Origin of the sequence: Coprococcus intestinalis (genome assembly GCF_023656595.1) — a bacterium.
In the GTDB taxonomy this organism is placed as follows: Bacteria; Bacillota; Clostridia; order Lachnospirales; family Lachnospiraceae; genus Coprococcus_A; species Coprococcus_A intestinihominis.
The window spans coordinates 1-57,671 of record NZ_JAMOKJ010000002.1 but is presented as its reverse complement, the minus strand read 5'-3'; the positions used below and the strand labels follow the sequence as shown (position 1 = coordinate 57,671).

Genomic DNA, 57,671 nt, shown 5'->3' with positions numbered 1-57,671 from the left:
CTAAGTTCTTCAATAACTTTCTGTGCGTCCTCCACCGTATTCACTGTGTAAACTTTTGCATTACGGTTAATTTTCCGCATAAAACCTGCCAGTGTCTTTCCCGGTCCGATTTCAACAAATGTATCCACGCCATCGGCGATCATTCGCTCCATAGAGGCCTGCCATCTGACAGAGGAAGCTACCTGTTTTGCCAGAAGAGCTCTTGTTTCATGAATATCGGTGACATATTCCGCTGTGACATTGGTCACATAAGGGATTTTCAGTTCTGACCACTGCATATCTGCCATCTCCTGATCCAGCGCTTCGCCGGCCGGAATCATCATCGGTGAATGGAACGGTCCGCTGACATTCAGCATGACGCATCTTCTGACACCGGCTGCTTTTAATGCTTCCACCGCCTGCTCCACCGCCGATTTTTTGCCGGTAATAACAATCTGTCCCGGGCAGTTGTAATTGGCAATGCTGACACCTTCAATCGGTGCCAGACATTTTTCAATCAGCTCTGTTTCTGCACCAATGACAGCCGCCATGGCTCCCTTACCTTTTGGTACGGTATTCTGCATGAGAATTCCCCTTTTGCGTACAAGACGAATGGCATCTTCCGTTGTCATACCGCCAGCCGACGCAATGGCACAATATTCGCCGAGGCTTAATCCGGCTGTAACATCCGGATTAAGTCCTGCTTCTTCCAGAACGGCCGTCATGGCCAGACAGGTTGTCACCATGGCCGCCTGTGTATATTCCGTCTGATCTAATAAATCATTCTCTTCAAAGCACAGTGCTTTCATATCTATATTTAAAATCTCTGAGGCTTTATCATAAATCTCCGCCGCCAGAGGGCTGTATGCATAAAAATCTTTGCCCATTCCCGCTTTCTGGGCACCCTGTCCCGGGTAAATAAACGCTATTTTATTCATAATATTTTCTCCCAAAACATTCTTCTGTCTCTCTCACCAGTTTCCGGATCAGATCATGACAGTTCATCACTTCTTTGACCATGGCGGCACTCTGACCAGCCATGACACTGCCATTCACCACATCTCCGTCCACGACAGCTTTTCTTAAACCGCCGAGGGTCAAAAGCTCCAGTTCTTCAAATCCTGCTCCGGATTTTTCCAGTTCCAGATACTTCTTCGTCATCTGATTTCTCAATGCTCTGACAGGATGTCCCGTTGTTCTTCCTGTTACACGGGAATCGATATCTTTTGCCTTAATAATGGCTTTTTTATAATTCTCATGGACCTGTGATTCCTCTGTTGTAACAAATACTGTTCCCAGCTGAACCGCTTTAGCCCCCAGCATAAAGGCTGCGGCCATACCGCGGCCATCCGCGATACCACCGGCTGCGATTACCGGAATCTTCACTGCGTCAACAATCTGAGGCACAAGAACCATTGTTGTATTCTCTCCAATATGGCCGCCGGCTTCACAGCCTTCAGCCACCACTGCGTCTGCACCGCAGCGTTCCATTCTTCTTGCAAGTGCTGTGGAGGCTACCACCGGGATGACTTTCACACCGGCCTCTTTCCACATCTGCATATATTTTTCAGGGCTTCCGGCACCGGTTGTTACAACCTTCACGCCTTCTTCCACAATGACCTTAGCTACTTCATCCGCATAGGGACTCATCAGCATAATATTGACCCCGAAAGGTCTGTCTGTCAGCTTTCTTGCTGACCGGATCTGTTCACGCACCCATTCTGCCGGCGCACTGGCTGCGCCTATCAGTCCAAGTCCACCGGCATTTGATACGCCGGCTGCAAGATGATACTCAGCAACCCAGGCCATGCCGCCCTGGATAATCGGATATTCTATTCCAAGCAATTCGGTTACTTCCGTCTTCATATTACAACCTCTTTCTGTCTGTTTTGATGTCTGTCTTTTCCGTCAATACAGCATTCTGTTTTCCTGCTGTTATTCTTCTATTCAGCTGTTACCCTGTCTTTCTTAGTTCTGATGAGCTGTCAGATAATCCACCACATCACCGATGGTCTTTAAGGTGCCCATGGAATCTGCATCAATTTCAATACCGAATTCATCCTCAAAATTCATGACCATATCCATCAGGTCAAGGGAATCTGCACCAAGGGATTCAAATGTTGTCTCTGCATTCAGATTACCAGCTTCTACTCCAAGTCCTTCTGCTACAATTGCGATTACTTTCTCTAACATAATTTTGTTCTCCTTTTCGTTGATAATATATATTTTGTAACTGTTCAGAGCCAGCCTCCAAAATGCTACGCATTTCGTCGGTGTGGCGTATCCGCCAAATAAAATTTCAAAAACAGTTTTAAAAATGCAAGCATTTTATACCTGTTTTTTGAAATTTTGCTTGGCTCTGAACAGTTACATATTTTTAATTTTTTTATTAACTATTTCAATGCATAACTTCTGTCTGTACCCCATCCGAAGATGAAATGCATTCCGCATCTGATGATGCCTGCCGCCCTGAGACGAATTATGCCTCACCGCTTCAGATTCGAATTATGCATGCCACTCCATATAGACAGCGCCCCATGACAGACCGGCGCCAAAACCGGCCATAATGATTTTCTGTCCATCTTTAAGCTGACCACTTCTGTTCATCTCATCCAAAAGAATCGGTATGCTGGCAGATGAAGTATTGCCACATTCCGCGATATTCATCGGGAACTTCGCGATATCCGATTTTAACCGCTTTGCTATGGCTTCAATGATCCGCTCATTGGCCTGATGGGTGATAAACCAGTCAATGTCTGCCTCTGTGCAATGCATCTGTGTCATCAAAGACTTTGCCATCTCCGGCATCTTTCTCACCGCAAACTTAAAAACTGCCGTGCCGTCCATATCAATGTAGGTCTTACGGTCTGCTTCCTTCTGCTGCCAGTCATTCTGCACGCGGCTCTCACAAGCCAATACATGACCCATGGTGCCATCAGAGCCTGCAACCGAAGGATAAAGCTCTCCTTCTTCTGCCTGAACAACGGCTGCACCGGCGCCGTCACCAAACAGGATACAGCTGCTTCGGTCCTCCCAGTTATTGATGGCTGACAGCGTCTCGCTGCCGATGAGCAGAATTGTCTGATACAGCCCCGCCGCAATATACGCCTGAGCCGTCTGATAAGCAAAGACAAATCCGCTGCAGGCTGCACTGAGATCAAAACATACTGCCCGGTCTGCCCCCAGAGCCGCCTGAACCTGAAAAGCCACACCGGGAATCACAGCATTCGGCGTAATGGTGGATACCAGAATCATATCGATTTCCTCCGGCAGCACATGGCCATTCTCAAGGGCCCGTCTCCCGGCCTCCACCGCCATACTCACCGTGGTCTCGTATCCGGATGCAATGTGTCTTCGGACAATCCCGGTCCGCTCGCGAATCCATGCATCACTGGTCTCAACAATCTTCGCAATATCATTATTATCGTAATATTTCTCCGGCAAATAAGAACCTGTGCCGCATATCCTGCCTCTCATAGTTCATCTCCATCTGTCAAATAACTGTTTTGAATTTTAGTTTTAATATAAAATCTTTTTGATTTAAAATAATTTGATATTCAAATCTTTTGATACTATAACATAATTAGCAGAAGTTGGCAAGTAGTTTTTTGATAAAAAAGAAAAGTGCGGTTTCCAAATATATCAAAGAGTTTCAAAAAGAGCTTATTCATTACAGGCCGCTCCCGCTGCCAACGCTCGGTAGTGGTACATAAGGCAGTACAAAACACTGCCTAAGTACCAACCGGCGTTGAAGCACCTATAACGAATAAGCTCTTTCCGAAACTCTTATAAGATGTTATTCTAACCGCACTTTATTATTCCCTACTTATTCTTTCACCTCAAATCAAAAACTGATTAACCTCATCTTGAGATAAATCTGCCAGTTTCTTTCCTTTTTTTCTTGCATATCTTGAAAGTTCCAATAAATTAACATGACAGGATGGTGCATTAACATACGGATTCGATGTTTCATAATAACCTTCACTGAGTACAGCTTTTTTCATAGATTCAGGCCTCAATTCTCTTTTCTGATAACGTTCTATCAAGCACTGGTGCTCTTTACTTTCCTTATCATAATTAATTCCCACAAGTAAAATATCCCCAGTATAAGCTATAATCGAATCAGGATATTTTCGCTCTTTAATCTGCTGCAATGCCGTTACAGCCTTTTTATTCCATTTTAGTTCAATTACCAGTGCAGGATAATCATCAATATATTCCGGTTTCGGTATATAAACAAAATCAGCAAATCCTCTACCTGTCGGCAATTCTCGAACTGGCTTAAAATAATAGGACATCGAACTTAAATAAGCAATTGTCAGCACACTGCAGAGGGAATTTTCATCGTTATATTGGATGACTGAAGTATAATCAGAATGAATTTTTTCAATTTCAGCTGCCACACCCTTTTCATTCATATCCAGAGTTTCTTCCAACAATTTCATCGAAGACTGTTGAAATTGAATCATTTCATCCCATTTTCTGCGCTTGACAGCCTTTATCAGTTCCATCCGCACTTCTTCATTCGGAATAAACGCTCTCTCCTTGTCCTGGTCATAAGCCAAATAGCCAAGATGAATCAAATAAGTCAAAACATCGTCCCGGCAATAAAAATTGTTTATATCATTCTGGAATGTACCGACATCAACTTCTATCGCATTACCTGCCAGCATTTCTATAATAGCTGTTTTCAATCCGTCAAAGTCCATATTGATCAATGGGACAACTGCCTCATAAGACCCCGTCTCAGACCAATAGCTTCTGAACTTATCTTTCAGCATCACACTGACAACCGCTTTAGGATTATAGACCTGATAATCTTCCAACAAATATCCGTCATACCATCTCTTAACCTTCTCAAAGTCTCTATGATATTTCCGGCAAAGTTGCTGCACTTCACTCTCAGTAAAACCAACATGCGGTGCTAAAATACTTGCATCCAGCATCGTAAATTCATCAAAATTATTGAGTGCCGACTGTGTACGTGCCTTTTTAATCGGCAAAATTCCCGTCAAATAGGCAAGCTGAATATACTTTGTCGGTTCCGTCCCTTTAAACAGTCCCCGAAGGAAATTAATATAGTTCTCCTGAATCTTCTGGTCCACTGCCATATCTCTAATCAAAACATCCCACTCATCAATGATAATGACAAATTTTCTTCCTGATGCAGCATAAATACAGGACAATGCTTCCGGCAAGGATTTCATATGATCAGGCAATATATTCGGGTAATAGACTCTGAGTTCGCTTATTGTCTTTTCCACAATATAAGAGAGAACACATTCCGGACCGCCAGCCGGTTCCATACACCATTGAACATCAAGATGAATCACATCATACTGATTCAGATGCTTTTTAAAATCAGGACTCTTACCGATTTCCAAATCAGCAAAAATAGTCTCAGAATCACAGCCTTTGCTATAATAGGCCGTCAGCATATTGGCTGTAATTGACTTGCCAAATCTTCTCGGACGACTGTTGCAAATATATGCCTGTAGTGTTCCGATTACTTTATTGGTATACTCAAGCAAACCCGTTTTATCAACATAAATACTGGAAGCCAATGCAACTCTGAATGCATCATTTCCTGGATTTACAAAATTTCCCATCCATGCACACTCCTTTCTGCAATTTACTTTCAAAGTTCCTGCGAAATACACTGCCTTAATCATACCATACTGTAGCCATTTCCTCAACTTACATCTACACCAGTGTCTCTGGCAATTTGCAATACTCCTGATATTTTTAAACAAATTTTTCTACCTAATAACGAAGGCTTGAACAGCAAACCTTGCCATTCAAGCCTCATCAATTCAATATTTTGTTCTATCTATTTGGAAATACTATCCAGAAAATCAGCTATTTTCTGCCAATCTTCCCCGCCTACTGCAAGTTCATAAGAAAGGCCGTTGCACTCTACGATGACTGCATCACCTTTCTCAGATGTTGTTTCAGCAAAATCACTGCTGGAAAAATTCAATGTATACTCACTACTTGTTATACTATCGAAAAAAGCCTCGGAATATTTCTCATTTGATGAATTTTTCAATTCACTGCACATTTGATTAAATGCTGTGATCTTCTCTTCATCCTCAACGACTTTATTTTCCAGAAGATTACCTGTTTCATTATCTTTTAAAATAATCGTCATTCTATTCTTCACAGATGTCTCTCCAGCAGATATCGACTCAGATGTCGTGATTTGTGTACTGCTTGTTTCACTGTCCGCGGCAGTTGTATTGGTCTCTTTGCTGCATCCGGATATAGCAACTATACATAACATAGCAATTAAAATGATTCCCTTAGATTTCATCATATCACGCCTTTCCCTTTCCGATTATTTTGTTGCTATTTTCTTTTCACATTATGTCATCAATCTATAATGTTACACAATAATTTTAGCATGTCCCCCCGGAAAAACAACTTAAGAAATCCTTACATTCCCTTTATTTTATAAATTATCCTGAATTATTCAGGCTTAATTTTTTCATATTATTACCTTACTGTGGTCTTCATCCTATTTGAATATCGGTTTATTAACCCTGATAAACAATCTTTCCAGCACAGATTGTATAGTGAATCTTACCCGGCAGCTCCCATCCTTTAAAAGGACTGTTAGATGCCTTTGACGCAAAATGATCCACTGTCCAGCGCTCTTTTTCACCAAAGATTACAAGATCAGCCGGTGCATCCTGGCTCACACTGCCCGGAATCATACGATAAAACTCAGCCGGATTTTTGCTCATGCAGGCCATCAGCTGCATCAGCGTCAGATGTCCCGGTTCAACCAGTGAAAGCAGGCCAAGACCAAGAGAAGTTTCAAGGCCTGTGATACCGCTTGGTGCTTCCGCCAGCGGCTTTTCCTTTTCTTCTGTGCTGTGAGGGGCATGGTCTGTCACGATCAGATCGATGGTGCCATCCTGCAATCCCTCAATAATTTTTAATCTGTCGTTTTCTGTACGAACCGGCGGATTCATACGTGCCAATGTACCGTATTTCAGTACAGCGTCCTCTGTCAGTGTAAAATGATGCGGAGTTGCTTCTGCATGAATATCGGCCCCCATTTTCTTTGCCATGCGGACAAGCGCCACAGAATTCGCTGAACTGATATGCTGGATACAGACCGGTGCCCCTGTATGCAATGCCAACATACAGTCTCTGGCTACCATCACATCCTCCGCTGTTCTGGATGCGCCGCCATAATTCAGCTGTTCAGAAATCCTTCCCTGATTCACACCGGCCTGTTTCACAAACAGCGGGTCTTCTTCGTGCAGGCTGATCGGCATATCCAGATCTCTTGCTTTCTCCATGGCCGCCAACAAAAGCTTCTCATCCATGATCGGAATCCCATCGTCTGTGAAACCTGCAGCTCCGGCTTTGGCCAGCGCATCCATATCTACCATCTCCTGACCTTTTAAGCCTTTGCTGATGGCTGCTGCCTGAAGCACATGAATACCGGTCTTTTCGCCTTTTTCCTGAACATACTTTAATGTTTCCACATTATCTACCGTCGGCTTTGTATTGGCCATACAAACAACAGTCGTAAAACCACCTCTGGCCGCTGCCGCAGCACCTGTCAGAATATCCTCCTTGTAAGTCTGTCCCGGATCTCTGAAATGAACATGCGTATCAACAAGTCCGGGTGTCACAACAAGTCCTGTTGCGTCAATCACCTCTGCACCTGCCGCTGACAGATTGTGTCCTACCTCCTCAATATGTGCGCCGTCAATCAGCACATCCATCACTTCATCCACACCTGTTACAGGGTCTACTACCCTGCCATTTTTAATTAAAAGCATATGTAATCCTCTCTTTTATTCATTCCAATAATCTTCTATTTCATCTGATATTGTCTTAATTCCAAACAACTTCCACATAAAATTATCTCTTGTAATTTTTCAAGCGCATTTGGAGAATATAAGATTTTCTTCACTCAAATACCTCCAGTTCTTTTTCAACATCTTCTGATGGAATCCAGCCTTCCAGATTAGCTCGTTCCTCTGACTTCTTCAATTTGGAAATTAGCTGATATGCTGCACGGTACCTGTCAAGTTCATCAATTTCATCCATTGTAAGTATCCCATATTCACCATGACCATTTCTCGTAAGATATACTCTTTTTGAAACGTCAACCTGCTTCAAAATATCGGTATAATTTCTTAAATCCGATATTGGTTTAATATTAGGCATGCTCACCATCTCCTTTACATGTTTACATTATAACCGATTAGCACGTATTTATACAAGTTAATTCACAAGTCAATTCAACAGCATCTGATAATCTTCTTTTGTAAAACGATGATAAATCGTATGTCCCATTTCCATCTTAATACAGTAATAATAGGCATCATATTCCGCATCGTCAAAATAAACCGCATAATCAAAATCCGTACCCGATGCCATCTTTTCACAATGGTAGGCTTTATCAAACTGCGCAAAGCAGGCACAGATTTCTTCTATTGTTAAGCTGTGATGATGTGCAAATAGCTCGACTATTGCTTTGAGAAAAGGCGGGTCTGGGATTTCTCCTGCCACATACTCCGCACCTTCCGCAGGGACACGCACCTCAAATCGCCCTTCATGGATAAAAAACTTCAACCTGCCAAGCACCGTTGTATCAAAAACTGTATTTGTTCTGAGCGCCGCAAGCATCTCCTGCTCATCTGTATAATTGGTTCCCAGGATGGCATTCATAGACGCCATAGGAAAATAAAGTCTGATCACTTCTTTCTCCGCCCCCAGCTTCAGCTGTGCCTCCTTAATCTGCTCTATCACATTTTGAATTAATTTCTGCTCATTCATATTCTGCTCCATTTTTATTTTCGGCTATAAACCATATCAGTTTTATTTTATCACATTACTATCACAGACTCCACAAAAAAAGAAGCTGTGACTCATTTTAAATCACAACTTCTTCTATCATTTTCATCAACCGTCTTTAGTTACACAAATAAACGTACATCACAATAAAGTGACACAAACTTCCTGCCATGACAAAAACATGAAACAGTTCATGACAGCCAAAGTACTGAAAGCGATTATGGAATACAGGGAATTTCATTGCATAAATCACGCCGCCCACTGTATAAAACAATCCGCCGGCCAGAAGCCACATGAACGCTCCAAATGATAAGCCTGCAACAAGCTGTGGCATCGCAAGGACACATACCCAGCCCATCGCAATGTAGATGACCGATGAAACCCACTTCGGACAAGTCACCCACAGCAGCTTAAAAATCATCCCCACAATCGCCAGCCCCCAGACGATAGCCAGCAATCTCATACCAATGCTCCCCCTTAATACAGTCAGACAAACCGGTGTATAGGAACCTGCAATCAATACAAAAATCATCATATGATCCATTCTCTTCAAACGCAGATTCGCCTTTTCTGAAATGTCGAATGAATGATAGGATGTACTTGCACCATAAAGAAGAATCATGCTGATCATAAAAACACTCATACCGATCATCGTCATCAGATCAGCACCACAGTCTGAAGCATGCACCAGAAGAACCGGCGTCATTAGAACCGCTGCCAGAAATCCAATAAAATGGGTTGCTGCGCTTCCCGGGTCCTTCACTCTGAAATGAAAGTCTCTGTCTCTATCCAAACTCGCTGTATACATTTGTTTCGTCAATGTCTGTGTCCGCATAAAACATCCTCCTTATATTTTAAAAGTCTTTATTACAACATTATAAGTTTTTCAAAACCTTGTGTTATTATACTATATTACTTTCATTACTTTGTCAAGGGTTTTTCAAAAACCGATATCAGCATTTTTCCAATCTTTATAATTGACACCCGGAATAAAGAATGCTATGCTTCTACTAAACAAGTACAACCATGAACATGATTGTTTCATAATTAAATAATCACCCAAATAACAAACGATCACGATACAAAATAAAGAAAAGAGCGTGTTTTATGAACGAACATATCCTATCCAAAATGGCTGACCCTATTCACAATTTTCACCTCCCCCGCTATCAGGAAATCCCCGATGTCGGCCTTTACCTTGAACAAACCGCCAAATATATCGACAGTTACTTAAGCCCTCTGGAAGATATCAGCATCACCGGCTCTATGATCAGTAACTATGTCAAAAAGAAGATCATCAACAATCCCGTCAAAAAGCAATACAACCGGGATCAAATTGCTGCCCTGATCTTTATTGCTGTTGCCAAATCTGTGCTTTCTCTGGACAATATCCATATGATGTTTGAGATTCAGCGTCAGACCTATGATAATGAAACCGCCTATAATTATTTTTGTCAGGAATTTGAACAGGTCCTTTGGCATGTGTTTCAATTAGATATGGCCGATGTCAGAAAAGATACCGACCATAACACAGAAAAAGAGCATGGCACTTTCTCTAACGAGAAAACCATGCTCTGCAATATGATCATCACTGTTGCCCACAAGATCTATCTGGACCGCTATTTCTCTTTATTGAGAGATGAAGATACCATCTGAACAAAGTACTGATGCAGCCGGTTATCGCCATCCAGTTCCGGATGAAAAGAGATAGCCAGCTGCTGTTTGTACCTCACACCCACAATCCGTTCATCCACCTTTGCCATGACTTTGACTTCCGGTGATGCCGTTTCAATATACGGTGCCCGGATAAAGGTCATCGGTATCACACCAATTGCTTCAAATTCTGCATCTGTGTGAAAACTGCCCAGCTGACGGCCATAGGCATTTCTCTTCACCGTTACCGGAAGGGTCTGAAACCATCTTCTGTCATCATTGCCAAGCTCCGCAGCCAGAAGAATCAGTCCGGCACAGGTTGCAAACACCGGCAGGCCCTTTTCAATCTGCCCTTTCAGTCTGTCAAACATTCCCAGCTCTTTTAATAATTTACCCTGCACCGTACTCTCGCCGCCCGGCAGGATCAGTCCGTCGTAATGTCTGTCTAAATCTTCTTTTTTTCTCAGTTCAAACCATGAGATACCCAATTCATCTAGTTTCTTCTCATGCTCTGCAAATGCTCCCTGTACTGCCAGTACTGCGATTGTCATTGACACTCCTTCTTCCTCATGTACATTGTACATTTTGATTTTCTCGATTTATCCTAATTCTCTCAGGCTTATCAGCCTATTCTCACAGGTTTATTTACCCCTTTCAGCCATTAAAAGGGCAATTTCATCTTCGTTGATACCCACCATGGCTTCACCAAGGTCTTCGGATAATTCTGCGATCATAGCGGCATCTGTGTAATTTGTCACTGCCTTGACAATGGCATTGGCACGTTTCTCAGGGTTGCCGGATTTAAAAATACCTGATCCGACAAAGACACCCTCAGCACCCAACTGCATCATCAGTGCCGCATCCGCCGGTGTTGCCACACCGCCTGCCGCAAAATTGACAACCGGCAGCTTGCCATTTTCATGCACATACTGTACAAGCTGGTAAGGCACTCTTAATTCCTTGGCAGCCTCAAAAAGCTCATCTTCTCTCATGCCCTTGATCTTGGCAATTTCACTGTTCATCATGCGCATATGACGGACAGCCTGAACCACATCACCGGTTCCCGGTTCACCCTTTGTACGGATCATAGAAGCGCCTTCATTGATTCTTCTGAGAGCTTCACCAAGATCTCTGGCGCCACACACAAACGGCACTTTAAATTTCGTCTTGTCAATATGATAGACATCATCGGCAGGAGACAGAACTTCGCTCTCATCGATATAGTCAATTTCAATGGCTTCCAGAATCTGAGCCTCCACAAAATGTCCGATTCTGCATTTGGCCATTACAGGAATAGAAACCGCCTGCTGGATCTCTTTGATCATCTTCGGATCACTCATTCTGGCTACACCGCCTGCTGCACGGATATCTGCCGGAATTTTCTCCAAAGCCATAACAGCGCAGGCACCTGCTGCCTCTGCGATCTTTGCCTGTTCCGGTGTTGTTACATCCATGATCACACCGCCTTTTAACATCTGCGCCAGCTGTTTATTTAATTCATATCTGTTTTCTGCCATGATTTTCGTTCTCCTTTGTTTACATCTAAGTTTTTTTCCATTATAATGAAATCTGAACATAAATAAATAGCCATTTTGATATTATTTAAGATGGCCAGATTGGAGGTCACATGCCAGATGCTTACCTACTCTTTTGCCGGAACAGGGTCAGATTCTTTATATGAACATTTATATAAATGCATACGAAATGATATATTATGCGGGAATCTCTCTATGGGAGAGAAACTGCCGTCCAAACGAAATTTTGCCAAAAATCTGGGCATAAGCACCATCACTGTTGAGAATGCCTATGCCCAGTTAATCGCCGAAGGCTATATTTATTCTATCCCCAAAAAGGGCTATTTTGTTTCCGATATCCATACGATCCTTCCTGTGGAACAGATGCATCCCTTTGAGGAAGACAACGGTTCTTCCTCATCCATCGACAGCCCATCCATGATTCAGAAAGCTGATATGGAAGAAAGCCATCATTTTGCTGTAGACTTTACAAGCAACCAGACAGATTCAGAATATTTTCCCTTTTCTATCTGGTCAAGGCTCATCCGGGAACTGCTCAGTGACAGTCAGCAGAAGCTGATGATCAATCCTCCCTGCGGCGGTATACTAGAGCTTCGAGAAGCCATTGCCAGACATTTGAAGGATTTTCACGGTCTGCACATCTCCCCGGAACAGATTATCATCGGAGCCGGAACGGAATATTTATACGGTATCCTCATTCAGCTGCTGGGCTTTGACAAGAAATATGCCATTGAGGATCCGGGTTATCACAAAATCGCCAAAATATACAACAGCCACAATGTGGACTGTGATTATATTGCCATGGATGACAGCGGCATCCGGATTTCAGAACTGGAGGAGAAAAATATCGATGTCATTCATATTTCCCCTTCCCATCAGTTTCCAACGGGTATCACCATGCCTATCGGAAGACGATACGAACTCCTTGGATGGGCTTCAAAAGCACCTTCCCGCTATATTATCGAGGATGATTATGACAGCGAGTTTCGTCTGACTGGCCAGCCAATCCCAACCCTTCAGAGCATCGATGTTCTTGAGAAAGTGATTTATATCAATACTTTTACAAAAACACTGGCCTCCACCGTCCGTATCAGCTATATGGTACTGCCGAAACATCTGGTGAAGGCCTATTATGCCAAGATGCAGTTTTATTCCTGCACGGTATCCAATTTTGAACAATATACACTGGCTGCCTTTATCAACAAAGGACACTTTGAAAAACACATCAACCGTCTGCGTATTCACTATCACGACAAGCGGGATATGCTGCTGCAGTGCATCAAAAGCAGTCCTCTTTTCAATCATGTCACCATCAAAGGTGAGGACGCCGGTCTGCATTTTCTGATGAAGATAGACACCGAACTCACGGATGAGATCATCTGTCAGCGGGCAGCAGCCAAAGGCATCCGCATTATGCCGTTATCCAAATATTACTATCACCCGGAGAAAGCCATGCAGCATATACTGGTAGTCAACTACTCCTCCCTGACACAGGAACAGATGACAGAGGCCACCCAGGCTTTCAATGAGATTCTCGGATAGCTAATTATTAATAGCCCACCACTTTTTCCAGAGCGTTCAATATATTCTCATAGCCGGTACAGCGGCAGAGATGCCCGGAGATGAGCTTTCGGAGTTCGTCCCGGGTATATTTGCGTCCTGTTCCGATGATCTCCACCGCAGACATAATAATGCCCGGTGTACAAAAACCACACTGGACCGCTGCCTCATCCACGAAAGCCTGCTGGATCTCCGAGAGTTCTCCTGTCGGTGACTGCAGCCCCTCCACTGTAAGAATGTGTTTGCCCTCAGCCCACATAGTCAGATAGATGCATGAGTCGATGGCTTCTCCATCCACCAGTACAGTACAGGCACCGCACTCTCCCACTTCACAGCCTTTCTTCACACTGGTCAATCCCAGATGATTACGCAAAGTGTCAAGCAAAGATTCTCTGTCATCAATGGCCAGCTCCACCGCTTTGCCATTCACATTCATATGGATTATCTTAAGCATCGACTTCACCTCCCCCATTTCTTATGGCCTGCGCCATGGCACGTTTAGCCAGTTCCTCCACCAGCTGCAGACGAAATTCCTTCGAGGCACGCCATGAGGTTCTCGGATTCACTTCATTTAAAACACCTTTGCCGGTCTGAAAGAGCAATGCCTTTGAAACAGCCTGCCCTGAAACTGCTTTTTCTGTCTCCGGACATCTGACAGGCGTCGGTGCCGCCACGCCGTAAGCGATCCGCATGTCTTCAACAACCTTCTTGTCCAATGACAGCTTCACCAGACAGGCGCACCCCAGGGTCGCGATCTCCATGGCATTTCGCTTGCCGTATTTGATGTAGCATCCGGTGTACCCTTCATAATCCCTGCGTCTGATACGGATAGCCGTCATCACTTCCTCATGGCAGCGTACGGTTTTACCCGGACCTGTATAAAATTCCTGAATCGGCACCTGTCTGATGCCCTCCGGGCCCGTCAATTCCAGAATCGCATTATAGGCAAACAGAGATGACGCACTGTCCGCACTGGTGACACCGTTGCAGACATTGCCGCCAATGGTGCCGATATTGCGGATCTGCGGGCCACCCACCTGATCAACGGCATATCCAAGCATCGGAATATGCTGCTGCACCAGCGGATGCGCCGTGATATGAGAAAAACTCGTTCCCGGACCGATCACGATGGTTCCGTCTTCTTCCATTGTCACCCCTTTTAACGCTGTAATATTGTGAATGCTGACAAGGGATCGGCCTGCTAATTTGCCTTCTCTGATCTTGATCAAAACATCACTGCCGCCGGAAATAATCTCTGCATCCGGCCATTCCTGCAATTTCCTGATGGCATCCTCTACACTGGCTGCCTCATAAAATGATCCAATATCATACATAATGTCATCCCCCTGCCTATATCAGTCCTTTTTCTTTGAATGCTGCCACCAGTCTCTGAGGCTCCATCGGAAGCTGGTTAAAGCCAATGCCTGTTGCCTGCAAAACTGCGTTTCGGATAGCCGGTGCCACCGGAATAGCCGGCGGTTCTCCCAGGGCTTTGTTGCCGAAAGGTCCCGTCGGATCCTGCAATTCTATAAACTCAACATTCAGCTCCGGTGTATCCATGGCCGTCGGCAGCTTGTAATCCAGAAGATTGTTGTTCAGCGGTTTGCCCTTCGCATCATACATTAATTCTTCACTGAGTCCATAACCAAGGCCCATGCTCATACCGCCATGCACCTGGGCCTCAGCCAGTTTTGGATTCATCAGAATACCGCTGTCATGGACATTGATAATCTTCAGTACATTGACTTTGCCTAACGGCATATCCACTTCCACTTCCGCAAAACAGACACCGCTGGCAAATGTATTCTCTTTGCAGTGGCTGGTGGCCTCAGCAGTGATATGGACAGAACGTTCCAGACTGTACAATGCCTCTGTCGCCAGTGCCTCCATTGTCAGCAGTTCTTCGCCCTCTGCTGTCACAATCATATTATTGCGGATATCCAGTGTCTGCTGATCCATCTTCAATTTCCAGGCTGCATATTCAAGAATCTTTTCCTTCATCATCTCTGCTGTTTTCTTCACAGCCTTGCCGCTGACATAAGACTGTCTGGAAGCATAAGCCCCAGTATCAAAAGGTGTGACATCTGTGTCCTGGGTGGAAACAATATACACTTTATCCTCTGTCACGCCAAGTACCTCTGCCGCCATCTGTGTAAAGACAGTATCCGCTCCCTGTCCGATCTCTGTGGCTCCCATCATCAACTGAATGGAACCGTCCTGATTCAATACCATACGGCATGTGGCAGTTTCAAGAGAAATCGGATAAACGCCGGTTTTGTAGCAGAAAATCGCCATACCGATACCACGTCGTCTGCTGCCTGTCTGGCAGGCATAAGCGGCTCGCTTTTCATCCCAATGCACAGCCTCTTTGCCCGCTTCAATACATTTCTTCAGGCCATAGCTGTAAAATGTAATACCGTTATGTGGATCCTTATATCCCTCTTCCATGCAGTTTTTCAAACGAAAGGCTAATGGATCCATATGAATGGCTGCCGCCAGATCATCCATCAGACACTCTGCTGCAAAATCTCCCTGTGGAATACCGTAACCACGCATGGCGCCGCCGGCCACTGTACTGGTGTAAACCGTGTAGCTCTCCGATTCAAGGGCCTTTTCATCCCGATAAAGCTGCTTGATCATATTGGAGGCATTGGCGACAATCGCATGGCCATGGGAAGCATAACCGCCCTGATTAGAAAAAGCTTCTGCTCTTCTGGCCACCAGTGTACCGTCCGGTCTTACAGCTCCCTGCATATGAAAACGGATCGCATGACGCACTCTTGTATCCGCAAATGTTTCTTCTCTGGTCAGTTCCAGTTTCACCGGACGACCGCCCACCTGCAGACTTAAGAAAGCATTCAGCGGTTCATAAAGTACATCCTGTTTATTGCCGAAGCCGCCGCCGATATAGGGCTTGATCACTCTGACCTGTCCCCATGGAATACCAAGGGCCTGACCGATGACACGGCGGACAATATGCGGAATCTGTGTAGATGTGGTTACGGTAATCTTGCCGTTGCCGTCCTGATACGCAAAGGAAACCGGCAGTTCAATATGGCAGTGCTGTACACGCTGGGTATCATACGTCTGATCCACCAGAATAAGTCCCTTTTCTTTCACAGCTTCATCAAAGCTTTCATCACCCAGGGCGAAAGATGTATGTTTCAAAACATTATCCGGCACATTGTCATGCATAGCCACGGCTCCCTCCGCCATGGCATCTGCCACATCCACCAGTGCCGGGTATTCCTCATAATGTACTTTCACAAGTCGTGCTGCCTTAACAGCTGCAATCTCATCTTCTGCAATGACAGCTGCCACGTCATCCCCATAATAACGAACCCGCTGATTCAAAAGACGCCTGTCCTGAACATCCTGATGCGCCGCCTCCACAGACCACGGATGCCCCGGCGTACAAAAATCAATCTCCGGCACATCAAAACAGGTAACAATCTTTATAACCCCCGGTACTTTTAATGCCTCATCCAAATCAAATCCAGTCACAACACCATTGGCAATGGTACTGTGTACCACCTTCGCCACCATCATCGGCTGTGTCATCAGATCCTGTGTATATTTCGCCTGGCCCGTTACCTTGGCACGGGCATCCACACGCTGAATGCTTTTTCCAATCCCCATAACGCTCCTCCTTCCACTTTTGATGCGACGTGCAAAATTTTTCCAGTTTTTGAAAGCCCAGCCCGTTAGCAGATCCATACGCAGGCACACTCGCGTTGCCCAACATTGGCAGCGGTACATAAGGCATTACAAAACAATGCCTAAGTACCGGCCATGTTGGAAGCACCTGCGTATGGATCTGCTAACGGGCTGGGCTCTTCCTAATATAATATAAATTTTGCACCTGCCGCATCTAAAAGCTGGTTTGTTTAACTGTTTTTGTTTAAAAAATCTTATTTCCGGAGACATATTTATGTAGTAGATCTCCGTTCTCTGACAAACAGATATATCGCTCTAACCGCTGTCTGAGGGTGAGGGCCTGCGGGTGCGGCATGCGGCTCTCATCGAGGACAAGGGCGTCAAGTTCGTATCCCGGTTCGAAGCTGCCGACTTTGCCGAAGAAACTGCCGCCGGCTTTTGTTCCCATCCAGAAGATTTCTTCCAGGGTCAGCGGCTTCAGGTTCTGATCCAGCAATCTCCAGACGAGCTTGGATACCTGTCTGGCCTCCATCATGGTTCTGAAGATGGAGAGTGTGGCACCTCCGGCTACGTCTGATCCAAGTCCCATATGCACGCCTATATCCAGCCACTTTCTCACAGGGGCAATGCCGGATGCAATGTTCATATTGCACTGCGGACAATGGATCGCATAGGTGTCATTGTCCTTCATCATCCGTATCTCCCGTTCATCAGAGTACACACAATGTGCCATGATAGATTTTCTGCCGGGCGCTGCCAAACCGGCACTTATGTAGGTACCCATATAGTTCTCTGAATCAGGGCACAGTTCCTTCACCCAGTCAATTTCACTGAGATTCTCGGATAAATGGGACTGGACCGCCAGATGGTTCTCAGAAGCGATTGTCCCAAGTCCCATCATCAGTGCATCAGTACAGCTCGGTGTAAAACGCGGGGTAATGATCGGACGGACATTATGAAATTGTTCCGACTGCATAAGCCATTCTCTGGTTGCTTCCAATGAGGCTTCTGCGCTTTCCTCACAATAATAATCCGAACTGTTCCTGTCCATATTGACCTTGCCCACATATCCCTTTAAACCGGAGTTCTCCAGGAGGGCCATCAATTTCAATGTAGCAGATGTATGGATCGTCGCAAATGCACAAAAACGTGTCGTCGGACTATACTTCAGATCCTGCACAAACATACTGTATGCCTTATCCGCGTAGGCCGGTTCTTTATAGCCGGATTCTTCCGGAAATGCATAGGTTTCCAACCATTCCAGCAGTTCCATGTCCATTCCAAGACCTCTGTAAGCATACTGCGGTGCATGCACATGCAGATCGGACAATCCCGGAACAATCATATGACCTGTGTAATCCAGCACTTCAAAATGCTGATAATTCTCCGGAATCTGTGTAAATACACCCATTGATCTGCCGTTCTCACAGATCAGATACGCATCTTCACAGAGCCTCAATGTATCAGAAGTCTCACTGTAACAGATATCACCCTTCATAATAAAATTGTTCATACTCATCACCCATTTTCATTCAAATCTGCTCCGATACTTCTGATCGGAATCGTTGGTAAGGTTTATTCAGGCATATACAGAGTTCAGGCTGATATGACTGCTTACTATCCTTCTGATAAACTATGAGAAACACGCTTCGCGAGTTTCTCAAGTTATCGCGGCAGTCGCCAAGGTCTCGTGCAAGCACGGACTTTGGCTCGTTGCTCGCGTAAATAAAAAGAAAGGCCGCCGTACAAACCGACTCTCCCGCCTTCGGGAATTATAGTCGGCTGTTTACGGCAGCCGGTAGAAACGCTCAACCTGATTATGAACATATATAATCCATTGATATATTTATTTTACAGTTAATAAGTACTTCTGTCAACACCTATTATGCCAGTGACTGAATGGCATCCACCATGGCCTGATAGCCTGTACATCTGCAGATATTGCCGGATAAGCCGCGTCGGATTTCTTCTTCCGTGGGCTTCGGATTTTTCTGAAGCAGTGCCACTGTAGACATAATCATGCCCGGAGAACAGAAACCACATTGAACCGCACCATAATCCACAAAGGCCTTCTGTATCCTGGCCAGCTCCGGATGGGCCTCAACACCTTCAATGGTCATGACCTGACATCCCTCCGCCTGAACAGCCGGAAACAGACAGCTGTTGACACTTCTTCCATCTACCAGAACCGTGCAGGCACCACAGTCACCTTCGCCGCAGCCCTCTTTTGTTCCCGTCAAATGAAGAATATCTCTCAGCACCTTTAATAATGTGGCATCTTCAGGAATTTCTGTATGACAGGCTTCTCCGTTTAAAATAAAATCTAGTGTTTTCATTTTTCACATGCCTCCCATAATTCTCTTACAAGCTGCAGTACCACATTGTCTGCCACAGTTTTTCTATAACTTCCTGTTGCTCGAATATCATCAACCGGTGAAATATCCTCCGACAGGGCAATGGCAATTTCTTCATGAAGAGGCTGCCATTTTTCTTCACTGTCCGGTCTTTTCCAGGCACGCAGCAATTCTTCTGTATGAAATGCACGAAGGGCTGTCGGGCCTGCTGAACCGATGGCGATGGTCAGGGCCGTTATCCTGCCCGCTTCCTTTTCCATATAAACGGCTACATTGATGATTGAAATGGCCAGTGCATTCCTTTTGCCGACCTTCCTGAATCTTGCGGCACCCGTTTTGAATGGAATGACAATTTCAGTCAAAATTTCCCCCTGATGGATAGCCGTTCGTCCCGGTCCCTTCATAAATCCGTTGAGGGATACCATACGCTGACCAGTTTCTGACACAAGAACCAACACTGCATCCAGCGCCATCAAAACCGGCACGGTATCCGCCGCCGGAGAAGCTGACAAAATATTGCCGCCAATGGTTCCTCTGTTGCGGATCTGAGGGCCGCCCACAAGGGATGCGGCCTCAGCCAGTGCATCCATGGAACCTTGTCCTCTGAAAACATCTTCTATAAGGTCAAATGTTGTCAGACTGCCTATATGCCAGCCGTCCTTCTCTTCTCTGATGCCTGACAGTTCTTTTAATCGATGCAGACTGACAATATCTCTGTCCAGATATTTGCCCTTTTCTCTGTCCACATAGAGATTGGTGGCACCTGCACAGGCCACGCGATTGCCGGATGACAGCATCTGACAGGCCTCTGTTACTGTATTTGGAATCAGCATCTGTGACATCTCTATCCCCCACTATCCTTTTTATTTTTTCGTCATCCTTCCATGACTCATATTTTATGCATTCTTTCAAAGCGCACTTTTTCCACCGGACATCTGGTCGACAGTTATTCCGTCCCGGATTCCGTTTCTTCATCTTCCGGATACTCCGTATCAAAATAACTCTTCAGATCATAGGTGACTGTATCGAATTTGTCCAGATAACTGCCGTCCAAAAAGTCATCAAAATCCTTGATATGCCAGTTGGAATCCTCATAAACAAGTCCAACTTCATAGACCATTCCCGGCAGTCTGGCTGCCTGGGAATAATAAGCAGTGCCGGTTGTCCCGTCTTCATTGAGTTCTACTCTGTCATAATTAATAAAAAGCGGCGTCAGATACGGATAGGACCGTTCTTTCTTAAAAGCCCGGATAAACTCACTTTTATCCATAACCTTTCGGAAGTCATCTGTCATAAATTCATAAATAACCGCAGGATTCTCATACTGATAATCAATAGCCTCCGCATAGGCCATAGCTGCTTTCTCAGCGGAGACCTCAGAAGGTCCATCAGCTGCATGTTTCATACTGGTCACAACCGTTATACCCGCAATGATGACAATCAGCAGTACGATGATGATTTTGGTTGTCTTCTTCATTCCTATCGCTCCAATCGGGAATAAGGAATCGTATAAGCACTCGGGAATTCCGCCTTCTTGGAAGCAAAGATCAGCGCTGCAATGGTCATGATATACGGCAGCATCAGCATCAGCTGATTGGCCATATCAATGCCCAGGGCCTGAAGACGCATCTGAAGGGCACTGGCAAAACCGAAAAGCAGCGCACCCCACATGGCTCTCACCGGCATGAAACGAGCAAAAATAACAACAGAGACGGCGATAAAGCCACGTCCACTGACAATGGATTCTGTGAAAAGATTCATATAAGCAATAGACATAAATGCACCTGCTGCACCGGCATAAAGACCGCCGATGAGTACCGCTGCATAACGGACACCTGCCACACTGATACCCTTGGAATCTGCTGCGCGTGGATGCTCGCCCACGGCACGGATTTTTAACCCGAATGTTGTTTTTTCAAGGATAAACCATGTCACAAATACCATCACATAGCTGAGATAAACCAGAATATTATGCTGGAAGAAAATCTGTCCGATCACCGGAAGGGATGATAATACCGGAATATTCACGGCTGCAAACGGTGTTACCTGAGGCGGCAGACTCTGTACACCAAAAATGATACGATATACATAAACCGCTGTACCCGCACCAAGAATATTCAGGGCAATACCCGCGATGACCTGATTGGCACGCATGGTGACTGAAAGCCATGCCATGATCAGACTCCACAGCATACCGAAAAACATACCTGACAAAAGTCCAATCCAGAGATTGCCAGTTTTATATGCTGCTGAAAAGCCTGCGACGGCTCCGATCGTCATTGTTCCTTCTACACCCAGATTCAGAATACCTGCCCGCTGTGTATAAATCTGTCCCAGCGCCGGAAGAAGAATCGGTGTTGCCAGACGGATGGTTCCCGCCAGTAAACTCACTAAAAATCCTACTGTAAAAATACTGCTAAGCATCTTTTTTCCCCTTCCTCAGTAATTTCTGCGGCAATCCGAAATGAATCGCTGTTCTTGCGATAACAAAAACGATCACCAGGCCCTGGATAATATCTACAACAGAATATGGTACTTCTGTCATACGCTGCATGGTTGCACCGCCCACAAGAAGGGCTGAAAAAAAGAAGGAAGCGATCACAATACCCAATGGATTCAGGCCACCAAGCAATGCGATGATCGTTGCGATATCCCCGTAGCCGCTGGAAAGGCCTTCCAAAAGTCTGTACTGAACACCATACACTTCATTCCATCCAGCCAGACCGCAGAGTGCACCGGAAATCAGCATGGCCACCATGACTGTCTTCTTCACATTCACACCTGCATAGGTTGCGATCTTATCACCCTGTCCGATCAGATCAATCTTCACGCCCAGCTTTGTTCTCCAGAAGAAAAACATCATAAGAATAACAATGACTGCCACCACAATACCGCCGTGGATTCGCATCTGTGCAGAGAACAAAGGCAGATGATAGGCATCTGGCAATACTTTTGACTGCGGGAAGCCGCCGCCGTCAGGGTCCATCATCGGACCATAAACAAGAAATGCCAGAAAATAGGTCGCAATATAATTCAGCATCAGCGTTGTAATAACTTCATTGGCATTAAAACGGTTTTTTAACCAAGCCGCCAGACCGCACCAGAGAGCACCGCCGAGAACAGACAAAATCAGGGACAGTGGAAGTAAAATCACTGTCGGAAGTCCCAGATAAATACCTGGAAGAATAGCCAGAATCGCACCAATGGTCAACTGACCATTGGCACCGATATTCCAGAGCTGTGCCTTGTAAGCGATGGACATACCAAGTGCCATCAATGTCAGCGGAATCATTTTAACAAGGACTTCGGATATCCTGGCTTTTGAGCCAAGGGCTCCCCGAAACAGTATTGTATATGCTTCTGCCGGGTCATTGCCTGAAATCCGTACAAGAATCGCACCCACTGCCAGTGCGAGAACAATCGTCAGTACCGCAATAACAAATTGTTTGATACTGTTGATGATTTTTGAATTCATGCCTTTTCCTCCTGTTTGTGTCCCATCATCAGCATACCGATCGTATTTGTATCGGTGCCTGCCGGAAGGATACCCATTATTTTGCCGTCATAGATGACAGCGATTCTGTCCGAGAGCTGCAGAATTTCCTCAAGATCCGCAGATACAAGAAGAACTGCTGCACCATCATTACGTGCATCCAGAATTTTCTGTCTGACATATTCCGATGCACCGATATCAAGGCCTCGTGTCGGCTGATTGGCAATAACCATTTCCGGATGATCATCCAATTCTCTGGCCAGAATGACTTTCTGCTGATTACCGCCGGATAAGGCTCTTGCATGGTCTTCTCCGGAATTGGCCTTAATCTGATACTCTTTCTGGCATTTATCCCAGTAGGCATCAATAGCCTTCTGATTCAGCAGCCCATTTTTTGAAAATGGCGCTTTGTGGAACTTCTTGATGATCAGATTTTTCTTAAGGCTCCAGTTCAGTGCCAGTCCGGTTGTCATTCTGTCCTCAGGAATATGGGAAATACCACTGTTGATATAGAAAACAGGCGGTTGATTGATCACTTCTTTTCCTTTAAAAAGGAACTGTCCGCCATCCGCTTTTCTAAGACCGGTCAGAACTTCACATAATTCCTTCTGTCCGTTGCCGTCTACACCGGCCAGACCAAGGATTTCTCCCTCATGAACAGTCAGATTAAAATCTGTCAGTGCCGGAAGGCCTTTGTCATTGCTGGCTGAAAGGCCCTTCAGTTCCACTTTCACTGCTCCGGGGGCCTTTTGGTTCTTGTCGAAATTAAACAGAACATCCCTGCCCACCATCATTTTCGTCAGTTCTTCTTTGGTTGTATGTTCATCAACCAGTTTTGATCCTATCAGCTCACCATCTCGTAAAACAGTGACTTCATCAACGATAGAAATAATCTCTTCCAGCTTATGGGTAATCAGAATGATTGATTTGCCGTCCGCTTTCATATGACGCAGCATATCAAAAAGTATATTGGCCTCCTGAGGTGTCAGAACCGCTGTCGGTTCATCCAGGATCAATATATCTGCCCCCTGATAAATAGCTGTTAAAATCTCTACTCTCTGCTGTTCACCAACGGATAACTGCCAGATTTTTGAATATGGATCAATATTCATTTTGTATTTATCTGCCAGTTCCTTCAGTTCCGTCGCCGTCTCCTTTGTATCAAGAAGAATGCCTCTTCTGGACTTTTTGCCCAGCATAACATTCTCCACAACTGTCATCGGTCTGGCCAACATAAAATGCTGATGCACCATACCGATACCGAGAGAGATTGCTTTTATCGGTGATGAAATTTCTTCTTTGCTGCCGTTAATATAAATATCACCGGCCTCCTGCTGATATAAACCATACAGGATATTCATAAGTGTTGTCTTTCCGGCACCATTTTCTCCTAACAGACCATGGATTGAACCTTTCCTCAGATTGAAATCCACGTTGTCATTGGCTTTGACACCGTTAAATATTTTTGTTATTCCCTGCATACTGACTGCCAGATTGTCCATTTACAAATCCTCCTGTGTTTGAACGTCCCTGTGTTTTTCAGAGAAGGGACACACAGCCCACGGGCTGTGCATCCATCTCCCATTGTCGGAATGATCGTCTGCACTGCAGACATGACTCCTATTCTGATTACTGAATATCTTCCGGCAGATAGTCTTTGATTTCACCAGACTGAAGTTTGGACCATGTATCCGCAATCACCTGCTTGTCATCGTCTGTCAGCCAGCCCTTAGGATCATTAATGTCTGCAATACCTAAACCATTATTTTCAGCATTGATCCAATAGTATCTGTCATCTTCTGCTCTGCCTTTGAATGTACCATTGTTGATATCATCAAAAACATTGGCAATAATGGCATCCCACTGATAAACAACACCTGATAATACATTGTTTTCGGCTAATGTCTTCTGGTCTGCTACGTTGCCGAGGCAGTACATATCTTTTTCAGCAGCTGCCTGAACAACACCAAGACCAATACCATCACCTGAATGCCAGATAACATCCACGCCAGCGTCATACATACCGATAGCTGCTTCTTTTGCACCGGCTGTATCTGTCCAGTCACCTGTGTAAACTTCCTGGATCTCGATATCAGGATTGATAGATTTGGCACCAGCCTTGAAGCCTTCATGACCACGTTTGATCTCGGAAGCATCTGCACCGCCGATAACACCGATCTTATTTGTCTGTGTTGCCAGTGCTGCGATCACACCCATTTCATAACCGCCTGCTTCAAGTTCCACATCATAGATAGCTGTGTTATCCAGTGATTTGTAACCTGTACCAAGCAGGAAATAGGTATCCGGATACTGAGCGCCAACTTTGACGATTGGCTCCATGAACTGGAAGCCATGACCAAAGATAACGTCATAACCCTGATCAGCGAAATCCATCAGTGCAGGTTCGATATCTGCAACTTCATAAACATTCTCAGTTACATTCAGGTCAATCTTGTCCGGATTGGCATCTGCATACTTCTTCATACCTTCATACATTGCCTGGTTGAAAGATACGTCATCTTTTTTGCCAGGAAGAATCAAAGCCACTTTCAATTTCTTGCCTGCTGTTTCTGCTGAAGCTGTATCAGCTGTTGAATCTGCTGTTGTTGCAGCAGCAGATTCACCTGCTGCTGTCTCCTTTGAGGATGAACTGCCGCATCCTGCAAAAGAACCGACAACCATGGCCAGTGTCAGAAGTCCTGCCATCCATTTGAGTCCTTTTTTCATCTCTTTTCCTCCTTTGGCTATTTCTTTAAGCCATTTAAAATAGTTTCTATATCGAAAGGCAAACTGGTCAATCTGCCTTCTGATACCTCATTAATTGCCGCAGCGATCGCCGGAGCAATAGATACGGTGGATACCTCTGCAGCGCCCTTGACGCCCATCGGTCCCGACGGTTCATAACCATCCACATGCAGACTCTGAATCCGCGGCAAATCCATGGCCGTGGGCATCAGATACGTAGACATACTGTCATTGAGCAATCGTCCCTCTTTAAATTGACAATTCTCACCAAAGGCATAGCCCACAGACATAGCCACACCGCCTTGAATCTGTCCCGCCATCGCCAACGGATTGATAATTCTTCCTGCTTCCGTTGCTGCTGCAATATCCAGAAGCACTACCTGCCCTGTGACAGGATCCACCCGAAGCTTCACAGCCTGAGCAATAAATGTATACATCGCATGCGGGAAACCGGCGATGGAAAAACTTTCCTCACTCTCAGGGAAATCTGCCTTTCCTGTTTCCATCTCGCCTTTTTTAAAATTCTCTATGGCATTGAGCATGGCATTGCCGCCGATAAATGTGGAACGGGAACCGGCCGTAGATCCGCAGTCCAATGTTCTGTCGGTATCTGCCATCACAAGGGAAACATTGTCAAAATCTGTCTCCAGAGCATCCGCCGCCATAGCCTGCAGTGCCGTCCGGCTTCCCTGTCCGATATCTACCAGACCAAGGAAAATTGTATAATGGCCATCTGCTTCTTCAATCTTCACCTCTGCCTGATCCGGAATATTCTTGCCGAGACCGCAGCTTAGGTGCCCGCCTGCAATGCCGTATCCGACATATGGGTCCGTATTGTGTTTTCTCTCCTGCCAGAGTTCAGACTGTTCGATCAGCTTCAGTGCCCCTTTAAAGTCCACGAAATGGCGCATTTTCTGTCCGACGCCGCCGTACATGCCTGTCTCAATACCATTCTTGTAACGGATTTCCAACGGATCAATACCTAAAAGTTTCGAAGCCCTGCTGATCAGGGATTCTGCCGCAAAAGCGCCCTGGGGTGCCCCAAAACCTCTCATGGCATGAGCCACCGGTTTATTGGTATAGCAGAGATGACTGCTGATCTTTACATTCGGAATATTGTACGGTCCTGCAAAATGCTCTGAAAAAAGGCTTAACACAGCCGGCCCCAGGCCGCCGTAAGCACCTGTATCCAGATAACCGCTGCCGTCAAAGGCCACCATCGTTCCGTCTTTCTTAAAGCCCATCTTCACATGCATATAGACCGCATGTCGTTTATAGGTTGTTGCCAGGGATTCCTGACGACTGAAAATGAGCTTGCAGGGACGTCTCGTCTTAAATGCCGCAAGAGCCGTAAACAGCTGTGCGGTACTGCCGTCCTTACCGCCGAAACCGCCGCCAACAGTGGCTGCTACAATATGTACCTGATCTTCTGTAAGACCTGTAATATCACAGACCATTCTCAAATCATGAAAAACATTCTGTGTTGAGGAACAGACAAGCAGACGCCCATCCTCCTCAATTTTCGCCATGCAGGCGTCCGGCTCCATATAGCCATGGTCCTGTATCGGCGTATAAAAATCATCTTCAACGATCAAATCACTCTCAGCAAACCCCTGTGCCACATTGCCTTTTTCGTTATCAAAACGAATCACATCATTCTCTGTATCGTCATGCACCCGGATACAGCCGGGTTTTGCTGCCATCAATGCATCCGTGACAACCTGAAGGGGTTCGTACGTCACCTGCACCATTGCCGCAGCTGCCTTTGCTGCTTCTTCGGATTCAGCTGCCACAACAGCAATGGCTTCACCAAGAAATCGTGCTTTATCCTCCACCAACAGCGGCTGATCCGGCAGAATGTCCTGAACATTGTTCTTCACAATGTCTTTCGCTGTAAAAACCCAGGCCGTCTCAGGCACCTTCGATGTATCGATATCCAAAACCCTGGCATGGGCATACGCTGATCGGACAATCGCCAGATGCAGCATATTTTCCTCATAATAATCTGCCGCATACACCGCTCTGCCGGTGGCCTTGTCCATGCCTTCCACGCGGCCCCGGCCTTTTCCCGTGTAACTTTCCATGTTACGCCTCCGTCTCTACGATCATATCAATAATCTGATGGCCCAGTACATCAATCAGGCCAAAATCTGTCAATCCCAGTTCCGGCACTGTCGGAAGAGAAATAAAGGATAACGACATAAATGGCGCTTTCATCGGGCATCCCATCTTCTCAACTGCTCCATTCATTTCATCCATCCGCTTCATCACTGTTTTCGCCGGAAGAGTGGACATCAGACCACCAAGAGGCAATGCCAGTGCGTCAACCACCTGTCCCTCCACTGCCGAAACAAAACCGCCGTGAAGTTCCTGAAGCTTTTCGACGCAGACAGCCATATCCCTGTCATTGGTTCCCACCACAACAATATTGTGATGATCATGAGAAACCGAAGCTGCCAGAGCTCCCTGTTTCAGTCCAAAACCATGCACCAGAGCTGTAGAAACACGGCCATTTTTGCCGTATCGTTCGACAACAGCCAGCTTCAGAATATCTCTGTCCACATCCGCTGCAATCTGTCCTTCCTTGACATCCATCCACTCAAAGATCTCTTTATTAATAATCTGGTCCTTGATCAGATCAATGACACGGCATTTGGCACGTTTGCCCTCAGAATGGATGATAAACTTCTCCGCTGAAAAATCTGCACCAATATGAACGGTATCAAATAACTTCTCAGGATAAGCTTTCTCAGGCACCGGACGGGCACCATTCTCGTCTGCTACAATACGTCCGCTCTTTAACACAAGCTTCGGCTTCATGGTTGTCAGATCATCAATCAGAAGAATATCGGCGAAACGTCCCGGTGCCACTGAACCGATTTTGTCTTCCAGGCGAAAATGCTTGGCCGCATTGATGGTTGCCATCTGAATCGCCTGTACAGGGTCCAGTCCCAATTCAATGGAACGCTTCACATTGTAACTGATATGGCCTTCCTTGAAAATATCGTTGACATGCTTGTCATCTGTACAAAACATCATATTGTCTGTCGGCAGATTGTTCTTCACAATACCCGGCACCAGTGTATCCACATTGCGTTCACTGCTGCCTTCACGGATCAACGGCATAATACCAAGTCTCAGGCGTTCTAACAGCTCTTCATAATAAACTGATTCATGGTCATCACTGAGATGTCCGGCTGCGTAAATATTCAGATCATCCACACCCAGTCCAATGGCATGGCCATTACAGATCTTGCGTCTGTTCAGGCTGGCCAGTACCTTTTCTAAATATTCTTCCTTCATACCAAGGACTTTGGAAGGATCCAGTTCACCAAGGCTCACTGCCTCATCCAGTTCCAGCAGCTGCGTTACTTCCTCAACCCCCAACACACCGCCTGTTGTCTCAAGTCCAGGCGCTGTAGGTACTCTGGAAGGGATCTCAAGAAGCAGTCTGAAAGGCAGCTTCTCTGAATCCTTGATCATTGCCAGCAGACCGTCAATACCTGCCACGTTGGCAATTTCCATGGCATCCACACAAAGTGTTGTTGTTCCCCATGGAATGATCACCTCACCCAGAGCTTCCGGTGTCAGAAGCGTCGTCTCGATATGAATATGGGAATCTATAAGGCCCGGAACAGCATAAGCACCCGCGCCGTCAATCACCTGATCCGCTTCTGTTTCAACACGTCCAACAGCCACGATTCTTTTATTATAAATACCGATGGAGGCCGGATAAATCTCCCGTGTAAAAACATTCACCAGCTGGATATTGTCAATACGCATATCCAGTTTACGTGTGCCTTTTGAAGCCTCCAGTTCTGTTTTCATAATTGCTGCTGTATACATAACTTCCTCCTATATCTTCTTTCGCAGTACTTTATGACTGAGAATGCCGTCCACATAATATTCCCTGGAATACAAAAGCGGTTCTCCCATAAAGCTGTATCCAATCTCATCCATATATAAAAGCGGTGCCTGCCTGTCCACATTCAAAATCTCTGCCAGACCCTCACCGGCTGCAACCGCCCGGATCTCCGTCAGATCCATATAAATCTCCTGTTCACAGCACTGTTCAATAAACTTAAACACCGGCTCCTTAAGAAGCTTGATATCATAACCCTCTTTGGCATTGGCCTCCGCAATATAATCCATACAGTAAATCGCCGGCCGTCCATCTGCTGTTACAAGACGTTCCGAAATCAGCACCAGATCACCTTCTTCTATATGAAGTCTTGCAGCTACTTCCTTCTCCGCAGGAATCTTGTCAATACGCTCAATCTTCATATCCGACACATAACCGGCATCCGAGACCATCTCAAGAAACTCTTTCTCAAGATCCATTCTTGTCGTTGCGTTCAGAATATGCGGATTCACAATCGTTCCCACGCCATGCTTCCGACTGATAAATCCTTCCCTTTCCAAAGCGGAAAGGCAATCTCTGATCAGTGTCCGGCTGACCCCCATCTCCTTAGCCAAAGTCAGCTCCGGCGGCAGCTTTCTGCAATTTGCATAGCAGCCCTCTCTGATCTCATGGAGCAACCGCTGTGTAATTTCTTCAGACAGCAGATTTCCTTCACTCATGTTCTATTTCCTTCCTAAAAATCCCCGTTAATTAAGTCATAGAAAATTGGTACGACCCATATAGGTATGACCTATTTTTGTATAGTATACTTTTTTTCAATAAAACTGTCAATATTTCTTTGTATTAAATGACATTTTCTATAATAAAATAGCTATTTTCTATAAATATATTTAAAATACGTCGTCATTTTAATCGTGTTGTATTTTAAAAATCTTCAAAAATAATTACTTTTTTCACAAATTACCTTTGCCATAAAATACATCCAATGTTATACTAACTATTGTCTTTAATTAGTTTACTATTCAACAAATAGATTGCTGCGAAATCAGTACCATCCGAAACAATGAACAAATGAACAGCTCATTGTTAGGATAAACTCATTTTTCGCAGCTCAAAAATTTTTGAAAGAAATGAGGAATCTTTTATGACAACAACTACTCACCCGATGGCGGATAAACCCATCGGACAATTGCTGCGCCAATTTGCCGTTCCAAGTATTATTGCCATGCTGGTCAGCTCTCTTTACAACATTATCGACCAGCTGTTTATCGGCCAGAGCATTGGTCTTCTTGGCAATGCAGCAACAAACATCGCCTTTCCTCTGACCCCCACTTGCGTTGCCTTCAGCCTGATGTTTGGTATCGGCGGTGCCGCCCGTTTTAATCTGGCTATGGGAGCCGGACGAAAAAAAGAAGCCGCTGCCTATATGGGCAACGCACTTCTGATGCTTGTTTCCTGCGGTATTGTACTCTGTATCATTGTCCGACTTTTTCTGACACCGATGCTTCTGCTTTTTGGTGCTACCGATCAGGTTCTTGATTATGCCAGAACTTATACCGGCATTACTTCCCTTGGATTTCCTTTCCTGATTCTTGCCACTGGCGGCGGTCATCTGATCCGTGCCGACGGCAGTCCGCAGTTCTCAATGATCTGCAATCTGGTGGGGGCTATCGTCAATACAGTGCTTGATGCATTGTTCATCTTCGGTTTTCATATGGGTATGGCTGGTGCAGCTTATGCAACCATTATCGGTCAGATTATCTCGGCACTTCTTGTAATCCGCTACATGTGTCATCTCAAAACAGTACCCCTGCATCTGAGTGAATTAAAACCGAAGGTAAATTATATCATGCATATCGTTCTGTTGGGGGCATCACCTTTTATTAATCAGATTGCCATGATGATCGTACAGGTCGTCATGAATAATTCCCTGAGTCATTATGGTGCACTTTCCTCTTACGGAAGTGAAATTCCGCTGGCCTGTTCCGGCATCATCGCCAAGGTTAATATGGTGCTTTTCTCCATGATCATCGGTATCTCTCAGGGCATGCAGCCAATCGCCAGTTACAACTATGGCGCCGGTAATTACGGACGGGTGCGTAAAGTTTTGCATCTGGCCTTAAAAGCAGGTTTTGTGATCTCGATCATCTCTTTTCTGCTGTTCCAGTTCCTGCCAAGACAGATTATCAGCCTGTTCGGCAGCGGCAGTGAAGATTATTTTACCTTTGCTGAAGAATATTTCCGCATTTATCTGTTTTTCACATTTGTAAACTGTCTTCAACCTATTGCCTCCAACTTCTTTACAGCTGTAGGTAAAGCTCAGAAAGGTATTATCCTGTCACTGACAAGACAGATTCTTTTTCTGCTGCCCTTAATTATCCTGCTGCCGTATATCATGGGCATTGACGGTATTATGTACGCCGGTCCATGCGCCGATCTGGCAGCAGCCCTGCTGTCCATTTATCTTGTTGTTAAAGAAGTGAATATTCTTAAACAGAAAGAAACAATACATGCCCAATAACTTTATGAAGATAAAAAAACTGCCAGCGGCAGTGAAAGCCTTAAAAGACTTTCCTGCCACTGGCATCTTTAATTCCCATTGCCTCACGATACTTGGCAACGGTACGTCTTGATATCTTAACACCTCTCTCCGCCAGCTTCTCAGACAAAATTCTGTCACTGTACGGTTTCTCGCGGTTCTCATCCGTAATGATTTCTTTCAGAAGATTCTTGGCTGTATCAGCTGTTGCCGCATTCTCATTACCGGCCTTGCTGATGGCACCAATAAAGAAATAGTTCATCGGGAAAATTCCCCATGAGCACTGAAGATACTTGTCCTTCACTGCCCGGCTGACTGTGGATTCATGGATTCCTACCATCTCAGCCACATCCGCCAGTTTCAAAGGTCTCAGATACCCCGGACCATATGTAAAGAAACGTTCCTGTACATCCACAATACACTTTGAAACATTCATCAACGTCACATTTCTCTGTGAAACACACTGCATCACCCATTCTGCCTGTTTCACCTTTGTTGTGACATAATCCTTCGTCTCCTTGTCATTGCCTGCCTTTAACATGTTGCGGTAATATCCATTAATAGACATCTTCGGATACATATATTCATTCAGCAAAATCTCATAATAATCCTTCAGCTTCACAACCGTTACATCCGGTGTGATATATTTCAGATTCTCTCTGGAACTGAAACTATTACCCGGCTTCGGATTCAATTCACGGATCACTTCCATGGCCTGAAGCACATCATCCACCGTCACCTTCATCTTCCTTGCAATCTGAGGCAGCTGATTCTTGCCAAGCTGTTCCAGGTAATTCGCCGCAATCTTCCTGGCAATCGTATCTTCAATCTTCTGACGGTCCATCTGAATCAAAAGGCACTCACTGAGATTCCTTGCGCCCACACCGGCCGGTTCCAGGCTCTGAACAATCTGAAGCATCTGGGCTACTTCATCCTCTTCTGTCTCCAACTGGGCAGCAATCTGATCTGTTTCTTCCGTCAGATAACCTCTGGAATCCAGCAGATCGATCAGATACTCCGCAATTGCCTGCTCCTTATCAGTTAAAGGAATGGTCACCAACTGACTGATCAGGTACTCCGCCAAATCTTCCCCTCTGTTGTCACTGACATTCCACATATCCTGGTTGTCATCCTCGTCGCTACTGTATTCCTCCGAATAATAGACACGATTCTGCTCATCACTGCTTGCAAGCCATTCCAATTTCTTCTGCAGCTCCGCATCCCGCTCAGATTCCCTTGACTTATCAAATTTCTCTTCTATATCAACAACCGGATTCTCCACCGCCAGTTCTTTGAGATAAGTGTCCAGTTCCTGAGCACTCATTTGAAGAATTTCTGTCGACTGAATCATTCGTTGTGATAATCCGAGAGTCTGAGTAACTTCCATTTTCAGATCCACATTAGTTCCTCCCTTATTTAACAATAATACACACTTACTCACCTATTATAATCTATTTATCGTCAAATTGCCACATAAAACCGCATGATCTTATCAATTTCATCAAAACACATCGCATTTTCCCTTTTCCTCACTGAAGTTCATCTGTCCCTGGTCATTCTGATCTTTGTCAATTTTATTTTTCTCTCTTAAATTTCATCTCATATTTTAGGTAAAATTGCCCATTGTTTTTTATTGTTCATTTTTTGTCAACCCCTTGTTTTTAGAATCTTTACACATATTTTACGCATCATCTTTATCCATTTTTATTGATATTATTCATTTTAAGTATAATTCTATTCCATTTTATCAAAAAAGATGTATTTACAAATTGTATGATTTTACATATAATAAAAGTGTATCGACATGTATCTTTTATTTCTAAAAGATAATGATAAAAAGGAGGAACTTTAAAATGGCAAAATTAATGACAGCCGAAGAGGCAGTAAAAGCCTATATCAAAGACGGTATGACAATCGCTACTAACGGTTTCGTTGGTGCTGTACAGCCAGAAGGCATGATGAGAGCAATCCAGGATTCATTCCTTAAAGAAGGCACACCAAGAGATCTGACACTCTTACATGCAGCTGGACAGGGCGGCGGTAAAGATGCAGAAGGCAACAATGTAGGTCAGGTTAACCACCTTGGCGAAGAAGGTCTTCTTAAGAGAGTCATCGCCGGACATTATGGACTGGCTCCTAGAATTCAGAAGCTCGCTCTTGAAAATAAAGTTGCTGCATATAACATGCCACAGGGTTGTCTCTCTGAATTATTCCGTGAGATCGCAGCAGGCAGACCTGGTCTTTTAACTCATGTAGGTCTTAACACATTCGTTGACCCTGATCTTGAAGGCGGTATGCTGAATGACAAAGCACGTGAAATGGGCAGCTATGTTCAGAAAGTTAACTTCAATGGTGAAGAAAAACTGTTCTACCCTAGCTTTCCTATCGATGTAGCACTTATCCATGCATCTTATGTAGATACAATGGGTAACTGCTCTCTTGAAGAAGAAGGTACTCTTGCTGATATCCTTCCAATCGCTCAGGCAGCTTATACAACAGGCGGTAAGGTTATTGTTACTGTTGAAAAGAGCCACTATGTTGAATATGGTTCTCTTGATACACGTTTTGTTCAAGTTCCTGGTATCTATATCGAAGCAATCGTTCTTGTTGACAGCGACTGTGCTAAACAGACAAACGGTTCTTACCACAACGAAGCTTTCTCAGGCGAGAAGAGAATTCCTATGTCTGCAATGGAGCCAATGCCAATGAACGCTCGTAAGATCATCGCTCGTCGTTGTGCAATGGAACTTAAAGCTGGCGCTGTTGTTAACCTTGGTATCGGTATGCCAGAAGGTGTTGCTAATATCGTAGCTGAAGAAGGTATCGAAGGCATGGTTCTTACAACTGAGTCCGGTACAATCGGTGGCGTTCCTGCTTCAGGCGGTGACTTCGGTGTTACAACTAACCCTGATACAATCCTTCATCAGAGCTTCCAGTTCGACTTCTACGATGGTGGTGGTCTTGATATCGCTTTCCTCGGTCTTGCTCAGTGTGATAAATTTGGTAACATCAACGTTTCCAAGTTCGGTCCTAGAATCGCTGGCTGTGGTGGTTTCATCAACATCACACAGAACACACCAGTTGTTGTATTCTGTGGTACATTCACAGTTAAAGGCAAGAACAAATTCCTTGAGAATGTTGAACAAATCACTTTCTCAGCTGACTTCGCTAACAAGACAGGTCAGAAGGTCCTCTATGTAACAGAATGCTGTGTATTCCAGCTTACAAAAGAAGGCATCGAACTGATCGAAGTTGCTCCTGGTGTTGATATCGAGAAAGATATCCTTGCTCATATGGACTTCAAACCTATCATTAAAGATGTAAAAGTTATGGATGAAAGAATCTTCAAAGATGAGATCATGGGTCTTGCTAAATAATAAGCCATACATAACAGTATGAATTCTTTTAGCCGGTATGCTTTATGCATACCGGCTTTTTTGACATCATATACTATTCTAAAATGATCATGGAGACTTTATGCCATGAAACACTCCCTTTCACTCTTTCTGAAAACAGGCTGCACAGTCTGCACGCTTCTGCTCCTCTCTCTGGCTGTCTTTCACTTTTTCAAGCCATCCCTTTCCTCACTTCCCGTCTTCGCAAGGTTTGAACGCAAATTGCCCATTTACTGTGTGAACACCGACAAACCTCAGGTAGCTATTTCCTTTGACGCGGCCTGGGGCAATGAAGATACCGAAACCCTGCTTTCCATTCTCGACAAATACAATGTCAAAACCACATTTTTTATGACCGGAGGCTGGATTGAATCTTATCCCGAAGATGTAAAGAAAATCGCTGCAGCAGGTCATGATCTCGGAAATCATTCCGAAAATCACAAACAGATGTCTCAGCTCTCTTCCGATGAATGTCTCGCTGAAATTCAAAAACCTCACGATAAAGTCAAAGAACTCACCGGAACAGAAATGACACTTTTCAGGCCTCCTTACGGTGACTACAACAACACATTGATCGAATCTGCCAACGCTCTCGGCTACCACGTGGTCCAATGGTCTGTCGATAGTCTGGACTGGAAAGACTACGGCGCTGACAGCATCGTGGACACCATATTAAACCACAAAGCGCTTGGAGACGGCGCTATCATTCTGATGCATAATGGTGCCAAATATACAAAAGACGCATTGGAGCGTGTTATCACGGGTCTTCAGGACAAAGGGTATGAAATCGTCCCAATCTCCCAGCTAATCTACACAGAAAAATATCATATGGACAATACAGGGCGCCAATTCAAAGACGAATAAACTGGATTTTTACCTTAAAATGTATTATACTATTTACTGAATATATCACGCATTTGCAAAATTTTTTGGATAATAATCTAGGAACTATTTTGTAATGACGAATAAGATGAGGTGAAAGAAATGAGCGTTACACGCCGCAAATTCGGCAAAACCAAAGAGGGTGAGCCTGTCACATTATATACGATTACCAACAAAATGGGCAACTCCGTTTCCATTATGGATTATGGTGCCACTGTTCAGTCTATCAATATTGTAGACGCCGAGGGTGAAGTTATCGACTGCTGTCTCGGTTACAATACAGTTGCAGAATACGAAGAACACACAGACTTCATGGGGGCCTGTATCGGCCGCGTGGGCAACCGCATCGGCGGAAGCAGTTTTTCTCTGAATGGCCAGACTTATACACTGGCAGCCAATGAGGGTGAGAACCATCTTCATGGCGGTTTGAAAGGTTTTGACAAGCAAATGTTCAAAGCCAAGATCGACAGTGATGATACCGTTACTTTCGGCCGTATCTCACCTGACGGCGAAGAAGGTTATCCCGGTGAATTTATGTTCATCGTCAGCTATACATTTGATGACTGTGACAATTTTGTTATGAACTACACAGGCTGGAACAACTCTGAGACACTGGATACCATTGCCAGCATCACAAACCATACTTATTTTAACCTTTCCGGAGAAGATGCCGGCTCTATTCTGGATCATACACTGGAACTCTACGCTTCTTCTTTCACAGAGGTTGATGAACATCTGATCCCAACTGGAAAGCTTTTAGACGTTGAGAATACACCTTTTGACTTCCGTAAAGGCAAAACCCTTGGTCAGGATATCAACGCCGATCATCCACAGTTGAAACTGGCCGGTGGCTATGACCACAACTTCTGCATTGACGGCGACGGCATGCGTCCATGCTGCACACTCATGTCCCCAAAGACACGACTTAAGATGTATGTCAGTACAGATATGCCCGGTGTTCAGATCTACACCGGCAACTTCATCTCCGAATCAGAAGGCAAAGCCGGTACAGATTACCATCACTATGACGGCATCGCTATTGAGACACAGTTCTACCCTGATGCGCTCAACCATCCTGAATTCCCGTCACCGGTACTGAAGCCTAGAAAAGAATATCGCTATACAACCGTGTACCAGTTCTCTGCCGACGAATAAAACTCTAATGTGGCAATCATTTGTTTATATAAATGATTCGCGCTTAATATACAAAGATAGTACGGTCTAATAACTTGAAAATGGAATTAAAATGAGTCTACTCACACAAGTGCTTCATCGTTGGCCGGTCCTTAGGCGGCGTCTTTTGCCGCCTTACGTACCGTTGCCAAACGATGGCAGTGCAAACGTGCTTGTGTGAGTAGACTCATTCTAATTCCATTATAAGTACTCTAAACCGTACTTCGTTTATCTATTAGCGCGAAGCCTCTTTCTATAACCAGTCTTTGATCTTAGCATAAATACCTGCTGCATCCAGACCGTATTTTTCAAGCAGTTTGACTGCCGGTCCGGATTCACCGTATACATCGTTCATGCCAATCTTCAGTACTTTCACTGGTTCTCTCTCGCATAATACATCGCAAACTGCGCTGCCGAGGCCGCCGATAACGGAGTGTTCTTCTACTGTTACGATCTTGCCTGTCTTCTTGGCTGCTTCTGCAATTAAATCAGCATCGATTGGCTTGATGGTGTGGATATTGATAACCTGTGCATGAACGCCCTCTTCTTCCAGCTTAGCTGCTGCCGCCAGAGATTCATTGACACAAAGGCCTGTTGCAACGATTGTCAGGTCTGTGCCTTCCTTTAAGACAACGCCCTTGCCAATCTCAAACTTATAATCCGGACGGTCATTGATGACCGGTACTGCCAGACGGCCGAAACGCAGATAAACAGGTCCCTGGTGCTCATAAGCAGCCTTTACAGCAGCTCTTGCTTCGATATCATCAGAAGGGTTGATCACAACCATGCCCGGGATTGTACGCATCAGGGCAATATCCTCGTTGCACTGATGGGTGGCACCATCTTCACCAACAGAAATGCCGGCATGGGTGGCACCAATCTTCACATTCAGATGCGGATAGCCGATACTGTTTCTGATCTGTTCAAAAGCACGGCCTGCTGCAAACATTGCAAAAGAACTTGCAAACGGCACTTTGCCGGTTGCAGCAAGACCAGCTGCGATACCCATCATATTGCACTCAGCAATACCACAGTCGATATGTCTTTCAGGAAATTCCTTCTTAAAAATACCTGTCTTGGTTGCTTCAGCAAGGTCAGCATCCAGAACGACAACCTCTTCATGTTCCTTGCCAAGCTCTACCAGAGCATGACCATAGCTTTCTCTTGTAGCGATTTTCTTTACTTCTGACACAGTGCTTCACCTGCTTTCTCTAATTCATCCATGGCGATGGCATACTCTTCGTCATTCGGAGCCTTGCCATGCCATCCGGCTTTATTCTCCATGAAAGATACGCCTTTGCCCTTCACACTCTTCAGAATGATGGCTGTAGGCATGCCCTTTGTCTCTCTTGCTTCCTTGAAAGCAGCTCTTAATGCCTCAAAATCGTGGGCATCCACATCTGCGATCACATGGAAATTGAAAGCTTCAAACTTCTTGTCAATCGGATATGGTGAGCAGACATCTGCAATATTGCCGTCAATCTGAAGGCCATTGTTATCAACGATCACAACCAAGTTGTCCAACTTGCGGTGCCCGGCAAACATGGAAGCCTCCCAAACCTGCCCTTCCTGGATCTCACCATCACCCAGTAATGTATAAACACGGTAGTCATCATGGCTGAGCTTAGCTGATAAAGCCATGCCGACTGCCGCTGAAATTCCCTGTCCTAATGAACCTGAAGACATATCAACACCCGGAATATGCTTCATATCAGGATGACCCTGAAGATAAGAACCGATGTGACGCAGTGTCTTCAGATCTTCTACAGGGAAATAACCTCTCTGAGCCAATACAGAATAAAGTCCAGGTGCAGTATGACCCTTAGACAGAACGAAACGGTCTCTGTCTGCTTTCTTAGGATCTGCAGGATCAATATTCAACTCCTCAAAATACAAATACGTAAATACGTCTGCTGCCGATAAGGAACCGCCCGGATGTCCTGCCTTTGCAGAATGTACCGATGTTACAATCCCCTTGCGGACTTCATTGGCAATTTTCTTTAATTCAATAACGTCCATTTTTACCTCCTATGTGCACTTTTCTATGGCACTAATTATCAATCAGGCAACTTCCACTATACCACATCCGCCGCCGAATTAAAAGCTGTTTTCCGATTTTAAAAGAAAATTCTTCTTTCTGTCGATCATTTCATCAATACGCTCAATATAATCTTTGACACTCTTGACATTTTCCACACGTTCAATGCGATGTCCATGCTCATTATGAAAAACAAACTTTGATGATGCACCGGCACCCAGCGCAAGAATTGTCTGCTTCTCCTCCATGATCAGAATATTATAAAGGCCCTCGCAGCCTTTTCTGGCATAACCTACATTCTCAAGATTGCCCGCAATATTTTTCTGACGGTACAAATAGTAAGGTTCTGCCTCTATGGCCAGCGCACCTTCATGGCTGATACCGATCATTCTGTTCACCTCATCAGCTCCCGCAACCGGAAACTGCTCTCTGTTCTGATTCAGGAAAGCCGCGCGCTTCAAAGCCAGGGAATGCACCGTCACACTGTCCGGTGCCAGATCCACAATCGCATCCATGGTCCGCTGCATATGTTCACTTGTCTCCCCAGGTAGCCCTGCGATCAGGTCCATATTGATATTCATAAATCCTGCTTCTCTGGCCATATGAAAGGCCTGCTTCACTTCTTCTGTTGTGTGGCGTCTGCCAATCAGATCCAATGTTTCCTGATTCATCGTCTGCGGATTAATCGAAATACGATCAATATGGTGTTTTCTCAGTACCTTCAGCTTATCCTCCGTAATGCTGTCCGGTCTTCCGGCTTCCACAGTTTTCTCACTGACATGCGCCAGATCAAAATATTGTTCCAGACAGGTCAGAAGATGGTCCATCTGAGCCGCTGAAAGTGATGTCGGTGTGCCGCCGCCCATGTAAAAAGTCAGAAGCTTTTTGTTCCCCATCATAGTGGACGCCGCTTCAATTTCTTTACACAATGCATCCAAATAGTTATCCACCTGCTTTTCCCAGACAGATAACGGATACGATGAAAAAGAACAGTAGGCACAAATTGAAGGACAGAAAGGAATCCCCACATACAAACTGAATGTATGATCATAATCAACATCTTTCAAAACCTTCGCTTCATTCTCCGCTACAATCGCACAAAGCGATGCCTTTTCATCAGAAACAAGATAGGTATCCTTCAGATAGTGAATGGCATCCGCCCTTGACGCACCACTTTCATACATCTCCATGGGCAGTTTCGTTGGTCGAATACCGGTCAGTGTCCCCCATGGCAGCACCATCCCCGTATATTCGGACAAAAGACGATAGACAAGGTTCTTGATATCATTTCTTCCCAAACGATAATCTTCAAAATGACAGTCGCCCTCTTTTTCAAGACTTCTGCCATTATGATCTTTTAATACCAAAGCGGTATGATTTTCTGTATACCGAACATCCAGGCAGACATTCCATTCTTCCCCATTCAATACAATCTTCTCACCATAGAAGAATGCCATCAAAAGGGATCGAATATCATTTTCATAATCTGTTCGGTTCATAGATAATGCAATCATCAAAATCCTCCCATTCCATCTGCATTTAAATTACTGTTCCCAGCCAAAATCAATGACTGAGATAAGGCTGCTGCAAAACCGATATCTATCAGTCCTGCAGCAGCCCTGTCAATCGCTGTTCGCTCTCATCTAAAAAAACGGATTATACTGTTTCTCGTATCCAATACTTGTCACACTGTCATGGCCCGGATATACCTGCACATCATCCGGCAGTACAAACAACTGCTCTTTCACAGAGCGAACAAGCTGTGACATACTTCCTGTCGGAAAATCTGTACGTCCGATAGAACAATGAAACAGCGTATCTCCGCTCATCAAAACCTTCTCTTCTGGGAAATAATAGCAGACACCGCCCTTTGTATGGCCCGGTGTATACAGAACGATCACATCCAGCCCTGCCAGCTTCAGATGCTCTCCGTCCTTCACATAGACATCGGCCTGTGTTGTATAAATCTGTCCGATCGAACCGCTGAGATTCAAGGAGGACTGCTTCAGAACATCCTCTTCTTCTTCATGGGCATAAACCGGAACATTGTATCTTTTCTTCAAATCATTTAATGCCATAATATGATCAAAATGACCATGGGTTAAAAGAATTGCTTTCAGTGTACAGCCGTTTTCCTCGATCACATTGCTGATTCTCAATGCATTATCCGCAGGATCGACAAGGAGTGCCTCTTTGTTCTCTTTGTTGATAATGAGGTAGCAATTCGTCGCAACCATACCGAGTGTCATTGATTTAATCTCTATCTGACCCATTTCTCTGCTCCTTATTCATTAGCCAGTTGTTCTGGCGATATCATAAACGCAGTCCAGACTGCGCAGTTTGTCTATAATCTTATTTAAAGCATACTTGCCGCCAATATCAAAGCTGATATTGATGGTCGCTGTATTATTCTTGCCTGAACGGCTGGACATGGCTGTCACATTAATATCCCTCTCTGAGAATACCTGTGCGATCTGAATCAGCACACCGACGCCGTCATGAACATAAACATTGAGTTCTGCCTTATACAGGCCGCCCTGGCCGTCAGCCGTGCTGTCCTGCCATTCTGCATCAATCAGGCGCTGTCTTTCTATCTCGGATAAATGCAGCATATTGACGCAGTCTGTACGATGAATAGACACACCTCTGCCTCTGGTAATAAAGCCAACGATCTCATCACCCGGTACAGGATTGCAGCATTTTGAGAAACGGACAGCCACATCATCGATGCCTTTGACAATAATGCCGCTCTTGCTGCCTTTCTTATGCGGCTGTACGGCTGCAGACGGTTTCTGCTTCATCTCAGTCATCTGTGTCAGAAGCTGCTTATCTGTCATCTCTTTTCGCTGCTTCTTCTGGTATTCCTCAAGCAGCTTGTTGATAACCTGGCCTTCCTTCAAACCGCCATGACCCACCGCAGCATTGACTGCATCCCAGTCCTTGAAACCATACTTGCGGATAACTTTCTCCATAAATTCCGGTTTCAGCAGATTACTGAGAATAATCTCTTTCGCTTTGCAGTAACGATTCAGCATATCCTTACCGCGGATAATATTCTCTTCCTTGAATTCCGTCTTGAACCACTGATTAATCTTATTCTTGGCCTGCGTACTCTTGACAATATTTAGCCAATCACGGCTTGGTCCCTTGGAATTGGCTGATGTCAGAATCTCAACACGGTCGCCGTTCTTGATCACATAATCAATATTGACCAGCTTGCCGTTGACTCTTGCCCCCACCATCTTATTGCCGACCGCTGAATGAATACTGTAAGCGAAATCAATCGGTGTGGAACCTGTCGGCAGATTCTTGACATCACCTGCCGGTGTAAAACAATAAACACTGTCTGCAAACAGATTCAAGTCGTTCTTCAAAAGACTCATGAATTCCTTATTGTCCGACATATCTGTCTGCCATTCCAGAATCTGACGCAGCCATGTCAGCTTGGCTTCCTCACTGTCCTCTACATTCTTGGCATTCGGATCTTCCTTGTACTTCCAATGGGCTGCGATACCGTATTCAGCTGTTCTGTGCATGTCAAATGTACGAATCTGGATCTCAAAGGGCTGTCCGTTCGGACCGATCAGTGTTGTATGCAGGGACTGATACATATTCTGCTTCGGCATTGCAATATAATCTTTAAAACGACCCGGAATCGGCTTGTACATCTCATGAATAATACCAAGAGCCGCATAACAGTCCTTCACTGTATCCACAATAATACGCACCGCAAACAGATCATAGATCTCATCCAATGTCTTGTCCTGATTGACCATCTTCTTGTAAATGCTAAAGAAATGCTTAACACGGCCATTCACCTGTGCCTTGATACCACTCTGTGCCATATGCTGACTGACTTCTTCCACAATAGCATCTACAAAAGCCTGACGCTCACTGCGCTTCAGATTGATCTGTCTGGCCAGATCATAATACACTTCCGGTTCCAGGTATCTCAATGACAGATCATCCAGCTCAATCTTGATCTTGGAAATACCAAGTCTCTGGGCGATCGGTGCATAAATATCCATGGTCTCTCTGGCCTTTTCCTTCTGCTTGGCCGGTGTCATATACTTCAGTGTACGCATATTGTGCAGACGGTCTGCCAGCTTGATCAGGATAACTCGGATATCCTTCGCCATAGCCAGAAACATCTTACGAAGATTCTCTGCCTGAATCTCCACCTTATCCTTGGAATAGGATAACTGTCCCAGCTTTGTTACACCGGATACGATCAGTGCGATCTCCGCGCTGAATTCTCTCGTGATATCCTCCTCCGTCATGATCGTGTCCTCAACCACATCATGAAGAAGTCCGCCGACAATGGTCTCCTTATCCAGCTCAAGATCCGCCAGGATCAGGGCTACACAGAGCGGATGAATAATATAAGGTTCTCCGGACTTACGCAGCTGCCCCTTGTGCGCATTATTGGCAATATTATATGCCTTCTCGATCATACTGATATCATCTGAAGGATGATATTCCTTCACTTTATTGATCAGGCGCTGATACAGCACCTCCGGTGATTCGAAATCCTGTGTATGAATGAGCTCCTGCTCCTCAAATGGCTCTTCAGTGCCCATTACTTCTTTTTTATCGTCCTTCATATTGCGTCATCCTCTTCTGTCATTATTTACCTTCGTAGATAATCGCTGAATCAATATCATAGCCGCTCAGTCTCTCGCGGCCCTTCAGTCCTGCCAGCTCCATGAGGAAAACAATCTTGACGACTTCTCCGCCAAGTTCTTCCACCATCTTGATAATGGCTTCTGTTGTGCCGCCTGTGGCAATTAAATCATCGATAATAACAACCTTCTGTCCAGGCTGAATTGCATCTTTATGTATCTCAATAGTCGCAGTGCCGTACTCAAGATCATATGTCTGGCTGATCGTTGCTCTCGGCAGCTTGCCTTTCTTTCTGACCGGCACAAAAGCCTTATGCATATTGTAGGCAATGGGTACACCAAAAATAAAGCCTCGGGATTCCGGACCGAGAACAACATCGAAATCAACACCTTCCAACTTCTCCTGCATCTGGTCGATGGCCAAGTGAAGTCCCTCCGCATCCTGCAAAACACTGGTAACATCTCTGAAAATAATTCCCTTCTCCGGGAAATCAGGAATACTTTTGACATATTCTTCTAATTTTTTCATAAGACTCACTGCTCCTTCTATATGAATATTTGTCTTCTCAAATTCATCGCAGCTGCCCGAACCTTGGGCAGTCACGTATAAATTTAATTATAACAATAAATGATTCTATTGAAAAGCCCCGAAATCGACAAAATACGTCCTGTACCACATTGAATCCATCAATTTAGCTGTTTTTCCCGGGATCATTTCATAATGAAGATACGGTCCTGCCGTTTCAACCCGCATAAGTCCCAGTTCTTCAAAGACATACAGTGCCTGCATCAGCATAAATATATGTTTCTCCGCTGAATGTATGCTGTCAAATGGGATATCTTCCATCATAAAACTGCCTTCGGTCTCATTCCCCTGTTTCTTCATCTGCATCTGAAGGAAACGAAAAACCTGACTGCACACTGACTTATCCAGCTTGTCCCTGGCATCACAATACAGCCTGTAATCATCCGTCACATGTCTTAATGCAAAAATATGCTGAAGTTTTTCCAGGTTGTCATCCTGAGCAATCCTGACATCCTTCAGAATCATCTGAGGATACTGTCTGTCCATATAATAATTTATATCCAGATTTCCGGCAATTGATACCTCCATGCCGGCTGTATAGTAATCCGCCATGATGCTTCGGCGAAATCCCACTGTATTCAGACTGCGTCTCCGGTCCATCACCGTCATTCTCAGTGTCGCCCGGTCTGCACCGATTTTTCTGACTTCACCCAGCTGTCCGGAAATTTCCGCCAGAGGCTCCGGCATATCCTGACCAAAAGGTTCCATTCTCTGGATCAATTCAATCAGTTCTATGGTTACTTCTGACGGCTGAAGCTTTAATTCCGGCCGCTGGACAGGTGTCAGCATCTGGCTGTCCATATGCATTTTTGCATATTCATTCAGTCGTCTGGACAATTCCGGTACATTTTCTGCCTTCAATGACATTCCTGCTGCTGCTGCATGCCCTCCGAATTTAATCATCAGATCACTGCACGTACAAAGGGCTTCAAAAAGATTGAATCCGTCTATACTTCTGGCAGAACCTGTTGCCACGCCATTTTCTATAGACAGCAAAATATTCGGCCGATAAAACATATCTTTAATCCGGGATGAAACAATACCAATGACCCCATGATGCCATCCTTCGCCGGCTACCACCATCACCCGGCTGTTTCTGATTGCATCAGATGCCTCGATCCGGTCTGTCACCTGTTTTAAAATCATCTGCTCCGTTTCCTTGCGATGACTGTTCTCCACCTCCAGCTCAGCTGCAATTGCTGCTGCCTCCTCTTCATCTCTCGTCGTAAACAGACGAACGCCTCTTTTGGCATCCCCCATACGCCCACCGGCATTCAGCCTTGGTGCAAGCCCGAAACCGATAAATCCACTGGTTATCTTACGCTTAAAGTCATATCCGGCACTTTCCAGCAATTTGCCAAGCCCCATATTGGCAGGGTGTTTCATCCGCTTAAATCCTTCACTGACAATGATCCGGTTTTCATCATACAATGGTACGATATCTGCCACTGTGCCGACAGCCGCAAGCTCCAGGTATTCTGTAATATCCGTCTGATCATTTCTGTAAGCTTTCAGCCCCTGTACCAGTTTATAGGCCACACCGCATCCCGCCAGATAAAGGAAGGGATAGCTTTCTCCCAGCTGTTTTGCATCCACAACAGCCACAGCCTCCGGCAGCTTCTCCTGGCATTCATGATGATCCGTAATAACCACATCCATCGCCAATGATTTTGCCAACTGACACTCTTTGACAGCAGAAATCCCGGTATCCACTGTCACCATCAGCTTTGTTCCCGTCTCCGCCAGCATGCGCACAGCATTTTCATTCAGCCCATATCCCTCAGTCATGCGGTCCGGCAGATAATAATTCACGTCTGCACCGGCTTTACTCAGGTATAAATATAAAATACTGGTGGCTGTAATACCATCCACATCATAATCTCCGTAAATTGTTATCTTCTCATGGGCATCCATGGCCTGGCTGATCCGGCAGACTGCTGCCTCCATTCCCTTCATCAGGAATGGATCGTACATATTCTTTTCTGAAGGATAAAGAAACCGCTGTGCCTCTTCTTTATTATGCACACCTCTTGCCGCCAGTAACCCTGCAAACACCTCCGGATACCCGGTCTCTGCTGCCAGCTGCTTCACACCGGCACTTTCCTGCTTTATAAACTCCCATCTGTAACTTTCCGGAACCAAAAAAACACCTCTCTTCTGCAGACGGCAATTGCAAAATCCATGTGTCTCGAAAACCATATCTAATCCAAGCTTCATTGTAGGCACGTTCGCACTGCCCGGCACTGGCAGTGGTACTAAGACGCTAAAGAATAGCGTCTAAGGACCAGCCGTACCGGAAGCACCTGCAATGAAGCTTGGATTGGATATGGTTAACCCCAGAAAATTGATTTTGCAATTGCCTGGTCTTCAAATCAAAACTCAATAATCTCTCAATCGCCAGTTTCCTCAAGCACCAAAATAAATATATTATATTAAGGCACCTTATTCCAAACTGTCTTTGTGAAAGGACTTTCTGCACTGCGGCTGTCTTTTCTGCCTCTTCGATATACTTGAACTGCTGATTGGGCAATTCAGTTTTACTTGGTATCATGTATCAAAAAGCAACGCATTGCCCAATCAGCAGTCAATAATCTAATCAGAAAAGACTGCCGCAGTGCAGCAGTCCTTTCATAAAGAAATATATTTATTTTTTCTTGCCTTTCATAACAGCCCAGATCGTACCCGAAATGAATACTGATGAAAATGTACCTGCAATGATACCGGCCATCATCGGCAATGCAAATTCTTTAATAGAAGTTACGCCCATGATGTAGATCAGTAATACCATGATCAATGTTGTCAGAGAAGTATTGATACTTCTGGACAATGTCTGGCTGATACTTGTGTTGACAATTTCTTCTGTTGTTGCCTTCACCATTGTATGTGAGTTTTCACGGATACGGTCATATACAACGATGGTTGCATTGATAGAGTAACCGACGATTGTCAGCATACAAGCAATAAATGTTGTACCTACAGGGATTCTTGCAATTGAGTAAACAGCAAGAACGACCAGTACATCATGGAGCAATGCGATGATTGCACCTGCACCAAACTTGATATCTCTGAATCGAACCCAGATATAGATCATGATAAAGATACCTGCGATAAGGACGGAAAGGATCGCGTTTGTACGCATCTCACCGCTGATTGTACCGCTGATATTCTCTTCAGTGATATCAGACTGTTCAAGAGCGTACTTCTCCATTAAGGCGTCCTTAACAGCTGCACGGTGCTCAGGATCAAGAACAGGCGTCTTGATAACGATTTCAGGTGAACCGGATACATTCTGGAACTGAATATCAGTTGTACCTGCTTCACTTTCAAAGAGTTTTCTCAGATCATCTTCATCAGAGCCAGGGACTTCAAGATAATCCTTGAAATTGACAGTCATGGCTGTACCGCCTGTAAAGTCCAGACTGTAATTCAGCGCTTTATTGCCTGCAGAAGCATGAACACCCATGCTGACGAAACCTGCACAGATACAGATCACGGCGATCACATAAGTGATCTTCTTCATGCCGCAGAAGTTCTTAACCTTTGCTTCCTTCTGCTTACCATAGAATTTGGCATCTTTAAAACCAATACCATATAATGCCATCAGCACAAATCGTGTAATAACGAGGGCTGTAAACATAGAAAGCACAATACCAAGGGCCAGTGTAATGGCGAAACCTTTGATTGTACCTGTACCTTTGAGATACAGAACTGCTGCTGCAATTAATGTTGTGATATTACCATCGATAACGGCTGAAAGTGCCTTGCCGAAACCAATCTTGATGGCTTCACGCACATTCTTGCCTGCTGCGATTTCTTCTCTAATTCGCGTAAAGATAATGACATTGGCATCCACCGCCATACCGACGGAAAGGATGATACCGGCGATACCAGGCAGTGTCAGTGTCACATCCAGACCATTTAGGAAGCAGAGCATTGCTGCCACGTAAAGAAGCAGTGCAAGGGCTGCAGCCACACCAGGGATCCAATACACGACGATCATAAACAACATAACGATCGCAAGACCGATGGCACCTGCCATCAAACTTGTCTTAACTGCTTCATCACCTAACTTGGCGCTGACAACTTTGGAACTGATTTCATTCAGCTGGAGCTTCAGAACACCGGCACGAATAGTTGTGGCCAGAGAATTCACATCATCATAAGTAAAATTGCCTTCGATGACACACTGACCATTTGTAATCGCCTGATTAACAGTAGGGTAACTGATAATCTTGCCGTCATAGATGATGTAGATCGGTTTGCCGATATTTCTTGCTGTTGCTTCTGCAAAAGCTTTGGCGCCATCATCTGTAAACATCAGAGAAACCACGTACTGTGTGTTGCCATAGCTGTCTTTCTGGGATGTAGCCTGAGCACTCTTGATGCCTTCGCCGCCCACAACTTCACAGTAACCATCTAATACTTCCTTGCCTGTTGCCGCATCGGACTTTGCTTCACAGAAACTGATAGAACCAGGGTTGCCCAGTTCAGAGAGAATCTTCTCTGCATCATAAACACCAGGAATATCAACGTTGACACGGTTTGTGCCTTCCTGATAAACTTCTGCTTCTGTACTCCATGCCTCTACTCTCTGCTGAAGCTTGTAAACGGTATCGTTCATATCTTCAGAGGATGGATTGTCTTCGTCTGCTTCGTAGGTGATGTTGACACCACCTGCAAGGTCAAGACCAAGCTTAATGTTTTTGGCTGTACCGATATGATCCTTGCCATATCCGTATGCAGATACATAACCGCAGGCTGCGATCATCAGAACAACCACGATCAGCACAAGCCAGCTTTTCTTCTTACTCTTCATGCCTTTATTCTCCTTCTTCATCTGCCGCAGCAGCTTTAATCATAATTGCACATTCCACTCTCTTACGCATCAGTTCACATCCCACATCATACGCATCTGTGATCGAATGGTGGAAATTCCATGAGTTGGCAGCACAACCGCCGCTACAGTAGAATTTTGCGAAACAATTCGTGCATTTATCCTTGGCATAAATATTGCAAAGCTTGAATTCGTCGCGAATATCTGTCTTGACAACACCATCCCAGACATTACCCATCAGGAATTCATCCTGACCGACAAACTGGTGACATGGATATAAATCACCCCATGGTGTCACAGCAAGATATTCTGTACCCGAACCACATCCTGACAAACGTTTGGCAACGCATGGACCGCCTTCCAGATCGATCATAAAATGGAAGAAATTGAAATGTTTGCCTGCACGGTCTCTCTTCACGATTTCCTTCGCCAGCAGATCATACTGCTCACAAAGTTCCGGAAGATCTTCCTCCTGGATCGCATATGGCTCAGATGCAGGTGCAACAACAGGCTCAACAGAAATCTGCTTAAATCCTTTATCCGCAAGGCTCAGCACGTCTGCCGCAAAATCTTTATTGAAATGCGTAAATGTACCTCTGACATAATAATTCGTCTGATGTCTGCTCTCGGCAAACTTCTCGAACTTCGGCATGATCAGATCATAGCTGCCGCTGCCGTTGCGGAACGGACGCATATTGTCATGGACTTCCTTACGTCCATCCACACTCAGAACAACATTCGCCATTTCTTTATTGCAGAATTCCATGATCTCATCATTCAGCAGGACACCATTCGTCGTCAGTGTGAATCTAAAATTCTTGTCATGAATCTTCTCCTGCTCACGGCCATACTCAACGAGACGTTTAACCACATCCCAGTTCATCAAAGGCTCGCCGCCGAAGAAATCCACTTCCAGATTCCGCCTGTTGCCTGAATTGGCGATCAGGAAATCCAGTGCCTGCTTGCCGACTTCATAGCTCATGATAGCACGTCGGCCGTGATACTCGCCTTCTTCTGCAAAACAATAGCGACAGGCAAGATTACAGTCATGGGCGATATGCAGACATAACGCTTTGACAACTGTCTTTCTCTTCTTAAAATCAATAATATAATCTTTATAAATATCTTCTGTAAAAAGACTTTCTTCTTTAATTAAAGTCTCAATCTCTTCAAATGCTTCTTCCATATCTTCCTTTGGATACTTGGACGCAAGCATATCCATAATCTCGGACTTCTCATGGCCTTCATATAACTCAATAATATCATAAACAACATCGTCAACCACATGAATGGCACCGCTGTTGATATCCATGACTATATTGTAACCATTACTCTTATACTGGTGAATCACTTACATTCTCCTAACTCTCTTATTCTACTTTATAACTTTGCAGCTACTCGGAATCAGCTGTCATAAATTCCTGACCCCGAATAGTCAAAACATTCCTTCAACATGAACAAGCAGCGATTTAGAAAACCCTAAACCGCTGCTCATAATATTGGCTGAATCAATCAGCAATCAGGTCTGATTATTTGTTGTTCTCGCAGCTCTGATTACCTACTGTACAGGAAGTCTTGCATGCAGACTGACATGAAGTCTGGCACTCGCCGCATCCGCCTTTGACCATGCTCTGTTTCATAGATCTGGTGTTCAATGATTTGATACGTTTCATTATGTACTCCTCCTTCAATTATGAACTTGAAATATTATAACATACTCATTTGCATTTTTAAAGCTCTTTTTAAAAAGATACGTGCATTATATGAAATAATTTCTATTTTTTTACTAAATCCAACCCATTCTCTGTGTAAAACAACGATTTTTCTTTCTGCATTCCAACAAAAAAACTGCCGGACCTTTTTCAAAAGCCGCTTATCCAAGCATTCCTCCCAACATCCCGCTGCCAAGGCAAAGCAACACAAAAGGCAGACAGAACTGCCACCCGGCGGCAGCCATACATCCGGATACCACTGAAATCAGGCAGAGTGTGACATAATATATAGCTCCCAGCGCCAGCCCCCACAGAAAGCGTCTGTATCCGATCCGATGACCGGCATAAATACCGCCGATCAAAACCGCCAATACAACCACCACGTACACCGAAACACGGATTCTGTTCTGACCCTCACCCACTGCATAGAAAATCAATGACGCCAGCACCATGCCCACGGCCGAAATCATCACACTGATCAGCCATGCAGCTGCCATCACACGCACAATCCCCAGCCCACCGGACACCGCACTCAACTTCTTATCCATCCCAAAATCATTCCTCAGTACAACATGATCCATAAAATATATGCCCCATATCCACCAAAAAGACATCTGGCTTTTTATCCATAAATGTCTTACAATAGAACAGACATCATAAATATATCTCTATATCAACTTGAAAGGAGAACTTATGGATAGAATCGATTTGCACACTCACTCTACGGCTTCTGACGGCAGTATGACGCCTTCAGAGCTTGTTCACCATGCCGAGTCATGCGGTCTGCGTGCAGTTGCTTTAACGGACCACGATACCACTGTGGGGCTTACCGAGGCTCAACAGGCAGCCAATGAAATCGGCATTGAACTTGTTCACGGCGTTGAACTGGCTACCTGGCTGGACAAGACCGAATTTCATATTGTCGGCCTTGATATTAATGAAAATAATCCGCATTTCCAAACCGCCATGGCACGCATGCAGCAGATCCGGGAAGACCGCAACAATCAGATGGTTGCCCGTATGCAGGCTGCCGGTGTGGATATCACCCTTGAGAAACTTCACGCCAAAGAAGGCATCGGTGTTTTGACCCGTGCCAACTTTGCCGGTTATCTATTGTCTGTTGGTTTTGTCAAAAGCATCAAAGAAGCCTTTGACCGATATCTTGGTGACGGGAAGCCATTTTATATTCCCCGCACCAAAACTTCTCCGAAAGAAGCCATCGAACTCATCAAACAGGCTGACGGAATCCCTGTTCTCGCCCATCCGATGCTCTATAAGCTCGGCAAAAACACCCTTGAGAAATATGTCAAGATGATGACCGACTGGGGACTGGAAGCCATGGAAGTCTACTACTCCACCAATACCCCTTCCGACGACCTTTATCTCAGCCATCTGGCTAACCATTATCACCTCAAGTATTCCGGCGGTTCAGATTTTCACGGTACTTATAAACCGCATATCCAGATTGGTACCGGCAAAGGCCGTCTCGTCGTTCCTTATGATATTCTTGAAAAGCTGAGAGCCTGACCCAATACATCTGCAGCTGTTTAGTCGCCTAAAGCAGCAATGTCGCCAATGCCGTTGCATACCAATCTCGGTCTATACGGAAATTCCTCGATCATCCCCGGTGCTGTTACCCCTGACAGTACCAACACCGTATCCAGACCGGATTCGATACCCGCAACAATATCTGTATCCATACGATCTCCGATGATGGCTGCATCCTCTGAATGCACTCCAAGGATCCTGAGTCCCGTACGCATCATCAGGGCATTCGGTTTGCCCACATAATAAGCCTGTTTGCCTGTTGCCAGTTCAATCGGTGCCATTAATGCTCTGCAGGCCGGAACAATGCCGCCTTCCACAGGACCGGTCAGATCATAATTTGTACCGATCAGGCGGGCACCGTCATTGACAAATTTCGTTGCTTTAACAATATGATCATAGCAATAATTATCCGCTTCACCGATGATCACATAATCCGGATGGATCTCATTAACTGTAATGCCGGCATCATACAGGGCATTCTGAAGCCCATGTTCCCCCACCGCATAAGCGGTTGCCTCCGGCGTCTGCGTTGATATAAATGCAGCGGTTGCCAGCGCACTTGTATAAAAATGGCTTTGATCCACATCAAGTCCCATCCACTCCAGCTTCTTCTGAAGTTCCTTTGGTGTATAACGGCTGGAATTTGTCAGAAAAAGAAATTCCTTTTCCTCACGATACAGCCATTCTACAAACTCCTTCGCTCCCGGGAGCAGACGATTGCCATGATAGATCACACCATCCATATCAATAATAAAACCTTTTTTTGCTCTTAATTGTTCCATTTGAACCTCCTTCTCACCGGCCCATTCTCTGCCGGCCGCTCAATTTTTTATCAATTATCTCCGTTCTTATTATAAACTATATAAGGTACCTTACTATCAGTTTTTAATAAATTTTATGTAAAATATAACTAAAAAAGGTGTGGAAACCGATTTATAATCTCCACACCTTTGTACAATCCTTTGTAATGATTCAATTATTCTTCGTCATTAGCCTTCTCAACGCTGACAATCGCTTCTTTCTGCATTGGGATACGGCAATGTCTGTCACTGCCGAACTCAACGATAACAACATCTTCCGCGATGTCGATAACAACACCATAGAAACCGCTTGTTGTCAGAATACTGTCACCAACTGCAAGATTTGCGATCATTGCATCCATTGTCTTCTGACGTTTCTTCTGAGGACGTACAGAAAGGAAATACATTAAAACTGCAAAAACTGCAATATAAGCGATCAAAACAAAAATACCGCTTTTGCCTGCGCCTGTTAAAACTACTGGTGAAAAATTCATTAGATGTTCCTCCTTAATCTTCTTTACTTAAAAAGCCTTCCAATTTAGACTTCTTAAATTCGCTGTATCTGTGTTCCCTGATAGCAAGACGAATCTCTTCCATCAGATGATTATAAAAATACAGATTATGCAATACACACAAACGCATACCCAACATTTCCTTTGCCTTAAGCAGATGGCGGATATAAGCTCTTGTGTAATTGCGACAAGCCGGACACTGACATCCCTCTTCAATCGGTCTGTCATCCAGTTCGAACTTCGCATTAAAAAGATTCAGCTTGCCATGGTTGGTATAAACATGTCCATGACGTCCGTTTCTTGACGGATAAACACAGTCAAAGAAATCAATACCTCTGTCCACACCTTCCAGAATGTTGGCCGGTGTTCCTACCCCCATCAGGTAGGTCGGCTTATTCTGAGGCAGTTCAGGAACAACCTCATCCAGAATGCGATACATTTCTTCATGTGTCTCGCCAACTGCAAGGCCGCCGATTGCATAACCGTCCAGATCCATATCACGGATCGTGCGAGCATGGTTCACACGGATATCTGCATAAGTTCCGCCCTGATTAATACCAAAAAGCAGCTGATGCGGATTCACTGTTCCCTCTGCATCATTCAGCTCCTGCATCTTCTTCTTGCATCGCTCCAACCATCGGGTTGTACGGTTAACTGAGTTGATCATATACTCTCTTGTAGCTGGATACGGCGCACACTCATCAAACGCCATGGCTATGGTTGAACCAAGGTTCGACTGAATCTGCATACTCTCCTCCGGCCCCATAAAAATCTTATGACCATCAATATGTGACTGGAAATAAACGCCCTCTTCCTTGATCTTGCGGAGTCCTTTCAGAGAGAATACCTGAAAGCCGCCGGAATCCGTAAGAATCGGTCTGTCCCAGTTCATAAACTTGTGCAGGCCGCCAAGCTGTTTCACAATCTGGTCTCCCGGACGAACATGAAGATGATAGGTATTGGATAATTCCACTTGTGTACCGATCTCCTTCAGATCCGTTGTCGCTACCGCGCCTTTGATAGCTGCGATCGTACCGACATTCATAAAAACAGGTGTCTCAATGACACCATGTACGGTTTCCATATGTGCGCTCTTTGCTCTGCCGTCTGTTGCAACGATTTGATACATACACTCACCTGTTATCTTAATTATAATAGAACAATCAACATACATTCGCATATTGATAAAAAAGCGTTATATCTAGTATAACTGTAAATGATTTATTTATCAACAAAAAAATGCATAAAACAGAAAAAAACTGCCGCCCCAGGCAGCAGTTTCTTTTCAAACATCCACGCTTCGATAAATTATGCCGCATATTTTGCCAGAACTGTATTGAATCCGGCGTTTTCTCCGCTGTAGCAGACTCTGAGCTTGCTTCTCAGATCCAGGCTGAGAATACCAAGCAGGGATTTGGCATCCAATGCAATTCTGTTAAAATAGACATCAATATCAAAATCACATTCAGAAGCAGCTTTCACAAATTCTTTTGCTGCTTCCACATTATTTAATACAATATTCTTCTCGTTCATTTAAGCGACCTCCTTGGATTGGAATATTTTTATCATACATCAACCTGAATGTCAAATTTCCAATTCACATTTCACTCGAAAGCTTTTGTCTATTATGTATTATTAATGTCTGATTTCAACGATAATTCATAGCATAATTTCCATTACTTTGTGAACATTTTGTGGAAACGTTTCCAGTCATTTCGCATGCTAGGCAAAATCATCCATAACTTCTCGTTTAATTTTCATAAAATTTCGGTCAACTTTTTTGCTTTACCTTGCGAATTCCAATGTTTTCTATTATAATGAATGCCATACGACTTCAGTATCCATGCGTTTTCTTTCATTATGTATGCAATCAGGAGGTTTAAATATACATGGCTGGATCAACATTTGGTAATCAATTCAAAATCACAACATGGGGCGAATCTCACGGCAAAGCTGTGGGTGTTGTTATTGACGGCTGCCCCGCCGGGCTTGCACTCACTGAGTCCGATATTCAATATTACCTGAATCTGCGCAAACCCGGACAGTCCCGTTATACAACACCACGAAAGGAAGAGGATGCCGTTGAGATCATGTCAGGAATTTTTGAAGGCAGAACAACAGGCACGCCTATCTCTCTCATTGTTTACAACAAAAATGCACGTTCTTCCGACTATTCGGATATTGCCCGATACTATCGTCCCGGACATGCAGACTACACCTTTGATGCCAAGTACGGTTTCAGAGATTACCGCGGCGGCGGACGTTCATCGGCCCGTGAGACCATCGGCCGTGTCGCAGCCGGTGCTGTTGCCATGAAGCTGCTTGAAGCATGCGGTGTCAAAATCTGTGCTTACTCAAAGGCCATCGGACCTGTCTCCATCAATCCGGCACATTTCAATGCAGAAGATATTTTCAATAATCCTGTTTATATGCCGGATATGCAGGCTGCCGCAGAGGCTGAAGCATTTATCGCAGCACAGATGGAGAAACAGGACTCCTGCGGCGGTATCATCGAATGCCGCATTCAGGGAATGCCTGCCGGTATCGGCGATCCTGTTTTTGAGAAACTGAATGCGAACCTGGCCAAAGCCATCTGTTCCATCGGTGCTGTCAAAGGCTTTGAAATCGGAGACGGATTTTCAGCTGCCAGGTCTCAGGGTTCTGTCAACAATGATGCATTTACTACCGATGCAGCCGGTCATATCACCAAGGCCACCAATCACGCCGGCGGCATTCTGGGCGGCATGAGCGATAGTTCCGAAATCATTTTCCGGGCTGCCATCAAACCGACACCTTCCATTTCCCGGACACAACATACCGTTACCCGTGAGGGGGAACCGATCGATATACAGATCAAAGGCCGTCACGACCCGATCATTGTTCCAAGGGCTGTTGTTGTTGTCCAGTCCATGGCCGCTCTGGTTCTTATCGACGCACTGATGCAGAATATGACTGCCCGGGTTGACTATCTGAGGGATTTCTATAAAAATTGATTTTTTTAGTTAGATTTTCCCGACTGCATCCTGATGAATAACACAATACCTGCATTGCGAAACTTCAAAGTCTAAAAAAAGATGAACCAATTAGCAGCTTCAAAAACAGGTGCTTCGATCATGGCCGGTCCTTAGGCGGCGTTTGTTGCCGCCTTATGTACCGCTGCCAATGATCGGCAATGCAAATGTGCCTGTTTTGAAACTGCTAATTGGTTCATCTCGTTTTAACCTGGAAAGTTTCGCCCGTTATTCTGAATCTACAAAGACTAACGCTTTTTGTTTAGGAATTATTCTCTGTAATGTTTCTCGTTCTTTTGATTATTTGATATATCCATATTATCCTGCCTATACGAGCTAATGTTATCATTTTGTTATCGGC

The 57,671-nt window shown here is 44.9% G+C and carries 49 protein-coding genes, 1 pseudogene and 1 riboswitch (1 of these 51 running past the window's edge); of the genes and pseudogenes, 8 read left to right on the top strand and 42 right to left on the bottom strand.

What is annotated here, in order from left to right; all coding sequences use genetic code 11:
- The 10 genes and pseudogenes from fabD to trhA form a co-directional block, all read right to left on the bottom strand.
- Positions 1-917 carry the 5' portion of an ACP S-malonyltransferase gene (gene fabD / locus NBH03_RS01680; protein WP_250796464.1) on the bottom strand. The gene continues 16 nt to the left of window position 1, outside the view, so only the first 917 of its 933 coding nucleotides appear in the window; its start codon is at positions 915-917; its stop codon lies off the left edge, out of view.
- A pseudogene (gene fabK, locus NBH03_RS01675) lies at positions 910-1,863 on the bottom strand (enoyl-[acyl-carrier-protein] reductase FabK); the annotation flags it as partial. The pseudogene fabK and the gene fabD, both read right to left, overlap by 8 nt.
- Positions 1,864-1,947: 84 nt before the next feature.
- Entirely contained in the window at positions 1,948-2,172 is a 225-nt protein-coding gene (locus tag NBH03_RS01670; protein ID WP_015514648.1) for an acyl carrier protein, read from the bottom strand.
- Positions 2,173-2,484: 312 nt separating this feature from the next.
- Positions 2,485-3,456, bottom strand: a complete 972-nt coding sequence (locus NBH03_RS01665) for a beta-ketoacyl-ACP synthase III (RefSeq protein WP_250796460.1) — start codon at positions 3,454-3,456, stop codon at positions 2,485-2,487.
- A 362-nt stretch (positions 3,457-3,818) separates the two neighbouring features.
- Positions 3,819-5,588, bottom strand: coding sequence for an AAA family ATPase (locus tag NBH03_RS01660; protein WP_250796458.1), 1,770 nt, complete (start codon positions 5,586-5,588; stop codon positions 3,819-3,821).
- Positions 5,589-5,809: 221 nt separating this feature from the next.
- The gene (locus tag NBH03_RS01655; RefSeq protein ID WP_250796455.1) at positions 5,810-6,295 is read right to left on the bottom strand and encodes a hypothetical protein; all 486 of its coding nucleotides are present in this window, start codon (positions 6,293-6,295) and stop codon (positions 5,810-5,812) included.
- A gap of 220 nt (positions 6,296-6,515) precedes the next feature.
- Complete coding sequence (locus tag NBH03_RS01650) at positions 6,516-7,778, bottom strand: dihydroorotase (protein WP_015514659.1); 1,263 nt, start codon at positions 7,776-7,778, stop codon at positions 6,516-6,518.
- A gap of 130 nt (positions 7,779-7,908) precedes the next feature.
- A complete protein-coding gene (locus tag NBH03_RS01645; protein WP_250796446.1) occupies positions 7,909-8,169 on the bottom strand; it encodes a prevent-host-death protein in 261 nt (86 codons plus the stop codon).
- Positions 8,170-8,238: 69 nt separating this feature from the next.
- On the bottom strand, positions 8,239-8,781 hold the full coding sequence (locus tag NBH03_RS01640) for a DUF3877 family protein (protein ID WP_250796441.1): 543 nt from the start codon (positions 8,779-8,781) through the stop codon (positions 8,239-8,241).
- Positions 8,782-8,917: 136 nt separating this feature from the next.
- A complete protein-coding gene (gene trhA / locus NBH03_RS01635; RefSeq protein ID WP_442872328.1) occupies positions 8,918-9,607 on the bottom strand; it encodes a PAQR family membrane homeostasis protein TrhA in 690 nt (229 codons plus the stop codon).
- Between the two features lie 299 nt (positions 9,608-9,906).
- On the opposite strand from trhA, the gene NBH03_RS01630 reads away from it, so the two are divergent.
- Positions 9,907-10,455 carry a DUF1836 domain-containing protein gene (locus NBH03_RS01630; RefSeq protein ID WP_250796432.1) on the top strand — a complete coding sequence of 183 codons (549 nt, stop codon included), beginning with the start codon at positions 9,907-9,909 and terminating at the stop codon, positions 10,453-10,455.
- Here the strand turns inward: NBH03_RS01630 and pdxT are convergent.
- Both pdxT and pdxS read right to left on the bottom strand, forming a co-directional pair.
- On the bottom strand, positions 10,419-11,003 hold the full coding sequence (gene pdxT, locus NBH03_RS01625) for a pyridoxal 5'-phosphate synthase glutaminase subunit PdxT (protein WP_250796428.1): 585 nt from the start codon (positions 11,001-11,003) through the stop codon (positions 10,419-10,421). The two genes, NBH03_RS01630 and pdxT, sit on opposite strands and share 37 nt — an antisense overlap.
- 90 nt (positions 11,004-11,093) lie before the next feature.
- Positions 11,094-11,969: a pyridoxal 5'-phosphate synthase lyase subunit PdxS gene (gene pdxS / locus NBH03_RS01620; protein ID WP_215631599.1), complete on the bottom strand. Its 876-nt coding sequence runs from the start codon at positions 11,967-11,969 to the stop codon at positions 11,094-11,096.
- Between the two features lie 117 nt (positions 11,970-12,086).
- Between pdxS and pdxR the strand changes: the two genes are divergently transcribed.
- Positions 12,087-13,529 (top strand): MocR-like pyridoxine biosynthesis transcription factor PdxR, encoded by a 1,443-nt coding sequence (gene pdxR, locus NBH03_RS01615; protein ID WP_250796424.1) that lies wholly within the window; start codon positions 12,087-12,089, stop codon positions 13,527-13,529.
- 7 nt (positions 13,530-13,536) lie between these two features.
- Here the strand turns inward: pdxR and xdhC are convergent, their stop codons facing one another.
- From xdhC to NBH03_RS01545, 14 genes are all read right to left on the bottom strand, one after another.
- The gene (gene xdhC / locus NBH03_RS01610; RefSeq protein WP_215631601.1) at positions 13,537-14,001 is read right to left on the bottom strand and encodes a xanthine dehydrogenase subunit XdhC; all 465 of its coding nucleotides are present in this window, start codon (positions 13,999-14,001) and stop codon (positions 13,537-13,539) included.
- Positions 13,994-14,881, bottom strand: a complete 888-nt coding sequence (gene xdhB / locus NBH03_RS01605) for a xanthine dehydrogenase subunit XdhB (RefSeq protein WP_250796422.1) — start codon at positions 14,879-14,881, stop codon at positions 13,994-13,996. The genes xdhC and xdhB overlap by 8 nt, the downstream gene beginning before the upstream one ends.
- 16 nt (positions 14,882-14,897) lie before the next feature.
- Positions 14,898-17,186, bottom strand: a complete 2,289-nt coding sequence (xdhA, locus tag NBH03_RS01600) for a xanthine dehydrogenase subunit XdhA (protein WP_250796420.1) — start codon at positions 17,184-17,186, stop codon at positions 14,898-14,900.
- Positions 17,187-17,448: 262 nt separating this feature from the next.
- Entirely contained in the window at positions 17,449-18,717 is a 1,269-nt protein-coding gene (locus tag NBH03_RS01595) for an amidohydrolase family protein (protein WP_250796416.1), read from the bottom strand.
- 242 nt (positions 18,718-18,959) lie between these two features.
- Positions 18,960-19,057, bottom strand: a riboswitch (purine riboswitch).
- Positions 19,058-19,087: 30 nt separating this feature from the next.
- The gene (locus NBH03_RS01590; RefSeq protein ID WP_015514670.1) at positions 19,088-19,540 is read right to left on the bottom strand and encodes a (2Fe-2S)-binding protein; all 453 of its coding nucleotides are present in this window, start codon (positions 19,538-19,540) and stop codon (positions 19,088-19,090) included.
- The gene (locus NBH03_RS01585; protein ID WP_250796405.1) at positions 19,537-20,400 is read right to left on the bottom strand and encodes an FAD binding domain-containing protein; all 864 of its coding nucleotides are present in this window, start codon (positions 20,398-20,400) and stop codon (positions 19,537-19,539) included. The genes NBH03_RS01590 and NBH03_RS01585 overlap by 4 nt, the downstream gene beginning before the upstream one ends.
- Positions 20,401-20,504: 104 nt before the next feature.
- Complete coding sequence (locus NBH03_RS01580; protein ID WP_117538960.1) at positions 20,505-21,035, bottom strand: hypothetical protein; 531 nt, start codon at positions 21,033-21,035, stop codon at positions 20,505-20,507.
- Between the two features lie 2 nt (positions 21,036-21,037).
- Complete coding sequence (locus NBH03_RS01575; RefSeq protein ID WP_015514673.1) at positions 21,038-21,982, bottom strand: ABC transporter permease; 945 nt, start codon at positions 21,980-21,982, stop codon at positions 21,038-21,040.
- Positions 21,975-23,033, bottom strand: coding sequence for an ABC transporter permease (locus tag NBH03_RS01570; RefSeq protein ID WP_015514674.1), 1,059 nt, complete (start codon positions 23,031-23,033; stop codon positions 21,975-21,977). The genes NBH03_RS01575 and NBH03_RS01570 overlap by 8 nt, the downstream gene beginning before the upstream one ends.
- On the bottom strand, positions 23,030-24,553 hold the full coding sequence (locus tag NBH03_RS01565) for an ABC transporter ATP-binding protein (RefSeq protein WP_117538958.1): 1,524 nt from the start codon (positions 24,551-24,553) through the stop codon (positions 23,030-23,032). The genes NBH03_RS01570 and NBH03_RS01565 overlap by 4 nt, the downstream gene beginning before the upstream one ends.
- 127 nt (positions 24,554-24,680) lie before the next feature.
- Entirely contained in the window at positions 24,681-25,778 is a 1,098-nt protein-coding gene (locus NBH03_RS01560; RefSeq protein WP_250796403.1) for a BMP family protein, read from the bottom strand.
- A gap of 17 nt (positions 25,779-25,795) precedes the next feature.
- Positions 25,796-27,880, bottom strand: a complete 2,085-nt coding sequence (locus NBH03_RS01555; protein ID WP_250796400.1) for a xanthine dehydrogenase family protein molybdopterin-binding subunit — start codon at positions 27,878-27,880, stop codon at positions 25,796-25,798.
- A 1-nt stretch (position 27,881) separates the two neighbouring features.
- The gene (gene ade / locus NBH03_RS01550; protein WP_250796399.1) at positions 27,882-29,642 is read right to left on the bottom strand and encodes an adenine deaminase; all 1,761 of its coding nucleotides are present in this window, start codon (positions 29,640-29,642) and stop codon (positions 27,882-27,884) included.
- Between the two features lie 9 nt (positions 29,643-29,651).
- Positions 29,652-30,377 (bottom strand): GntR family transcriptional regulator, encoded by a 726-nt coding sequence (locus NBH03_RS01545; RefSeq protein WP_250796394.1) that lies wholly within the window; start codon positions 30,375-30,377, stop codon positions 29,652-29,654.
- Between the two features lie 425 nt (positions 30,378-30,802).
- Here NBH03_RS01545 and NBH03_RS01540 point away from each other — a divergent pair, with 425 nt between their 5' ends.
- Positions 30,803-32,179, top strand: a complete 1,377-nt coding sequence (locus NBH03_RS01540; RefSeq protein WP_250796388.1) for an MATE family efflux transporter — start codon at positions 30,803-30,805, stop codon at positions 32,177-32,179.
- 40 nt (positions 32,180-32,219) lie between these two features.
- Here the strand turns inward: NBH03_RS01540 and rpoN are convergent, their stop codons facing one another.
- Positions 32,220-33,596: an RNA polymerase factor sigma-54 gene (gene rpoN, locus NBH03_RS01535; protein WP_250796386.1), complete on the bottom strand. Its 1,377-nt coding sequence runs from the start codon at positions 33,594-33,596 to the stop codon at positions 32,220-32,222.
- A gap of 454 nt (positions 33,597-34,050) precedes the next feature.
- On the opposite strand from rpoN, the gene NBH03_RS01530 reads away from it, so the two are divergent.
- The 3 genes from NBH03_RS01530 to NBH03_RS01520 all read left to right on the top strand — a co-directional run bounded on the left by NBH03_RS01530 (position 34,051) and on the right by NBH03_RS01520 (position 37,629).
- Entirely contained in the window at positions 34,051-35,574 is a 1,524-nt protein-coding gene (locus NBH03_RS01530; protein ID WP_250796380.1) for an acyl CoA:acetate/3-ketoacid CoA transferase, read from the top strand.
- A 105-nt stretch (positions 35,575-35,679) separates the two neighbouring features.
- Positions 35,680-36,456: a polysaccharide deacetylase family protein gene (locus tag NBH03_RS01525; protein WP_250796378.1), complete on the top strand. Its 777-nt coding sequence runs from the start codon at positions 35,680-35,682 to the stop codon at positions 36,454-36,456.
- Positions 36,457-36,576: 120 nt separating this feature from the next.
- Positions 36,577-37,629: an aldose epimerase family protein gene (locus NBH03_RS01520; protein ID WP_250796375.1), complete on the top strand. Its 1,053-nt coding sequence runs from the start codon at positions 36,577-36,579 to the stop codon at positions 37,627-37,629.
- Between the two features lie 271 nt (positions 37,630-37,900).
- On the opposite strand, the gene NBH03_RS01515 is transcribed toward NBH03_RS01520, so the two are convergent.
- The 11 genes from NBH03_RS01515 to NBH03_RS01465 all read right to left on the bottom strand — a co-directional run bounded on the left by NBH03_RS01515 (position 37,901) and on the right by NBH03_RS01465 (position 52,020).
- Positions 37,901-38,839 carry a transketolase family protein gene (locus NBH03_RS01515; RefSeq protein ID WP_250796367.1) on the bottom strand — a complete coding sequence of 313 codons (939 nt, stop codon included), beginning with the start codon at positions 38,837-38,839 and terminating at the stop codon, positions 37,901-37,903.
- Positions 38,827-39,666, bottom strand: a complete 840-nt coding sequence (locus tag NBH03_RS01510; protein WP_250796361.1) for a transketolase — start codon at positions 39,664-39,666, stop codon at positions 38,827-38,829. The genes NBH03_RS01515 and NBH03_RS01510 overlap by 13 nt, the downstream gene beginning before the upstream one ends.
- A gap of 78 nt (positions 39,667-39,744) precedes the next feature.
- Entirely contained in the window at positions 39,745-41,199 is a 1,455-nt protein-coding gene (hemZ, locus tag NBH03_RS01505) for a coproporphyrinogen dehydrogenase HemZ (RefSeq protein ID WP_250796356.1), read from the bottom strand.
- Between the two features lie 129 nt (positions 41,200-41,328).
- Entirely contained in the window at positions 41,329-41,958 is a 630-nt protein-coding gene (locus NBH03_RS01500) for an MBL fold metallo-hydrolase (protein WP_117528179.1), read from the bottom strand.
- Positions 41,959-41,976: 18 nt separating this feature from the next.
- Positions 41,977-44,289, bottom strand: coding sequence for a RelA/SpoT family protein (locus NBH03_RS01495; RefSeq protein WP_331476020.1), 2,313 nt, complete (start codon positions 44,287-44,289; stop codon positions 41,977-41,979).
- Positions 44,290-44,311: 22 nt separating this feature from the next.
- Entirely contained in the window at positions 44,312-44,836 is a 525-nt protein-coding gene (locus NBH03_RS01490; protein ID WP_015514689.1) for an adenine phosphoribosyltransferase, read from the bottom strand.
- A gap of 105 nt (positions 44,837-44,941) precedes the next feature.
- Entirely contained in the window at positions 44,942-47,110 is a 2,169-nt protein-coding gene (gene recJ / locus NBH03_RS01485) for a single-stranded-DNA-specific exonuclease RecJ (protein ID WP_250796354.1), read from the bottom strand.
- A 427-nt stretch (positions 47,111-47,537) separates the two neighbouring features.
- Positions 47,538-49,709 (bottom strand): protein translocase subunit SecD, encoded by a 2,172-nt coding sequence (gene secD / locus NBH03_RS01480; RefSeq protein ID WP_250796347.1) that lies wholly within the window; start codon positions 49,707-49,709, stop codon positions 47,538-47,540.
- A gap of 4 nt (positions 49,710-49,713) precedes the next feature.
- Positions 49,714-51,078: a thioether cross-link-forming SCIFF peptide maturase gene (gene scfB, locus NBH03_RS01475; RefSeq protein ID WP_117538945.1), complete on the bottom strand. Its 1,365-nt coding sequence runs from the start codon at positions 51,076-51,078 to the stop codon at positions 49,714-49,716.
- Positions 51,079-51,256: 178 nt separating this feature from the next.
- Positions 51,257-51,400 carry a six-cysteine ranthipeptide SCIFF gene (gene scfA / locus NBH03_RS01470; protein WP_015514691.1) on the bottom strand — a complete coding sequence of 48 codons (144 nt, stop codon included), beginning with the start codon at positions 51,398-51,400 and terminating at the stop codon, positions 51,257-51,259.
- A gap of 200 nt (positions 51,401-51,600) precedes the next feature.
- Positions 51,601-52,020 (bottom strand): TIGR04086 family membrane protein, encoded by a 420-nt coding sequence (locus NBH03_RS01465; protein ID WP_250796339.1) that lies wholly within the window; start codon positions 52,018-52,020, stop codon positions 51,601-51,603.
- 112 nt (positions 52,021-52,132) lie between these two features.
- On the opposite strand from NBH03_RS01465, the gene NBH03_RS01460 reads away from it, so the two are divergent.
- Positions 52,133-52,966, top strand: a complete 834-nt coding sequence (locus NBH03_RS01460) for a PHP domain-containing protein (protein ID WP_250796337.1) — start codon at positions 52,133-52,135, stop codon at positions 52,964-52,966.
- 20 nt (positions 52,967-52,986) lie between these two features.
- Here NBH03_RS01460 and NBH03_RS01455 read toward each other — a convergent pair whose 3' ends face one another.
- The 4 genes from NBH03_RS01455 to NBH03_RS01440 all read right to left on the bottom strand — a co-directional run bounded on the left by NBH03_RS01455 (position 52,987) and on the right by NBH03_RS01440 (position 55,832).
- Complete coding sequence (locus NBH03_RS01455) at positions 52,987-53,769, bottom strand: HAD-IIA family hydrolase (protein WP_227081609.1); 783 nt, start codon at positions 53,767-53,769, stop codon at positions 52,987-52,989.
- Between the two features lie 194 nt (positions 53,770-53,963).
- Positions 53,964-54,281: a preprotein translocase subunit YajC gene (yajC, locus tag NBH03_RS01450; RefSeq protein WP_015514695.1), complete on the bottom strand. Its 318-nt coding sequence runs from the start codon at positions 54,279-54,281 to the stop codon at positions 53,964-53,966.
- Between the two features lie 13 nt (positions 54,282-54,294).
- Positions 54,295-55,428, bottom strand: coding sequence for a tRNA guanosine(34) transglycosylase Tgt (gene tgt / locus NBH03_RS01445; protein WP_015514696.1), 1,134 nt, complete (start codon positions 55,426-55,428; stop codon positions 54,295-54,297).
- A gap of 179 nt (positions 55,429-55,607) precedes the next feature.
- Positions 55,608-55,832 carry an HPr family phosphocarrier protein gene (locus NBH03_RS01440; protein ID WP_015514697.1) on the bottom strand — a complete coding sequence of 75 codons (225 nt, stop codon included), beginning with the start codon at positions 55,830-55,832 and terminating at the stop codon, positions 55,608-55,610.
- A 356-nt stretch (positions 55,833-56,188) separates the two neighbouring features.
- On the opposite strand from NBH03_RS01440, the gene aroC reads away from it, so the two are divergent.
- Positions 56,189-57,292 carry a chorismate synthase gene (gene aroC / locus NBH03_RS01435; RefSeq protein WP_117538940.1) on the top strand — a complete coding sequence of 368 codons (1,104 nt, stop codon included), beginning with the start codon at positions 56,189-56,191 and terminating at the stop codon, positions 57,290-57,292.
- The last annotated feature ends 379 nt before the right edge of the window (positions 57,293-57,671 follow it).

What these genes read in the sequence shown, in the direction of transcription:
- ade (WP_250796399.1), bottom strand. Translation starts at nt 29,642, where the DNA reads ATGTATACAGCAGCAATTATGAAAACAGAACTGGAGGCTTCAAAAGGC.
- NBH03_RS01580 (WP_117538960.1), bottom strand. Translation starts at nt 21,035, where the DNA reads ATGAAGAAGACAACCAAAATCATCATCGTACTGCTGATTGTCATCATT.
- secD (WP_250796347.1), bottom strand. Translation starts at nt 49,709, where the DNA reads ATGAAGAGTAAGAAGAAAAGCTGGCTTGTGCTGATCGTGGTTGTTCTG.
- NBH03_RS01670 (WP_015514648.1), bottom strand. Translation starts at nt 2,172, where the DNA reads ATGTTAGAGAAAGTAATCGCAATTGTAGCAGAAGGACTTGGAGTAGAA.
- NBH03_RS01545 (WP_250796394.1), bottom strand. Translation starts at nt 30,377, where the DNA reads ATGAGTGAAGGAAATCTGCTGTCTGAAGAAATTACACAGCGGTTGCTC.
- aroC (WP_117538940.1), top strand. Translation starts at nt 56,189, where the DNA reads ATGGCTGGATCAACATTTGGTAATCAATTCAAAATCACAACATGGGGC.
- NBH03_RS01490 (WP_015514689.1), bottom strand. Translation starts at nt 44,836, where the DNA reads ATGAAAAAATTAGAAGAATATGTCAAAAGTATTCCTGATTTCCCGGAG.
- xdhA (WP_250796420.1), bottom strand. Translation starts at nt 17,186, where the DNA reads ATGGGGATTGGAAAAAGCATTCAGCGTGTGGATGCCCGTGCCAAGGTA.
- NBH03_RS01645 (WP_250796446.1), bottom strand. Translation starts at nt 8,169, where the DNA reads ATGCCTAATATTAAACCAATATCGGATTTAAGAAATTATACCGATATT.
- NBH03_RS01540 (WP_250796388.1), top strand. Translation starts at nt 30,803, where the DNA reads ATGACAACAACTACTCACCCGATGGCGGATAAACCCATCGGACAATTG.
- NBH03_RS01575 (WP_015514673.1), bottom strand. Translation starts at nt 21,982, where the DNA reads ATGCTTAGCAGTATTTTTACAGTAGGATTTTTAGTGAGTTTACTGGCG.
- pdxS (WP_215631599.1), bottom strand. Translation starts at nt 11,969, where the DNA reads ATGGCAGAAAACAGATATGAATTAAATAAACAGCTGGCGCAGATGTTA.
- hemZ (WP_250796356.1), bottom strand. Translation starts at nt 41,199, where the DNA reads ATGATTGCATTATCTATGAACCGAACAGATTATGAAAATGATATTCGA.
- recJ (WP_250796354.1), bottom strand. Translation starts at nt 47,110, where the DNA reads ATGAAGCTTGGATTAGATATGGTTTTCGAGACACATGGATTTTGCAAT.
- tgt (WP_015514696.1), bottom strand. Translation starts at nt 55,428, where the DNA reads ATGTATCAAATCGTTGCAACAGACGGCAGAGCAAAGAGCGCACATATG.
- NBH03_RS01510 (WP_250796361.1), bottom strand. Translation starts at nt 39,666, where the DNA reads ATGGACGTTATTGAATTAAAGAAAATTGCCAATGAAGTCCGCAAGGGG.
- NBH03_RS01655 (WP_250796455.1), bottom strand. Translation starts at nt 6,295, where the DNA reads ATGATGAAATCTAAGGGAATCATTTTAATTGCTATGTTATGTATAGTT.
- NBH03_RS01640 (WP_250796441.1), bottom strand. Translation starts at nt 8,781, where the DNA reads ATGAATGAGCAGAAATTAATTCAAAATGTGATAGAGCAGATTAAGGAG.
- NBH03_RS01500 (WP_117528179.1), bottom strand. Translation starts at nt 41,958, where the DNA reads ATGGGTCAGATAGAGATTAAATCAATGACACTCGGTATGGTTGCGACG.
- NBH03_RS01650 (WP_015514659.1), bottom strand. Translation starts at nt 7,778, where the DNA reads ATGCTTTTAATTAAAAATGGCAGGGTAGTAGACCCTGTAACAGGTGTG.
- NBH03_RS01565 (WP_117538958.1), bottom strand. Translation starts at nt 24,553, where the DNA reads ATGGACAATCTGGCAGTCAGTATGCAGGGAATAACAAAAATATTTAAC.
- NBH03_RS01585 (WP_250796405.1), bottom strand. Translation starts at nt 20,400, where the DNA reads ATGTCACAGATGCTGATTCCAAATACAGTAACAGAGGCCTGTCAGATG.
- NBH03_RS01555 (WP_250796400.1), bottom strand. Translation starts at nt 27,880, where the DNA reads ATGGAAAGTTACACGGGAAAAGGCCGGGGCCGCGTGGAAGGCATGGAC.
- NBH03_RS01530 (WP_250796380.1), top strand. Translation starts at nt 34,051, where the DNA reads ATGGCAAAATTAATGACAGCCGAAGAGGCAGTAAAAGCCTATATCAAA.
- pdxR (WP_250796424.1), top strand. Translation starts at nt 12,087, where the DNA reads ATGCTTACCTACTCTTTTGCCGGAACAGGGTCAGATTCTTTATATGAA.
- NBH03_RS01560 (WP_250796403.1), bottom strand. Translation starts at nt 25,778, where the DNA reads ATGAAAAAAGGACTCAAATGGATGGCAGGACTTCTGACACTGGCCATG.
- xdhC (WP_215631601.1), bottom strand. Translation starts at nt 14,001, where the DNA reads ATGCTTAAGATAATCCATATGAATGTGAATGGCAAAGCGGTGGAGCTG.
- NBH03_RS01665 (WP_250796460.1), bottom strand. Translation starts at nt 3,456, where the DNA reads ATGAGAGGCAGGATATGCGGCACAGGTTCTTATTTGCCGGAGAAATAT.
- NBH03_RS01590 (WP_015514670.1), bottom strand. Translation starts at nt 19,540, where the DNA reads ATGAAAACACTAGATTTTATTTTAAACGGAGAAGCCTGTCATACAGAA.
- pdxT (WP_250796428.1), bottom strand. Translation starts at nt 11,003, where the DNA reads ATGACAATCGCAGTACTGGCAGTACAGGGAGCATTTGCAGAGCATGAG.
- NBH03_RS01460 (WP_250796337.1), top strand. Translation starts at nt 52,133, where the DNA reads ATGGATAGAATCGATTTGCACACTCACTCTACGGCTTCTGACGGCAGT.
- NBH03_RS01455 (WP_227081609.1), bottom strand. Translation starts at nt 53,769, where the DNA reads ATGGAACAATTAAGAGCAAAAAAAGGTTTTATTATTGATATGGATGGT.
- xdhB (WP_250796422.1), bottom strand. Translation starts at nt 14,881, where the DNA reads ATGTATGATATTGGATCATTTTATGAGGCAGCCAGTGTAGAGGATGCC.
- NBH03_RS01630 (WP_250796432.1), top strand. Translation starts at nt 9,907, where the DNA reads ATGAACGAACATATCCTATCCAAAATGGCTGACCCTATTCACAATTTT.
- NBH03_RS01520 (WP_250796375.1), top strand. Translation starts at nt 36,577, where the DNA reads ATGAGCGTTACACGCCGCAAATTCGGCAAAACCAAAGAGGGTGAGCCT.
- NBH03_RS01525 (WP_250796378.1), top strand. Translation starts at nt 35,680, where the DNA reads ATGAAACACTCCCTTTCACTCTTTCTGAAAACAGGCTGCACAGTCTGC.
- trhA (WP_442872328.1), bottom strand. Translation starts at nt 9,607, where the DNA reads ATGTATACAGCGAGTTTGGATAGAGACAGAGACTTTCATTTCAGAGTG.
- NBH03_RS01595 (WP_250796416.1), bottom strand. Translation starts at nt 18,717, where the DNA reads ATGAACAATTTTATTATGAAGGGTGATATCTGTTACAGTGAGACTTCT.
- NBH03_RS01495 (WP_331476020.1), bottom strand. Translation starts at nt 44,289, where the DNA reads ATGAAGGACGATAAAAAAGAAGTAATGGGCACTGAAGAGCCATTTGAG.
- scfA (WP_015514691.1), bottom strand. Translation starts at nt 51,400, where the DNA reads ATGAAACGTATCAAATCATTGAACACCAGATCTATGAAACAGAGCATG.
- NBH03_RS01570 (WP_015514674.1), bottom strand. Translation starts at nt 23,033, where the DNA reads ATGAATTCAAAAATCATCAACAGTATCAAACAATTTGTTATTGCGGTA.
- NBH03_RS01465 (WP_250796339.1), bottom strand. Translation starts at nt 52,020, where the DNA reads ATGGATCATGTTGTACTGAGGAATGATTTTGGGATGGATAAGAAGTTG.
- NBH03_RS01660 (WP_250796458.1), bottom strand. Translation starts at nt 5,588, where the DNA reads ATGGGAAATTTTGTAAATCCAGGAAATGATGCATTCAGAGTTGCATTG.
- NBH03_RS01440 (WP_015514697.1), bottom strand. Translation starts at nt 55,832, where the DNA reads ATGAACGAGAAGAATATTGTATTAAATAATGTGGAAGCAGCAAAAGAA.
- yajC (WP_015514695.1), bottom strand. Translation starts at nt 54,281, where the DNA reads ATGAATTTTTCACCAGTAGTTTTAACAGGCGCAGGCAAAAGCGGTATT.